The organism is Aquimarina sp. Aq78, from assembly GCF_900299525.1.
GTDB lineage: Bacteria > Bacteroidota > Bacteroidia > Flavobacteriales > Flavobacteriaceae > Aquimarina.
The window spans coordinates 57,672-115,342 of sequence record NZ_OMKA01000029.1 but is presented as its reverse complement, the minus strand read 5'-3'; the positions used below and the strand labels follow the sequence as shown (position 1 = coordinate 115,342).

The 57,671-nt window shown below is 33.2% G+C and carries 48 protein-coding genes and 5 tRNA genes (2 of these 53 cut by a window edge); 38 read left to right on the top strand and 15 right to left on the bottom strand.

The genetic code is table 11. From position 1 onward, the window contains the following. The 11 genes from DG435_RS20010 to DG435_RS19960 all read right to left on the bottom strand — a co-directional run. Positions 1 to 2,281, bottom strand: partial view of a hypothetical protein gene (locus tag DG435_RS20010; RefSeq protein WP_106793657.1) — the 5' portion only. Its footprint begins 2,543 nt before the window's first position; 2,281 of the gene's 4,824 nt are visible here — the first part of the coding sequence; its start codon is at positions 2,279 to 2,281; its stop codon lies beyond the left edge, outside the window. A gap of 216 nt (positions 2,282 to 2,497) precedes the next feature. Then, positions 2,498 to 2,935, bottom strand: a complete 438-nt coding sequence (locus DG435_RS20005) for a hypothetical protein (protein ID WP_106793667.1) — start codon at positions 2,933 to 2,935, stop codon at positions 2,498 to 2,500. A gap of 136 nt (positions 2,936 to 3,071) precedes the next feature. Further along, positions 3,072 to 3,800: a hypothetical protein gene (locus tag DG435_RS20000; RefSeq protein ID WP_106793658.1), complete on the bottom strand. Its 729-nt coding sequence runs from the start codon at positions 3,798 to 3,800 to the stop codon at positions 3,072 to 3,074. A gap of 111 nt (positions 3,801 to 3,911) precedes the next feature. Beyond that, positions 3,912 to 4,982, bottom strand: coding sequence for a DUF6620 family protein (locus DG435_RS19995; protein ID WP_106793659.1), 1,071 nt, complete (start codon positions 4,980 to 4,982; stop codon positions 3,912 to 3,914). A 32-nt stretch (positions 4,983 to 5,014) separates the two neighbouring features. Beyond that, the gene (locus DG435_RS19990; RefSeq protein WP_106793660.1) at positions 5,015 to 6,055 is read right to left on the bottom strand and encodes an SPFH domain-containing protein; all 1,041 of its coding nucleotides are present in this window, start codon (positions 6,053 to 6,055) and stop codon (positions 5,015 to 5,017) included. Between the two features lie 20 nt (positions 6,056 to 6,075). Further along, entirely contained in the window at positions 6,076 to 6,840 is a 765-nt protein-coding gene (locus DG435_RS19985; RefSeq protein WP_106793661.1) for a hypothetical protein, read from the bottom strand. Between the two features lie 22 nt (positions 6,841 to 6,862). Beyond that, positions 6,863 to 7,069 (bottom strand): hypothetical protein, encoded by a 207-nt coding sequence (locus DG435_RS19980; RefSeq protein WP_074408254.1) that lies wholly within the window; start codon positions 7,067 to 7,069, stop codon positions 6,863 to 6,865. 109 nt (positions 7,070 to 7,178) lie between these two features. Continuing rightward, entirely contained in the window at positions 7,179 to 7,862 is a 684-nt protein-coding gene (locus tag DG435_RS19975; RefSeq protein ID WP_106793662.1) for a Lipl32 family lipoprotein, read from the bottom strand. Between the two features lie 45 nt (positions 7,863 to 7,907). Further along, on the bottom strand, positions 7,908 to 8,519 hold the full coding sequence (locus DG435_RS19970; protein ID WP_106793663.1) for an SIMPL domain-containing protein: 612 nt from the start codon (positions 8,517 to 8,519) through the stop codon (positions 7,908 to 7,910). A gap of 30 nt (positions 8,520 to 8,549) precedes the next feature. Next, positions 8,550 to 8,894, bottom strand: a complete 345-nt coding sequence (locus DG435_RS19965; RefSeq protein ID WP_106793664.1) for a zinc-ribbon domain-containing protein — start codon at positions 8,892 to 8,894, stop codon at positions 8,550 to 8,552. An 81-nt stretch (positions 8,895 to 8,975) separates the two neighbouring features. After that, entirely contained in the window at positions 8,976 to 9,395 is a 420-nt protein-coding gene (locus tag DG435_RS19960) for a hypothetical protein (protein WP_024768909.1), read from the bottom strand. A 265-nt stretch (positions 9,396 to 9,660) separates the two neighbouring features. On the opposite strand from DG435_RS19960, the gene DG435_RS19955 reads away from it, so the two are divergent. Both DG435_RS19955 and DG435_RS19950 read left to right on the top strand, forming a co-directional pair. After that, positions 9,661 to 15,123: a gliding motility-associated C-terminal domain-containing protein gene (locus DG435_RS19955; protein WP_108840659.1), complete on the top strand. Its 5,463-nt coding sequence runs from the start codon at positions 9,661 to 9,663 to the stop codon at positions 15,121 to 15,123. Positions 15,124 to 15,126: 3 nt separating this feature from the next. Next, positions 15,127 to 16,053, top strand: coding sequence for a type IX secretion system membrane protein PorP/SprF (locus tag DG435_RS19950; RefSeq protein ID WP_106795168.1), 927 nt, complete (start codon positions 15,127 to 15,129; stop codon positions 16,051 to 16,053). Positions 16,054 to 16,105: 52 nt separating this feature from the next. On the opposite strand, the gene DG435_RS19945 is transcribed toward DG435_RS19950, so the two are convergent. From DG435_RS19945 to DG435_RS19935, 3 genes are all read right to left on the bottom strand, one after another. Then, positions 16,106 to 16,750, bottom strand: coding sequence for a response regulator transcription factor (locus DG435_RS19945; protein WP_106795169.1), 645 nt, complete (start codon positions 16,748 to 16,750; stop codon positions 16,106 to 16,108). Between the two features lie 87 nt (positions 16,751 to 16,837). Further along, complete coding sequence (locus DG435_RS19940; protein WP_108840658.1) at positions 16,838 to 18,988, bottom strand: tetratricopeptide repeat-containing sensor histidine kinase; 2,151 nt, start codon at positions 18,986 to 18,988, stop codon at positions 16,838 to 16,840. A 69-nt stretch (positions 18,989 to 19,057) separates the two neighbouring features. Further along, the gene (locus tag DG435_RS19935) at positions 19,058 to 20,338 is read right to left on the bottom strand and encodes an exo-beta-N-acetylmuramidase NamZ domain-containing protein (RefSeq protein WP_106792236.1); all 1,281 of its coding nucleotides are present in this window, start codon (positions 20,336 to 20,338) and stop codon (positions 19,058 to 19,060) included. Between the two features lie 8 nt (positions 20,339 to 20,346). Here DG435_RS19935 and DG435_RS19930 point away from each other — a divergent pair, with 8 nt between their 5' ends. From DG435_RS19930 to DG435_RS19920, 3 genes are all read left to right on the top strand, one after another. Next, positions 20,347 to 21,588 (top strand): ABC transporter permease, encoded by a 1,242-nt coding sequence (locus DG435_RS19930; RefSeq protein WP_106792237.1) that lies wholly within the window; start codon positions 20,347 to 20,349, stop codon positions 21,586 to 21,588. A 91-nt stretch (positions 21,589 to 21,679) separates the two neighbouring features. Next, positions 21,680 to 23,041: a pyridoxal-phosphate dependent enzyme gene (locus DG435_RS19925; protein WP_106792238.1), complete on the top strand. Its 1,362-nt coding sequence runs from the start codon at positions 21,680 to 21,682 to the stop codon at positions 23,039 to 23,041. Between the two features lie 146 nt (positions 23,042 to 23,187). Further along, the gene (locus tag DG435_RS19920; protein ID WP_106792239.1) at positions 23,188 to 24,168 is read left to right on the top strand and encodes an AraC family transcriptional regulator; all 981 of its coding nucleotides are present in this window, start codon (positions 23,188 to 23,190) and stop codon (positions 24,166 to 24,168) included. Positions 24,169 to 24,541: 373 nt separating this feature from the next. On the opposite strand, the gene DG435_RS19915 is transcribed toward DG435_RS19920, so the two are convergent. Then, the gene (locus tag DG435_RS19915; protein ID WP_106792240.1) at positions 24,542 to 25,396 is read right to left on the bottom strand and encodes a peroxiredoxin family protein; all 855 of its coding nucleotides are present in this window, start codon (positions 25,394 to 25,396) and stop codon (positions 24,542 to 24,544) included. Positions 25,397 to 25,591: 195 nt separating this feature from the next. Between DG435_RS19915 and DG435_RS19910 the strand changes: the two genes are divergently transcribed. From DG435_RS19910 to DG435_RS19750, 33 genes are all read left to right on the top strand, one after another. Further along, entirely contained in the window at positions 25,592 to 26,872 is a 1,281-nt protein-coding gene (locus DG435_RS19910) for a DUF2851 family protein (RefSeq protein WP_106792241.1), read from the top strand. Positions 26,873 to 26,901: 29 nt separating this feature from the next. Then, complete coding sequence (locus DG435_RS19905) at positions 26,902 to 27,123, top strand: PspC family transcriptional regulator (RefSeq protein WP_024768898.1); 222 nt, start codon at positions 26,902 to 26,904, stop codon at positions 27,121 to 27,123. Further along, on the top strand, positions 27,120 to 28,136 hold the full coding sequence (locus DG435_RS19900; RefSeq protein WP_106792242.1) for a TrkA family potassium uptake protein: 1,017 nt from the start codon (positions 27,120 to 27,122) through the stop codon (positions 28,134 to 28,136). The genes DG435_RS19905 and DG435_RS19900 overlap by 4 nt, the downstream gene beginning before the upstream one ends. Positions 28,137 to 28,235: 99 nt before the next feature. Then, positions 28,236 to 29,837 (top strand): sodium:alanine symporter family protein, encoded by a 1,602-nt coding sequence (locus DG435_RS19895; protein ID WP_106792243.1) that lies wholly within the window; start codon positions 28,236 to 28,238, stop codon positions 29,835 to 29,837. Positions 29,838 to 29,851: 14 nt separating this feature from the next. Next, positions 29,852 to 30,730 carry a helix-hairpin-helix domain-containing protein gene (locus DG435_RS19890; RefSeq protein ID WP_108840657.1) on the top strand — a complete coding sequence of 293 codons (879 nt, stop codon included), beginning with the start codon at positions 29,852 to 29,854 and terminating at the stop codon, positions 30,728 to 30,730. A gap of 148 nt (positions 30,731 to 30,878) precedes the next feature. Continuing rightward, positions 30,879 to 32,045 (top strand): acyl-CoA dehydrogenase family protein, encoded by a 1,167-nt coding sequence (locus tag DG435_RS19885; protein WP_106792245.1) that lies wholly within the window; start codon positions 30,879 to 30,881, stop codon positions 32,043 to 32,045. 229 nt (positions 32,046 to 32,274) lie between these two features. Beyond that, a complete protein-coding gene (locus DG435_RS19880; protein ID WP_106792246.1) occupies positions 32,275 to 33,666 on the top strand; it encodes an alpha-amylase in 1,392 nt (463 codons plus the stop codon). An 88-nt stretch (positions 33,667 to 33,754) separates the two neighbouring features. Next, positions 33,755 to 33,949, top strand: coding sequence for a 30S ribosomal protein S21 (gene rpsU / locus DG435_RS19875; RefSeq protein WP_024768892.1), 195 nt, complete (start codon positions 33,755 to 33,757; stop codon positions 33,947 to 33,949). A 123-nt stretch (positions 33,950 to 34,072) separates the two neighbouring features. After that, entirely contained in the window at positions 34,073 to 34,963 is an 891-nt protein-coding gene (locus tag DG435_RS19870) for a tyrosine-type recombinase/integrase (protein ID WP_106792247.1), read from the top strand. Positions 34,964 to 35,034: 71 nt separating this feature from the next. Further along, positions 35,035 to 35,337, top strand: a complete 303-nt coding sequence (hpf, locus tag DG435_RS19865) for a ribosome hibernation-promoting factor, HPF/YfiA family (RefSeq protein WP_024768890.1) — start codon at positions 35,035 to 35,037, stop codon at positions 35,335 to 35,337. 101 nt (positions 35,338 to 35,438) lie between these two features. Then, positions 35,439 to 35,512: transfer RNA gene (locus DG435_RS19860), tRNA-Thr, on the top strand. Between the two features lie 129 nt (positions 35,513 to 35,641). Continuing rightward, positions 35,642 to 35,723: transfer RNA gene (locus DG435_RS19855), tRNA-Tyr, on the top strand. A 93-nt stretch (positions 35,724 to 35,816) separates the two neighbouring features. Continuing rightward, a tRNA-Gly gene (locus tag DG435_RS19850) sits at positions 35,817 to 35,889 on the top strand. Between the two features lie 244 nt (positions 35,890 to 36,133). Next, a tRNA-Thr gene (locus tag DG435_RS19845) sits at positions 36,134 to 36,205 on the top strand. Positions 36,206 to 36,263: 58 nt separating this feature from the next. Continuing rightward, positions 36,264 to 37,451 carry an elongation factor Tu gene (gene tuf / locus DG435_RS19840; protein WP_024768889.1) on the top strand — a complete coding sequence of 396 codons (1,188 nt, stop codon included), beginning with the start codon at positions 36,264 to 36,266 and terminating at the stop codon, positions 37,449 to 37,451. Between the two features lie 58 nt (positions 37,452 to 37,509). After that, positions 37,510 to 37,582, top strand: a tRNA-Trp gene (locus tag DG435_RS19835). A gap of 102 nt (positions 37,583 to 37,684) precedes the next feature. After that, on the top strand, positions 37,685 to 37,882 hold the full coding sequence (gene secE / locus DG435_RS19830) for a preprotein translocase subunit SecE (RefSeq protein ID WP_101447739.1): 198 nt from the start codon (positions 37,685 to 37,687) through the stop codon (positions 37,880 to 37,882). Positions 37,883 to 37,891: 9 nt separating this feature from the next. After that, the gene (nusG, locus tag DG435_RS19825) at positions 37,892 to 38,446 is read left to right on the top strand and encodes a transcription termination/antitermination protein NusG (protein ID WP_024768887.1); all 555 of its coding nucleotides are present in this window, start codon (positions 37,892 to 37,894) and stop codon (positions 38,444 to 38,446) included. 75 nt (positions 38,447 to 38,521) lie between these two features. Next, entirely contained in the window at positions 38,522 to 38,959 is a 438-nt protein-coding gene (gene rplK, locus DG435_RS19820) for a 50S ribosomal protein L11 (RefSeq protein ID WP_106792248.1), read from the top strand. An 18-nt stretch (positions 38,960 to 38,977) separates the two neighbouring features. Then, a complete protein-coding gene (gene rplA / locus DG435_RS19815; protein ID WP_106792249.1) occupies positions 38,978 to 39,673 on the top strand; it encodes a 50S ribosomal protein L1 in 696 nt (231 codons plus the stop codon). Between the two features lie 2 nt (positions 39,674 to 39,675). Next, positions 39,676 to 40,197: a 50S ribosomal protein L10 gene (gene rplJ / locus DG435_RS19810; protein WP_024768884.1), complete on the top strand. Its 522-nt coding sequence runs from the start codon at positions 39,676 to 39,678 to the stop codon at positions 40,195 to 40,197. 69 nt (positions 40,198 to 40,266) lie between these two features. Next, positions 40,267 to 40,644, top strand: a complete 378-nt coding sequence (gene rplL / locus DG435_RS19805) for a 50S ribosomal protein L7/L12 (protein ID WP_106792250.1) — start codon at positions 40,267 to 40,269, stop codon at positions 40,642 to 40,644. 137 nt (positions 40,645 to 40,781) lie between these two features. Continuing rightward, positions 40,782 to 44,591, top strand: a complete 3,810-nt coding sequence (gene rpoB, locus DG435_RS19800; RefSeq protein ID WP_106792251.1) for a DNA-directed RNA polymerase subunit beta — start codon at positions 40,782 to 40,784, stop codon at positions 44,589 to 44,591. A gap of 98 nt (positions 44,592 to 44,689) precedes the next feature. After that, positions 44,690 to 48,988 carry a DNA-directed RNA polymerase subunit beta' gene (rpoC, locus tag DG435_RS19795; protein ID WP_106792252.1) on the top strand — a complete coding sequence of 1,433 codons (4,299 nt, stop codon included), beginning with the start codon at positions 44,690 to 44,692 and terminating at the stop codon, positions 48,986 to 48,988. 65 nt (positions 48,989 to 49,053) lie between these two features. Beyond that, positions 49,054 to 49,368, top strand: a complete 315-nt coding sequence (locus DG435_RS19790; RefSeq protein WP_106792253.1) for a DUF3467 domain-containing protein — start codon at positions 49,054 to 49,056, stop codon at positions 49,366 to 49,368. A gap of 129 nt (positions 49,369 to 49,497) precedes the next feature. Next, entirely contained in the window at positions 49,498 to 50,601 is a 1,104-nt protein-coding gene (locus DG435_RS19785) for a serine hydrolase (protein ID WP_106792254.1), read from the top strand. 552 nt (positions 50,602 to 51,153) lie between these two features. Next, positions 51,154 to 51,726 (top strand): hypothetical protein, encoded by a 573-nt coding sequence (locus DG435_RS19780; RefSeq protein WP_159025538.1) that lies wholly within the window; start codon positions 51,154 to 51,156, stop codon positions 51,724 to 51,726. Between the two features lie 28 nt (positions 51,727 to 51,754). Beyond that, positions 51,755 to 52,351 (top strand): acyltransferase, encoded by a 597-nt coding sequence (locus DG435_RS19775; protein WP_106792256.1) that lies wholly within the window; start codon positions 51,755 to 51,757, stop codon positions 52,349 to 52,351. A gap of 75 nt (positions 52,352 to 52,426) precedes the next feature. Next, positions 52,427 to 53,392, top strand: a complete 966-nt coding sequence (locus DG435_RS19770; protein WP_369872285.1) for a Gfo/Idh/MocA family oxidoreductase — start codon at positions 52,427 to 52,429, stop codon at positions 53,390 to 53,392. 58 nt (positions 53,393 to 53,450) lie between these two features. Next, the gene (locus tag DG435_RS19765) at positions 53,451 to 54,893 is read left to right on the top strand and encodes a lipopolysaccharide biosynthesis protein (protein ID WP_106792258.1); all 1,443 of its coding nucleotides are present in this window, start codon (positions 53,451 to 53,453) and stop codon (positions 54,891 to 54,893) included. Positions 54,894 to 54,911: 18 nt separating this feature from the next. Further along, positions 54,912 to 55,742 carry an FkbM family methyltransferase gene (locus DG435_RS19760; RefSeq protein WP_106792259.1) on the top strand — a complete coding sequence of 277 codons (831 nt, stop codon included), beginning with the start codon at positions 54,912 to 54,914 and terminating at the stop codon, positions 55,740 to 55,742. Beyond that, positions 55,743 to 56,834 (top strand): glycosyltransferase family 4 protein, encoded by a 1,092-nt coding sequence (locus DG435_RS19755; RefSeq protein WP_106792260.1) that lies wholly within the window; start codon positions 55,743 to 55,745, stop codon positions 56,832 to 56,834. After that, positions 56,834 to 57,671, top strand: partial view of a glycosyltransferase family 39 protein gene (locus DG435_RS19750; protein ID WP_106792261.1) — the 5' portion only. It continues 572 nt past the right edge of the window; the window shows 838 of its 1,410 coding nt (coding positions 1-838); the start codon lies at positions 56,834 to 56,836; the stop codon falls past the right edge of the window. The genes DG435_RS19755 and DG435_RS19750 overlap by 1 nt, the downstream gene beginning before the upstream one ends.

Below are 57,671 nucleotides of genomic sequence, written 5' to 3'. Positions count from 1 at the left end.
GATCAGCAGGATTACTTATATCTATTACAGATCGAGTAACCATATAGTGCTCAAAAAACTCTATATGCATATCTCCGGGTGTCTTATCTTCTATAATACTAGATAAATAAGTTGGATTGCTTTTATCCTGAATATCCAGTAAAAGAACCAAGCCAGCACCGGCACCAACAACCAGAAGATCATCGTTAATATGAAGGCTATATCCGCTTTCTATAAATACATCTGAAGAAATCGGATTGGCATCCGGATTAGAAAGATCAAAGATTTCAAGGTATTCATTATTACAAACATACAAGTGGCCATGAGAAATATTGAGATTACCATATTTCGGCATTTTTTCAATATTTCTAATACTATCCTCTATAGGGGTAATAGAATTTCCCTGGATTTGGTATCTTACTATTCCCTCATTATAGACTGAGACATATACTACTTCGTTATGATAAGAATAGTGATAGCTTTTTTCCTTGTCTAACTGAATGATAGTATGTTTTACGATCTCATAAGAATCTGTAATTTCACCTATAAAAAGTTCTTTATCATCATTTACAGCGATGAATTGTTTCTTGCTAATAGGCACAGCCCAACTTAAATCAACATCTTCGATTTTATGAGATAGATAATAACAATCTTCATAAGGTACTTTTTCTATTTCTTGTTTATCGGTTTCGGGAATAATAAGCGAAGATACTTTTACTTTGGATTTAAAATCTTCTTTCTCTTTTTCTTTTGCTAAATAATCATCATATACTTGAAACATATAAGGAGAATCGGCAAACTCTTTTTTAAATAATGTGTGAGTATTACCAGAGAAGGAAATTCTCTGAAAGCAATATAAAGCATTATCTTTTTCTCCAAGAATTGTATATAATTTGGTTAATGCTATTGCTGCTCTAGCTGCTGAGGTATATCCTTTGTTTTCTGACATAAAAGAAATGAGTTCATCTTTTAGTCTATTAAGTTCACCTTTCTGATCTTGATATAGTCTGATATCAAATAACCACTTTGGCAATAATGCATCTTTTTTGGCGCTTTTGCTTTCAATTGAAACATAACACTCATCAAATTCTTCTTTGCGATTCAAGAAATATAAGTTTTCTAGCAGATGTACTTTATAATGATCTGATAATTGCTTTATAGATTTAAGAATTGCTGTTGATTCTTCATATCGTCCTTCAGAAAATAACCTGGCGGTTAAGAATTTTTGAAGATCCGAATAGTTTTTATTGGTATCAGGTAAGAGTTTTAGTGTTTTTCTGAAAGCTTCTTCACCATAATTATAAAGCTTTTCTTCTGCTTTATATGAGATATCCAGATTATGTTCCTGTATAGTGTTTAGCCATTTTGTGAAATCAGCTTCGTTATTGATAGGATCTGGAACCTTCAAAGGGTCTATTATTTTATTTGGAAACTGTGCCATGAATTTATTAAAAGCACTAAAAAAAGCTTCTTCTGGTAAATCACCTTCTTCTTCTTCGATATGGCCTCCATCTAGTTTCCAATCTTCGAATTCATCGGTTAATCTAAAAATAGCTTTTTCCCTATGTTTGGATTGTATAAAGCCATACTCGATATTTTTGATGTCATAGGTGTATATATTGCTTTCTTCTTGAGAGCCTTCGTATATATTGCTTTTGGGATAAAATAAATAAAAACCAGTGTCATAAAACTTTAGATATGGATAGGTTAATTTTGACTGAGGCAACGCAAGCATCACATTATAAAACGGACCAGAACCATTAAGTTGATTAAAAGCCAGTATTCTTACATTATCGTCCTGTTTAAAAGTTAGTTTATGTGTGACAAAACCAACAACATGTTTGAAATCTTTTTGAGTATAAGAAGTAGCTACTTTTTTTATCGCATTTTCAATTTGTAAAATCAATTCTTCACGCAAGCATATTAAATAACTTTTATATAATTGGTCGGATATATGGTCAAAAGTAAGCGCAGGCTTTATCTTTGTATATTTTTTTTTCTGCTCAGTTGCCTGATCAATAAAAGAAGTATCTAATTCTTTTCTTTTCTCAAAAGCCGTATCTGCAATATCTAACCATTCGGATATTGAAATTGTACCAATATCCGATGCATCATCGTATTCAGATCCATAATAATACTCGTCCCAGGCATTGTTATAGGTTACTTTAAGTACATCAAAAGTCTTATTGGGCGAAATGATAATCATTCGTAGCTCTTCTGGATTAATTTTTCCTGAAGCAACAGCTTGATCTATAATTTCTTTAAGTTGTTTTTGGATGAATGTAGTGATGTTTAATTGCATAACGTTTTTTTTCTATAGATTAGTGCTGTGATAATTTATAATCTAGTTGCAAAATATGAGCGTTTATTATTAGAACTAAATGTCTTATTTATATGTGATTATGTTGCTGTTGATACGTATTGAATTGATTATAAAATTGTTCTCAATTTTAACAAAATAGTTTGATTTTGTTGGTTGTAAAACAGGATTTACTTGTTCTTTATTTCTATGTTCTTACTACATATAGAATAAGAAAGAGGCTACAATCTGCAAGCAGCCAATAATGATTCCTAAAACTCCTAACTTACGTTGTTTTGATGCTGACTTTTCTCTTAATTGATTTGCTTTTTCTTTTGTAGCTCCATTTTTAAATACGAAAAACTTGTTAATTGAACGGAAAACTAACATGAAACCTAATACAGCTTCCATAATATTCCCAACTAATAAGGTGATCCACCGGATAGGAAATGTTGTTATCCATTCTATATTTAAAATTGCCGAAATGACTCCCCATACACCCCAGAAACAGAATATAAGTCCGATCATAAATCTGATCAAGCTTGGCAACGGTTCGATTTTTTCTAAAAATTCTTTTACCTCTGGTTTTTTTGATAGTAATAATGATGGTGCTGCTACTATAATACTTAATAAAATTAATGTGATTCCAAAAATCATGGTTTTTAGTTTTAAAGTGTTAGTACTTATTTTTTGATCCCTGTTTTGAAGTCTAAAACTCACAGTACAAAGATGAGAGGTATAGGTTTTGAGGGTATACTTTTAAAAAAACTATCTTTTATAAATTATTTTGGTATTATATCATTTTTTCCAATTCAGGAAGCTTGGTGTCAATTTCGATTTGTCTTTCTCTGCATTCTTCAGATTTATTACTTTGGGGATGATTAACAAGGAAACCATTAAGTGCCATTTGCATATCTTTAAGGTACCGTATTTTTAGTGAAATTTTTTCGGTTTCCTGATATTTTTGCCATGCTTCTTCAACATATTTATATTCTAATTCTTGCCGTTCTAATTGTTTAATTTCTTTCCATCCTGGTAATAAGTCTATTAATTTCTGAGAATTTGGAAAAGCTTTAATAGTTTCTTCAAGATCAGGAACAGCAGCATATGCTGGCCTTAAATTAGTATCAGAAAAGAAAGCGATGGCTTCTTGTTCACTATCTCCAAGAAAAACAGTTAAGATTTCATTCCACCCTGTAGAAATAAATAAAAAACTACCATCGGGTATTGTCTTATCGGTAGTAAGCTTATACATGTTTTCTTTTTCTAAAGGCTCTATATTGAAATTTATATCTTCATTAAACCCTCCCAAAGCTAGTTTTCTCGCTTGAGCTACCAGATATCCACTTTCAAAATTTTGAAGATATACAATAATCTCTATTTGATCATTTTCTCTTAGTACAGATGGAACCTTGTTAAGATGTCTAAACTCTGGAAAGCTGGTATTGTTAATCGTTACAAATGCCAGATAACTATCTTTACTCTTAATATGTATTCCGAATTGTTTGATATTATTTTCCATGATTATTTTTTGTTTTTAAAAACAAGATGACCTGATTTCATCAGATTTGCAATGTAGTGTAATTGGGTTGCAGATGAATCTCAGGCCATCTTACATAAAACTCTATTTCTTTTAAAAATCGATATCGTCTCCTGCTTTTTCCGAAGCAAATTCTGCATTGTATTTTTCCATTAATTCTCCCATTTTTAATGCCATACGAGTATCTGTAGCCATTTTTGGAGTCCAATGCATACCTACAGAACTCCAATCGGTAACTGTAAGTCCGTATTCTTGCAAGATTGAAGCTGCATCTTTTCCTTGCGCCGCTCCCATATTTTGATGACACATAACTTTAATATAAAGTTCGAAATCTTCATAAATATCACTATTTCCGGCAGGAGAACCAGTTTCAGATTCTTGATCGGTTCCTGCATCTGCAAATTTGCCAATGTTCGAATTCATAAAAGCATCACCATATACCTTAGAAATCGCAAAAGTTGTATCCTGAGACATTCTTGCGGTCCATTCTGCAGATACTTCATCCCAGATTGGTTTTTCTGTTCCTACAATTTTAAGTACTTCTTCTAAGCCCATACCTCCAGCTATTTTTGCATTAGCAGCGGCCCAGGTTTCCATATCAATGCCATTAATAGGATCTAATAATCCACCAGCTTCTGCTGCTTCTACATGAGCATCCATCTGGGCATCCAGTTTAGCTTTTTGTTCTTTTAAAAAGTTGTCAGCATCGTCGTATGCTTTTTCTTCAGCAGAATCTAGTAATGCTATTCCCCATAAAAAGTGGTCTTCATCAGAGAATCCATATTCATGAATCTGATCATTAAATTCTGAAAGGTCACTATCTTTAAGGTTTTTGATATCATTAAGGATATTGGTAGCATCATCATGAGAAAGCTCACGAACTTGCTCTGGCATTTCGAGTTTATTTACATATCCATATCTTCTGATACCCGACTTAAATTGGTTATTAAGATCCACCCAATGTGGTTCATTTAAGTTTGGTTTAAATGGCCAAACATCATAATCTTCATCATCTTCAAGATCCTGAAAAGAAAGATCTGCACATGGCCATGTTGTGTAATCATAACTATGCCAATCCATACGATCTAGGGTCATTAGATATTGTCTATATTCGTCTTTTTGCTTTCCTGAAACGTCTTGATATAATTCATTAACTGTACTCATAATGTATAATTTTTAAAGATTGATTTTTGTTTTTAGAATTGAGATAATATTTCCTGTTTCTTCAGTTTGTATTCCTGTTCGTCGATTAGGCCAGCATCAAATATTTTCTTAAGTTTTTCTAATTTTTGTACTGGGTCATCGTTTTGGGGTTGAGATTCAGGTTGAGGAGGAGGAGTATTTTGTTGAGGTGTGGATTGCTGCCCTTGATTATTCATCATATTTCCGAGCATTTGACCCATTCCTAATCCAGCCCCCATTTGCATACCGATATTACCACCACCTTCATTTTTTGCCATATTTTTTAATGCCTCAAGTTGCTGGTAATCCTGGTAACTTACACCAAGTTCTTTCATTGCCTGGGCTTCGGCACTCATATCTGCAATTCGACCAATTCTTGTTTTGGTTTCTTCATCAAAACTGGTTCCTTCTATCCTGAAATCAAGTAGTTCAAAACCTAATTCATCGAAGATTTGTGCACTCGAATTCTGAGAGAATGATGCGATTTCATTACGATGTTTATCAATTTCTACATAACTAAATGAAGCGTTGGCAAGGAAATCACTGATAGGTTGAGTAATTCTGGATAAAATAACTTTTTGTATCGCTTTTACAGGATAGTAGTCGTCACCTGCAATAACATTGGTGAAAAAATCGACTGGTTTCGTTATTTTGAAAGAAAAATTACCAAAAGCACCTAATCCTACAGGAAAATTATAAACAGGATCTTTATAGGTGATAGGAGAAGGGGTTCCCCAGCGTATATTTTGCATTTCTGCTTTTCTGTAGAAGAAGATTCCCACTTTATGAGCAGACTCAAAGGTATACATGATATTTTTGATGGTCGTCCAAAAAGGAATATTGCCTGTTTTAAGATCGTAAAGCCCTTCTTCTTCAAAAACGCCTTCTACTTTGCCCTCGTATACAAAAAGACATCCTTGTCCAGGCCCTACGATTAATTTTGAAGCATTTTTAATTTCGTCCCCGTTTTCTGTCCATTTTTCAAAAAGAGTTTCGGGTTTCGGGTTTTGCCATTCGATTACCGAACGTAGTTGACTTCTAAATGAATTTGACATATTTTTTTTTTTTAGGATTACTAATAGTTAGTTAAGAATGCAGTTTTAGCTTTGAGATCTTTTTCGTACCTATCTTTATAATCTGGTATGATTTCGATTCTTTTCTTTAAGTAGGTTTCTACATATTTTTGATATAGAGTTGCTAATTCCTCGGTACCATACGTTTCTGAATCTTGTACATAATTTTGAAACTTAAGTTCTTCATAATGCAGATAGTGTTCTAAAGCAGCCTCTTCTCCAAGAGCATGAATAGCAAAATGTTCGATGTTTCTGGCTTTAGTTCCTGGCTCGAATGTGTTTACAGTCTGACAATATTCACAAGTACTGTAATAGGATCTGAAAAAATTATCTTTTACCGGGAGTTTAGCTTGACATTGGGTACAACAAAAATCTTTGGATAAAGTGTCTTTTACTTCTTTTAGTAATTTTTTTGCAGCATCTGCAAAAATTTTCACTTCGTATGATTTTAGTTTTTGTTCAAGTTCAAATTTTGTTAGATACCCTTTATCTCTTTCTTGTATAAATTTTTTAGAACCAAATTCTGCTCCTGCATCTTCAAAAGCTTCTTCGACTTTATCTTCCCATGTACTATCTATTTTCCAGATAAGTTCATTGGCTTGAGAATAAATTCCTTGCCAGGCATTGTGAAATGTAGTGGTTTCAAAATCAGTCGCTTCAAATAATAAGGGCAATACAGCTTCTGTTTTTTCTAATATCTCCTCGAATCGATCTTTGATTTTTTTAAGGAAGCCATCCCATCTATTTTGTGTTTCATTAATTGACATATTTCTAAAAGATTATTATTTTTTAGTAAAATTGGTCTCCACAGAAATCACAGTATTTAAGATCTGTGTCTTCGGGTCTTGCTGCTCCGCAGCTTTTACATCGTTTGGTTTCGAGACCTGCATTTGTTTCTTCATATTTTTTTGTAGAAGAGAGTGCATTGGCCAGGATATCATCGAGAAGATTTTTTTTTTCTTCTTTAGAATTTTGTTTATCGTCGTTTTCTTGCATCTTAAAATTGGTGGTTTAGAGAAAAGACATTCGAAAAGAGGTTATTCCTATGTTTTTTGAACCAAAAAGCATAGGAATAACCGTAGGTGCTACTATTCCAATTTACGTTTTATAGTCCCTTTTTCAAGTCTTCGATAGTTTTTGCCATTACTACTCCAGGTAATTTGATAGGAGCTGCAACTTCTGCTAGGAAAGTACCTTTTACCTCACCAGTTTTGTATGTTGTAAAACCGATACGATATAGTCCAACAGTTAGTGCTTTAAGAGGATCACTTGCTTCGCTTTTATATCTTAATAGAGAGTTATAGCTGCTTCCGCTTGGTTGCTTTGGCATTTCGCTGCTATCATCGTTACGTTCTAGAGTAACCCAATTAGCGCTTTTTACCGCACCTTCATTAATATTATCCTTACTAACAATATCTGAACGCTCTAAAGTAATATAGGTGTCAAAATAATCAGTTGATTTTGCATTTTCTGTATATGCTGCTGATTGTGTTGCTTTTTTGATTTTGGTTTTCCCCACAGGAGACATCATTCTTACACCAATTTCTGGAGCAACAGCAGGAATCCATACATAAATGTAATAGAATTTCTTACCGTCTTTTACTTCATCTTCATTACCAGATGCAGCATATCCCATATAAGATACAACATCTGTATAAGGTACTTTTATGGTTTTTGGACCTATCTTTTTTTCGATAGAACTACCAAACTTTTTTAATTTTTGAGCTTGGACATTTAGATTGCTTCCAAAAGCGAGGATAACTGCTAAGATTAAAATTTTTGTTTTCATTTTTTTGATTTTATGTGTTAATTTATTTATTGATATACACCGTTATTATTCTAGTGTAAAAGTTACTTTTACAAGATGTTTTTGAATTTCTTCTGGTTTATGCATATTTATGTATTGCGTTCTGGAATCAGAATTTTCGATCTTTATGATATCCCCCAATTTTTTATTGAGATGATCAGCAGTTTTTTTGGCTTTCACTTTTGCATCTTCAATTGCAGTGAGTGTTAAAGCAGCCCATTCTGTATTGTTTTTTTCTTTGGCTACTGCTTCGACTTGCATAATTGTCAAACCATTCATCCTCTGTTTGGTGATTTTGATCACTTCTTCTTCAGAAGTTGTTGCATAATTGTAATATGAAATATCATTTACTTCTGAGTAAGATGCATACAATTGATAGAGAACATTCTTTTGAAACTTGCTAAAATCAACTCCTATAGTCTTTAACTTATCACTGTATAATTGTTTAACCTGTGATAAACTTTTGGGTTCGAGTTGCTGATATCCATTTGCAACGAGTTGTTTTAGCGAGATTGTAAGATAATAGTTGTTAACTTCTATCTTCTTATTCGCTTCTCCTACAATAGTTAGAGTCTCACTATTTTCTTGCGAAATAGATGATGCAAACGTTAGGAGCATTATAAAAACGAGTTTTTTCATTTTAAAAAGTTATATGATTTTACGTTGTTTCTATTTTACCAAATAAGGCAGTACAGTAAGTAATGCGATGAACACAACCAGAATCGTAAGTCCTGTATAGTGATACCATGGAGTTTTTATTTGATTGTTTTTAAAATCTTTAAAACTCTGTATCAATTGCTGACTCTGAAGTTCTTTTTCTTCAAAAGCTCCCTTACAATGACCGCAAACCGTGTATACTTTTTTCCCGATAGGAAAGAACGGTATCCAAAACACATGAATATATTTTCCATATCCTTGTATCCACATATTGTTTTCTGTATTACAATATGGGCAATTTCCTCCTTCTAATTTTGTGGGATGAATAGTTGAAGAACCTGTTCCAAATATGATCATGATGTTTTGGATTTTTTCTGCTAAATGGCAGTTGTTACTGTTGTAAGTACTATAAAAACAAGTTTTATAGAGGTGTTAATGTTAGTAAGGCAAAAATGATAATACGATCATTGCAGCACCTACAATTAAACCAAGGATTCCTAGTTTACCTTGTTTTGGAGCTAATTTTGCTCTTAGTTGGTTGGCTTTCTCTTTGGCCGCTTCATTTTTAGATAGTACAAGTTTATTAATCATACCAAAACCTAACATGAATCCTAGTACTGCCGAAACAATATTTCCTGCCAAAAAGGTTACCCATCGAATAGGGAATGTTGCAAGCCAGCCTATACCAAGGATTGAAGAAATGATTCCCCATATTCCCCAGAAACAAAATACAAGTCCGATCCAACCTTGATACGGTTCGATTTTTTCTAAAAGTTCTTTCGCGTTTGGTTTTTTAGATAGCAATAATGATGGTACTGCTATAATACTTAATAGAATTAATGTGATTCCCCAAATCATAATTTTTAGTTTTAAAGGGTTAGTATTTATTTTTCTTTTTGTGATTTTATAAATGACTTCTTATATCTATTTTTTTGATACATGTTTTGAAGACCAAAAAGCACAGTACAAAGATGAGAGATACAATTGCTGAGAAATACACCTTTTCTGGTGAAAATATGCACCCTGAAAACAGGGGGGTATTTGCATATGGTAAAACCCTACTTATAGTGAGTATTAATCCTAATGGAAAATATAGTTTTGTCATAAACATTTTTTTTTAAGGATGAGAAATAGTATGATTCAGTTTACAGGAAAATTAGAGTTTAGTGTAAAGATGTTTACCTTATATTTAATGGTATTGGGGAGTGTTTTTATGTCCTATGGACAGGGATGTCCAGACGTACCAATATCTATTTTAGATGGTGCTAATGGTTTGGTAATTGAAGGCTTAAATTCACAAGATGATTTAGGTTATTCAGTAAAAGATGCAGGGGATTTAAATAGGGATGGTATTGCTGATATTATTATAGGAGCCCCATTTGTTGATGGTGTTGTAGAAGATGTAGGTGAAGCTTATGTCATATTTGGAGAATCAGGTATATCTCTTACTTCTTTTGATTTAACAACTCTGGACGGCACTAATGGTTTTGTAATAAGAGGAACAAATCAGAACGATCGATTGGGTAGATCAGTAAGTAGAGCTGGAGATTTTAACGATGACGGATTTGATGATATCATAATAGGAGTCATTTCTTCTACAGGTTTAGGAAAGGCTATCATTATTTATGGAACTAACTCTGGGTTTTTACCATTATATCTCGAATCTAATATTAATGGAACTAATGGAATTATTATAGAATCTGATGTGACTGCAACTCAATTTGGTAATTCTGTTAGTTACGCTGGAGATATTAATGATGATGGAAAGGATGATGTAGTAATTAACGCACCTTTGTATGATGGTGGATTTAGAAATTCTGGACGTTCCTACGTAATTTTTGGAAATTCATCTATTAATAATATGAGTGTTTCGGTATTAAATGGAATGAATGGCTTTGTATTAGAAGGTTTAACACAAAATGATTCGGGTTATGAAACTAAAGTAAGTGATGCTGGAGATATCAATGGTGATGGATTTGATGATATTATCTTAGGTTTCCCAAGATATGATGAGGGAGGAACTCGAGATGCGGGTAGAATATGTGTTATTTATGGAAATAATATTGGTTTCTCTGCTTCGATTGACTTGTCTTCACTAAATGGAAGTAATGGATTTTCTATTCTGGGAGAAGAAGAAGGTGCAGCTTTAGGTTTTTCAGTGAGTACAGCAGAGGACTTCAATAATGATGGAGTTAAAGATTTTATAGCAGGTGCTCCTAGAAAAGATGTTAATACTCTTAGAGATATTGGAGAAGCCTATGTTGTGTATGGAAAAAATGTATTTCCATCTTCGTTTAGAATTTCAGATTTAAATAACACAAACAGTGTAACTATTAGAGGTGATGAAGGATATGAACCCTTTATTGGTTCTGGTTATAACAATTTAGGTTATGCTGTAGATGGATTGAATGATGTAAATAATGATGGAATTACCGATATTATAGTTTCTGCAACAGGTGGAGGAGCCGGTCATCAAGGAGGAGCATACATTCTTTTTGGTTCAAACTCTCATTCAGGGGTAATAGAGGCAGATGATATAGATGGAGTCATTGGTTATCAGGTTTTTGAAGATACTCGGTTTAGTAGACAGCGTTTTGGTTATTCAGTAAGTACTTTAGGAGATTTTAATGATGATGGCGCCTCAGATTTTGTTGTTGGAGCAATTCGGAGGTATACTAGTGCAACTACTAACGGAAGAGCCTATGTTTTTTATGGAGAAACTTTTGATCTTATAGATACCGAACTTCCAACAATAAGTTGTCCTTCAAATCAAGAATTATATTCTAATTCGGTATTACCAAATTATGTTTCGTTTCTGATTGACACCAACGATAATTGTACTTACCAAGGAGAACTTACCTTTACTCAAAACCCACCTCAGGGAACCATAATAACCAGTGATACCAATGTTACTGTCTTTGTGACTGATAAATCAGGAAATACAAATTCCTGTAATTTTTTGGTAACTATTAAAACAACAACATCTACTATAGAGTGTAATACAGCTTCTTTTCCAGTTAGTGATCTTAATGGGAATAATGGTATTGTAGTATATGGGGAAATGGCAATGGGACGAGCTGGTGGTGGAGAAAACCTAGATGTAGATACTGCAGGAGATGTAAATGGTGATGGAATACAAGATTTTATTATTGGAGCGACGGGTACAGATACAGCTTTTGATGGTCCCTATAATAATGAGAGAATGACAATGGATGGTTCTGCATATGTAGTATTTGGAACAAGTTCTGGTTTTCCTCCAAATATTGATTTAGCTCTTTTAGATGGTACTAATGGTTTTATAATTAGGAATGACACACCATTTACAAGCCAACCTGCTACGGGTGCTTCGGTGAGTAGTGCGGGAGATGTAAATGGAGATGGTGTCGATGATATTATGGTGAGTGATCCATTTAGAAAAACGGCTTTGGGATCAGAGTTAGGGTATACATACATCATTTTTGGTAGAAGATCAGGTTTTTTAAGAGAGTTTTTAATTTCTACTTTAGATGGAAATAACGGTTTTACCATTATTGGAGTTGACCCTTTTGAAAGACCTGGTTATGCCCTGGACAATATAGGAGATTTTAATGGGGATAACATCGATGACATAGCTTTGCTAGAAGGTTCAGGAAGTGGTAGTGCCTTAACAGGGAAGTGTCATATTCTTTATGGTACCAGATCTGCATTTCCTCCAGTCATTCGAGTAAATGAGATAAATGGACTTAATGGCTTTACTATTGTAGGAGATAACGTAACAGCAGGTAAAATAGGTTATCATGTTTCTGGCTTGGGAGATGTAAATGGCGATAATATAAATGATGTTATTATTGGAGGGAGAAAGGATAGAAAATTTGTTGTATTTGGAAGTGATAGCCCTTTCCCAGTAACACTAAATGTTTCGAGTTTAGATGGAACTAACGGTTTTGCTGTTGAACACAGTTCTGAAAGATTGTCAGGATTAGTAGGAAGCATAGGAGATATAAATGGAGACAGCTTCAATGATATGACTTTTAGTGGTCAATACGTGCTATTTGGAAGTGTTGGATTCCCTGCTGTTGTAGATCTCGCACTTTTAGATGGGACTAATGGGTTTTCTTTTGATGGAAGTTCAATAACAAATTGTGAATATGCCGGAGATTTTAATAATGATGGCATAGATGATGCTATCTTAAGCCAAAGAAATTCAGTTTCTTTGCTTTATGGAAAAAACAATTGGGAATCTACAATAACATTAACTTCTCCTTCGGTTTCAGTATTGCCTATTAGATTAGATTTAGGAAGCAGAAGAAATATTTCGGTAAGCCATGCTGGTGATGTGAATAACGACGACATAGATGATATTATAATAGGAACAAATGATGTAACATTTCGTTTTGATATAGATGCTCCTGCTCCAACCATATTTGTTATTTTTGGTCAAGACATTCCCGACATTGATCCACCAAATATTACTATTTGTCCTGGTAATCAAACACTAAGTTCAGGATCTCCGTTACCTGATTATACGGGTGATGTTGATGCTACCGATGATTGTGATACCAATCTAGAGATTACTCAAGACCCTGTTGCGGGAACCCCATTTACTGCAGATACAACAGTTACCATGACGGTAACCGATAATAGTGGGAAAGAAACTCAGTGTAGTTTTGAAGTAAGAACTCCTACTCTTACTCCTATAGTAAATCTTTCTGTTTCAACAAATACAGGTACGGAAACTGCAGGGACAGTAGTAACAGTTACAGCTACTTCTTCGATAGCTGTTGTAGGAGCTCAAACTATTGATATTGCTGCCGCAGGAGCAGGAATTACACCCTCAGATTTTGCCTTAAGTAATAGTACGATTACTATTCCTGATGGGATGACTACAGCTACAGTAACTTTTACTATTGTTGATGATACTGTTGTAGAAGGTACAGAAACGGCAACATTAACGATTAGCAATCCATCCACAGGTATTACCTTAGGAACAACTACAACGCAAGATGTTGTTATTACGGATAATGATTCAGCACCTATCCCTACAGTGAATCTTTCAGTTTCAGCAAATACAGGTACAGAAGCTGCAGGGACAGTAATAACAGTTACAGCTACTTCTTCGGGAGCTGTAGTAGGTGCTCAAACTATTGATATTGCTGCCGCAGGAGCAGGAATTACTGCTTCAGATTTTGCCTTAAGTAATAGTACGATTACTATTCCTGATGGGATGACTACAGCTACAGTAACTTTTACTATTGTTGATGATACTGTTGTAGAAGGTACAGAAACGGCAACATTAACGATTAGCAATCCATCCACAGGTATTACCTTAGGAACAACTACAACGCAAGATGTTGTTATTACGGATAATGATTCAGCACCTATCCCTACAGTAAATCTTTCAGTTTCAGCAAATACAGGTACAGAAGCTGCAGGGACAGTAATAACAGTTACAGCTACTTCTTCGGGAGCTGTAGTAGGTGCTCAAACTATTGATCTTGCTACCACAGGAGTAGGAATTACTGCTTCAGATTTTACCTTAAGTAATACGACTATTACTATTCCTGATGGGATGACCATAGCTACAGTAACTTTTACAATTGTCGATGATGCTCTTGTAGAAGGTACAGAGACGGCTACACTAACGATTAGCAATCCATCCACAGGTATTACCTTAGGAACAACTACAACGCAAGATGTTGTTATTACGGATAATGATTCAGCACCTATCCCTACAGTGAACCTTTCAGTTTCAGCAAATACAGGTACAGAAGCTGTAGGTACAGTAATAACGGTCACCGCCACTTCTTCGATAGCTGTTGTAGGCGCTCAAACTATTGATCTTGTTACCACAGGAGCAGGAATTACACCTTCAGATTTTATCTTAAGTAATAGTACGATTACAATTCCTGATGGTATGACTACAGGTGCAGTAACTTTTATGGTTCTAGATGATGCTCTTGTAGAAGGTACAGAGACAGCTACACTAACGATTAGTAATCCATCTACGGGTATTATCCTAGGAACGACTACAATGCAAGATGTTGTTATTACGGATAATGACAACCTTGTAATATGTACTATAGAAGCAGGAGAAGATGAAGAAATTATACAAGGACAGGAAGTACAGTTAAATGCTACCGCTTCGGATAATGGAACATTTGTTTGGACACCTTCAACAGGTCTTACTAATACTAATATTGCTAATCCTGTAGCAAACCCAAATCAGACGACAACCTATACTGTTCTTTTTACAAGTGATCTAGGATGTATTGAAGAAGATACAGTCACAGTTTATGTAGAAGCACAAGAAGAAGATCAAACACGATATGGTTTTTCACCAGATGGTGATGGAATCAATGAATATTGGGAGATTTATAACATTGAAAATTATCCTGACAATAAAGTATCGATATATAATCGATGGGGAGATATAGTTTTTGAAGTTGAAGGATATAATAATACATCAAGAGTTTTTAGAGGAATTGCTAATCGAAAGAGAAGTTTGGGAGGAGATAAATTACCCGAGGGGACATATTTCTTTAATATCAAAATAGAAGGTTCACATAACTTAAAAAAGCAAACCGGTTTCCTTGTATTAAAGCGTTAATTTATGAAAAAAGTATATATATTATTGATAGTTGCAATACTATCTAAAGGATTTTTATGCCCAATATTTGGGCAACAAACTCCGGTCTTTGCAAATTATAATTACAATACAGTAGTTATTAATCCAGCACATGCCGGTTTCTACCCCGATTCTGATATTACCCTCACAAATAGAGGATATTTAAATCAATTGGATGGTAGTCCCAGAAATATTGGGTTAACAGTGAATTCGCCATTACGCTCTAAAAATATGGGATTAGGAGCAGGAGTGTATAGTGATCAGGTAGGAGTAACTACAACTACAAGCTTGTTTGGGGCATATGCCTATAAAATAGTTTTTGACCACAATTATAACCAGGCACGATGGTGGTCTTATAACCCTAACGTATTATCTTTTGGAATTACCGGAGGCGCAATGATTTATAATGAAAATCTATTAGAATTAGGCATTCAGAATGATCCTAATTTTGCAAATAATATCAATACTGTTATCCCTACTTTGGGGGTAGGTGTTTTGTATAATAGAGAGCATATTTATATTGGTGTTTCTGCACCTAATTTATTAGGAGATTCTTTGTCTTCTGAAGACAATATTAATTTAGAGAATCCATATTATGCGTATACAGGATATCGTTTTTTTGCGACACGCTTTGAAGAAGTATTAATAACGCCCAGCGTTTTGGCTAAATATGTTTCTGGAGCACCAATTCAGGTAGATATTAATACGACAGTGAACTACAAAAATAAAATTGAAATTGGTGCTGGATACAGAACGAGTTCCTCGATAAATTTTCTTGCAGGGTTTTATATTTCTAATCACTTACGATTATTATATAATTACAATCAAACACTAAGAGATACTCCTATTAATAATACACATGGTATTATACTAAGCTACCGCTTAGGTGATGGGTTTAGTAATAAACGATAATAATCAGACTAAGATTCAATAGCGAATTGATTAGTCTATCAATATGTTTTTATCAAGATTTTATATACTTCATTTTTAAAGCATACTTAGTCAATCCAGCCAGATTTCTAACATTAAGTTTAGCAATTAGATTTTTTCTATAACTTTCGATGGTATGTTTACTCAAAAACAATTGATCGGCGATCTCTTGTGTGGTGTACTCTTGCGCAATAAGTGTAATAACATCAATCTCTCTTTGTGTAAGTTTAATATCTTCCTTCTTCTTTTTGGCAAATTTATTTTCTAAATAAATGTCTTTTATTTCTTTTGAAAAGTACTTCTCTCCCTTAAGTATAGTCTTTATAGCTTTTAAAAGTTCTTCTTTTTCAGCATTTTTAGGCACATACCCATCTACATCATGTTCAATAAGATTATCAATCATGTCAGCATCATTATGCATACTAACTACCAAGGTTCGTATGCTTTTCTTTCTTTCTTTTATAATCTTATTTAGAGAAATACCATCTAACTCAGGCATAGAAATATCTGTAATAATAAGATCTATTTTTTCATCGGGATTAATTTCCAGGTATTTTGCAATATGTTTACCGTCTTTGGCAGTTAATAAAATATTATATTCTTTTTCTGAGTTAAGAATGCTTAGTAAACCATCCAAAAACATTTTATGGTCATCTGCTATGATTAAATTATATTTCATTGGTTTATTATTTTTATAATTAGGTTTAGATAAAATTTACTATGCACAATTCTAATCCTGTTTATCATTAGATAGACTAGGATTGATTTAGTGATTGTAGCTCACTTTATCTTTAATTGATGTTAATGCCAGGACTTCTATATCTATAATGGTACCACGATTAATTCTGGAATCGATATGAAAAGTACCAGATACTTTTTTTAATCGATTTTTTATATTCTCAAACCCAAGTCCTGTAGCCTTGTTTTTTGCGTTAAAACCAATACCATTATCTTCGAATAGTACATTTATTATATTTTCTACCAGATTTAATTGAAGTTCTATAGAAGTAGCTTTAGCGTGTTTAATAGTGTTGGTAATAAGTTCCTGAATAATTTTAAAAATTTCGATCTGTAAAGTTTCGTCTAGAACATCAATTTCTGTTCTTGGGTATGCTACAAAAGAAGTGTTTAGACTAGTCGTACCGCCAATATTATTAAAATACTCTTCAAGTACATCACAAAAGTTATTTTCACTAAATTTTTTAGGGATTAAGTTATGCGATAAATTACGTACCTGCTCATAAGTGTCATCTAATTGATTGTTAATAGTTATTATTGTTTTCTTATTTCCATTAAGCACAGTGTTATTTAGTTGTAATTTTATAGCAGCAAGATTACCACCAATGCTATCGTGTAGCTCTAGCGCAATACGTTTTCTTTCTTTATCCTGACCTTTAATAGATGCTTTAATTAGTTTTAACTCTTGATCTTTAATTAAAGAAGAAATTTTTTGCTCACTTATTTCTTCCTGTTTTTTATTTAATTCACTCTGAGTCTGAAGTTTTTGATAGTATGTAAATAATAAACCAATAACTGGGATAAGAAGAATCAAAAAAGAGTACAAGATACTATTTTTAATACTTTTTTGTCTGGCTAATTTAGATTCTTGAATCTCTTGATCTTTTTTTAGTAATGTAATCTCATTAAGTTTTTTTTCTGAAGCATTCTGAAATGATAAAATCTTGTTCTGAGTTTCTCTTTTTTCAATCTCTTGTTGTAATCTAAGATTTTTGAGAGCTTCTTCTTGATTCCTTAAATCTAATTCTCGATTTGCATTTTCGACCTGTAGGACTTTTATTTCTTTTTCTTTTTGAAGGGTTTGATACCTTACTTCTAATTCATTAATTTCTTTATCATTCTCTAAAAAATGAATAGAATCTGTAAGCTCATAGAATTTTTCGGCATAAGAAAGTGCTTTCTTATAATTATTTTGAGAAATTGATATCTCTTTTAGTCTATAATAGATGTTTTTTTGATTATTTAAAAATCCAAGTTTTTTTGACTTGTTTAAAGCTAAAAGAATAATCTTCTCAGCTTCTTCATGTTTTTTTAGATGGTTTAGTACAAGACCTTTTTCTAGATATCCAGTGATTTCTATTTCAGGATATTGATGGGTGACTGCAATTTCTAATGCCTCATCAAACATTATCAAGGCCTGATCCATGTTACCCTGTTTTCGATAGGTAATTCCTATATTGTTTGAAATAATACTAATACAACGATTACTTTGGGATTTTTCACAGATTTCACGTGCCTTTGTTAGATATTGAATAGTTGCTTCATAGTTCTCCAAATAACCATATATATTAGCCATATTGACATAGCTTCCATAGACCATTTCTGGAACTTCTGTATATTCTAGACATTGTTTATAAAGATTTAATGAGTTATCATACTCTTTTGCTGATAGATAAGCATTTGCCAGACCAAAAGAATTAATATAATAGATACGTCTGTCATTGTATTTTTGCGAAATGTTAATTCCTTTTAAATGCCATTTTTTGGATTTTTCTTCAAGGCCTATTTTAGAATTTAGTATTCCTAACATGTTATAGGTTAAGCCATAAATCTCCTTTTTTATGGTGTCATTTTTGAAATGTTTAATTGTCAATACCCTTTTTGCATAATAGAAAGATGAATCAATTAAAGCTTTCTTTTTAAAATAAGAGGTTAGAATCAAGTTTAAATCAGCCTTAAATTGTCCGCTTTTTAATGCTTTTGTCTTGAATTGATGGTGAACTTTTTTATAAGCCTCTTCTTCTTTGCCATGAGTATTGACCAAAAGCTGAATTTCTTTAATTATCCTTCTTTCTTTTTCAGGAATAAATGGAGTACTACTCTTATCTACCTGTGCTCCCAGGATAAAAGGTAGGATGAATATACCATACACAATTGATAGATGTAATAATTTTAACATATACAAATGTATCAATTCTTCTGTATACTGACATCCCTGAAAATAGGGGTTTTTTAGAGTTAATTAATGCTATTGATAGATGAGATACTGCGCTCTTTTAACCTTAAATTTTTCAAGATCTTCTGTCCATGTATTTTTAATTTCTCGAAAAGAAAGACCTTGTTCAATTTGTTGTTGTAATTTTTTTGTTCCCGCGTGAATAGTGAATGATTTGGTGTTAAAAAACTTTTCTTTGATTTTGGTATGCTTATAAGCATTAATTAACCATTCTAGATTTATAGAATCTAATGCCTCATTTTTTCTTAAATCTTTTCCATAACATACTTCTCCTCTATGTTTAGGGTATTTAGAACCAAAATTTGGCCTGGGAATATATGCATAATCATATTTTTCTATAACCAGGTCGGGAGAACCATAAATTTGAAACTGTGTTTCGGTACCACGACCTGCATTTATGGTTGTGCCTTCAAAAAAACCAAGGCTAGGATATAAATTGATAGCTTTATCATTAGGTAAATTGGGTGAAGGTCGTATTGGTAAACTATATGAAGCAGTATGAGTGTAGTTTTTAACAGGAATAATATTGATCTCACAGGTTAAATCTTTTCCCAGCCAACCTTCGCCATTTACCATTTTTGCATATTCACCAATAGTCATACCATGAACTAATGGTATTGGATGTACCCCTAAAAAACTTGAATGCTCAGATTCTAAGGTAGGCCCATCAATGTAATGTGCATTTGGGTTAGGGCGATCTAGTATCAAAATTGGAATGTTATTTTCTGCACATGCCTGCATTACATAATGTAATGTCGAAATATAGGTGTAAAAGCGAACTCCTACATCCTGAATGTCAAAAACAACGATATCGATATTAGATAAAGCTTCTTTAGATGGTTTTTTGTTTTTTCCGTGTAGAGAAAAAATAGGAAGCCCAGTTTTAATATCCTTACTATCAGCTACTAATTCTCCAGCATCTGCCTTACCTCTAAAACCATGCTCTGGGGCAAAAACTTTCTGAATTTTAATATTTCTAGACAATAAAGAATCAACAAGATGTACATAGTTTTGACTAGTAGTGCTATCTTTAAAAATAACAGAAGTTTGATTTCCTACGATAGCTACTTTTTTATTTTCTAAAATCGGAATATAATCATCCGTAAGATTGGCCCCAACTACTATAGATTCTTGAATTTTTGTAGTATCTTGAGCAATATATGCCGCAGATATCGAGTTTTCAATTTTTAGAGAAGAAGGGGGTAAAGTTGTTTTTATTCCACTTACACAAGAAATAAAAATTATGAAAAGGAATAAAAATGTATTTTTGAATGCATTTCTAACAAAAACCATAGTTAAGCTTGAATTTCGAGTATTTTATTGCCAAACGCCTCATCAAAGGTAAGGAACATAAAAGTAGCATTTCGACTCCAATTATAAAAATTGCAATTTTTGCTATTGCTATTGGTATGGTCATGATGCTAATTACGGTTGCTACTGGTGTAGGACTACAACGCAAAATAAGAGAAAAAGTTGCTGCATTTAATGGACATGTATTAATTTCTAGCTTTGATAATAACAGTAGTGTAGAATCTCTTATACCTATATCCTCTGATCAAAACTTCTATCCAGAGTTTTCTGAAGTTGAAGGAATTGTTCATATGCAAGGTGTAGCAACCAAAATGGGACTTATACGCACAGCATCTGATTTTGATGGTGTGGTGGTTAAAGGAGTAGGTAAAGATTACAATTGGGATTCTTTTAAAGAATATCTTGTAGAAGGAAAAATACCCGATTTTACAGGGGAGCTTAATGAAGAAATTCTGTTGTCTTCACATATTGCAAATCGTTTAGGGTTTAGTATTGGAGATAAAGTAATCACATATTTTTTGAAAAAGAACACAGCTTCAAACTCAAAAACTTTTATTAGAGCTTTTGAGATTGTGGGGATTTATAATTCAGGGTTTTTAGAGTTTGATGAAACTTTTCTTTTTGCAGACATCAGACATGTGATAAAAATGAATAAATGGAAACCAGATGAGGTTGGTAATTTTGAAGTTTTTATAGATGATTTTGATCAAATTGATAAAAAAGGGCAGGAAATTTATGAAAATATTCCTTCTACCTTGGATAGCCAGACAATTTCATTAAAATATGCCACAATCTTCGAATGGTTAAAACTATTCGATCTCAATATTATTGGGATTATTGGGATTATTATTTTGGTTGCCGGTATCAATATGATTACTGCCTTGTTGGTTTTAATCCTTGAGAGAACTCCTATGATTGGGATCTTAAAAGCTTTAGGAACTAGTGATTGGAGTATAAGAAAAGTATTTCTTTATAATGCTGCATATTTGATTTTGATAGGACTGTTTTGGGGTAACCTTATCGGTATAGGCTTACTCCTCATACAAGAGCAATATGGGGTTGTAGGGCTTAATCCAGAGACGTATTATGTAAGTACGGCACCAGTTTATATTGATATAGGATATATTGTGTTACTTAATATAGGAACAATGTTATTGTGTTTGTTAATGCTACTTATCCCTTCATATATTATTGCAAAGATATCACCGACAAAGTCAATCCGTTTTCAATGATTTGTTATTCTTTCTTAAAAATTGCCAATCGATAATCTAGGTCGTATCTTTGCCATGTTAAAATACCCAATGGGGTTGTAAATTATATCGAGTGGAATACGCAAAAAACATACTAGAGACTATTGGTAATACACCATTAGTCCAATTGAATACACTGGTGAAAGATGTAGATGCTTTAGTGTTGGCTAAATATGAAACTTTTAACCCTGGGAATTCTGTAAAGGATCGAATGGCTTTAAAAATGATAGAAGATGCAGAAGCAGATGGTCGATTACAGCCAGGAGGAACTATTATAGAAGGGACATCAGGAAACACTGGAATGGGGCTAGCATTAGTAGCTATCATAAAGGGGTATAAACTGATTTGTGTAATGGCAGATAAGCAATCTAAGGAAAAAATGGATATCCTTAGAGCAGTAGGAGCAAAGGTAATGGTTTGTCCAACTAATGTAGAACCAGATGACCCAAGATCATATTATTCGGTTTCTAAGAGATTGGCAGAAGAAACTCCAAATTCATGGTATGTTAACCAGTATGATAACCCTTCGAATGCACAAGCACACTATGAAAGTACAGGTCCTGAAATTTGGAAACAAACTGATGGTAAAATAACACATTTTATTGTTGGAGTAGGTACCGGAGGTACTATATCTGGTGTAGGGAAATATCTAAAAGAAAAAAATCCAAATATTAAAATCTGGGGAATAGATACCTATGGTTCTGTTTTTAAAAAATACCATGAAACTGGGATTTTTGATGAAAACGAAATTTATTCTTATATCACAGAAGGTATTGGAGAAGATATTTTACCAAAAAATGTAGATTTTTCAGTTATCGATGGATTTACCAAAGTAACAGATAAAGATGCTGCGGTATATACTCAAAGACTAGCAAAAGAAGAAGGAATGTTTTTGGGTAATAGTGCAGGAGCAGCTATAAAAGGATTACTTCAATTAAAAAAACATTTTACCAAAGATGATGTTGCTGTTGTCTTATTTCACGATCATGGTAGCAGATATGTAGGGAAAATGTTTAATGATGATTGGATGCGAGAAAGAGGTTTTCTGGATGAAGAAGTATATACAGCCGATGATTTAGTAAAAAATCATATAGAAAAACCTTTGGTTACTGTTAAAACAGAAGAACTGGTATCACATGCTATCGAGCGTATGCGTAAATTTAAAATTTCCCAAATACCAGTAGTTGATAGTGACGGATTTGTTGGTTCTGTAGACGAAAGTGCTCTTTTTACTGCTTTTTTGGATGATAAAAATACGGGTAGTACACCAATCAAAGATGTTATGAAAGATTCTTTTCCAATTGTAAATGCTAAAACTTCACTTGATGAGATATCCAAGCTTATTAAAAATGGAAGTTCTGCTGTTTTGGTTGAGTTAGAAAACGGAAAACACCATATCATAACAAAGTATGATGTTATTAGTCATATAAAATAAATTCTTATATTTAAATAATAATTCTCCCCTCTATTAGCTTTTTTTGTAAGCTAATATAGGGGTTGTTTTTATGTCTGTTTATTTTTTGTAGTTGCCAGGAATACATCTACATAGACTAAAAAAGATAAGTGTAAAATGATGGTAGTATGTGTAAATATTTGTTTGATTTTTCTGATATTGACAAACTAAGTGACTATTTTAGATCTCAATTAAGCCCAGGTAGTTCTACTGATCAAATTTATTTTCCTCCTGAAATTGGAGAAGGGTATTTATTGTATTATAAAATATCTCCAGAGGTCTTTCTTATCATAAACAATTATAAAGCTAATACAGATATTGAATATGTTAGACGGCCAATCGATGAAAAAGATATTATACTTCACTTTAGGAAATATGCTTTAGATCATCAGTTAGAAGAAGATCAAATTATAAGTCGATATTCTGATAGCTATACTCCAGGTAATATGAGATGTATGGATGCTCGACAAGGAGAACAAGTCTTTATTCCAAAAGGAGCAGAAGTTAAATCTACCATGATTATATTAAAAAGCTCATATACCAAGCCTTTTTTTATAAAGAATAACGATATGGCAGAAAAGCTTGATAATTATATTCGTTATTCTCACCAACATATTAATAAGTTTTATCTTTCTTATAAGCAATCAAGTCTTTTTGATCAGATTGTACAACCGGATGTTGACAAGATAGAGAACTATCTTTATTTTCTTTCTCGAGGTGTGCGGTTATTAGAAACTTTTTGGAAAGATGTATTAAGATGGGAGACAGAAAGTAATCCTTTTAATATCAATTGTGGGCAAGTTGGTAGTATTTATAAAGTGAGTGATTATCTCAAAAATAATCTTAAAGAACCTTTTGTGGGAGTTGATCAATTGGCAGCTATGGCACATATGAGTCGCACGAATTTTTTTAATATGTTTAAAGAAATTCATAATCAGACTCCATTAGAATTTTTTAATAATAAACGACTAGAGATTTCTTATAATATGATTATCGGAGAAGGATTATCAATACGTGAAGTAATGGATACGCTTAATTATTCTAATTCTTCTAAATTTAAAAAAGCATTTTTTAATAAGTTTGATATTTACCCTGATATGAATTCGTAATACGTAAAGCTTGGATTCTGATTTCCTTATTTTTTTGAATACGTATAAAAATAAAGATGGTCGCCAAAAATGGCAACCATCAATAACCTAACACAAACTCAACTTAGCTTAGGGTTTTGTAATCTTAATATTTTTAGAATGAATTAATTTTCCCTTTAATTCATAGCAAAGTAAAGAAATGAATTTGTGGTTAAGTTTTCCATTAATACATAAAATCTTACCAATAGTACATTTTTGTAAGGAATTAACTTGATTTTAAGAATATTAAGTAGTAATCGTACTATTTAAAAGGAGTTAGTTCTGTGTTTTTTGTCTTTATTGCAACTTCAACCTTCTTTTTTTAGGGGGTACTAACTAATGTTAGTATTTTAAATTAAAAATTTTGTTGGTCGAGAATTTTTAAAAATATTTCTGGTTCTGGTCGTACTCTATAATTATTAGTGAGATCAGCAAAGATTATTTTTCCTTCTTTATCCGTTATGATTACCGTTGGCATTACAGTATCACTATTATATCCTAATGTCTGGAAACCCATAGGAAGACCATTTTTTGAAAAAATTTGTAGTTGTTTAGCAACTTTATTTCCTTGATCAACCAAATAATTAAAATCTAATCCGAATTTTTTTGCCAGAGACTTAGTGTGCTTATGAGGCTGGGGGCTAATAAGAACTATGTTTACATTTCTTTTTTCAAGCTCTTTATATTGTAAAGCAATTTCTTTGATTTGTGCCATACATAATGGACACCAATTTCCGCGATAGAATAGAAAAATTGATGGGCTACCTATAAACTTAGAAGTGTTTACACTATTTTTTTCTGGATCCTGTAATTCGAGTTCTGGTAACCGGTTACCTACTTTAATAACCGTATTTTGTTCTCTATTATTAAAAGTAGAATACCACCTTATATATAATATCCATCCTAAAAACAAACCGATTCCTGGCAGAGATCCATTTAAATCTTGTTCGATAACACCCCCAAATAGTAGGCTAATTAAAAAACCAACAGCTATAAGAAGCGTGTATTTTTTTAGATTGGCATCTGTTCGCGCAACAGGTTTTATAAAAAACAAAATGAAAAGTGTTGCGATAGAAAACGAAATTAGTAATCGTCCTATATATCTATAAGATACTCCATGATTAATAAGATGTATAACACTGTCAATAGCAAAGTAAAGAGCAATTACAGGGAAAACAGATATGAAAATAGACTTTAGAACATTGGTCATTTATATGCTGATTTGAGAATTAGTCAATGTTATTCGATAGAGCTTACAAGATTCTAATAAATTTTAGTATTTTCATAATCTAAATTTTAGAAAAGCTATTCTCCTTATTTTCTATCCTACCCGAAATATATAATAGCTAATACCACCTGTTGGTTTACAGGTAGGTCTGATAATTATAAATAATATATAGAATATATGACTGAGGATTTCTTACAATACCTTTGGAAATATAAAAAATTTGAGTTTGTAGACCTTAAAACAACAAGGCATGAGGAGCTTGTACTTCAGCAAGTAGGGACTCATAATATAGAAAACTCTGGACCTGACTTTTTTAATGCAAGACTCATTATCCAAGGTCAGAAATGGGCAGGAAATGTAGAGGTGCATATCAGATCAAGTGATTGGTATGTTCATAACCACGAGAATGATCCTGCATATGATAATGTAATTCTTCATGTGGTTTGGGAAGATGATATAGAAGTTTATAGAAAAAACAACTCGATTATACCCACATTACAACTTAAGGAGTATGTAAGAGAAGAGTTAATGATTGGCTATAAAAAACTCTTTAATAAAAGTGCTCAACAATGGATTGGTTGTGACAAGCAACTTCCAGAAGTTTCTGGTTTTATGCTGTCGAATTGGCAAGAAAGGTTGTACTTAGAGCGACTAGAAAAGAAATCGACTTTAATTTTGAAACTTCTAAAGGACTCTGCAAACAATTGGGAAGCTGTGTTGTTTAGACTACTGGCCAAAAATTTTGGCCTGAAAACAAATGGAGTTGCTTTTTTGAGTTTGGCGAATTCAATTGATTTTACCGTACTTAGAAAATGTACAGATCACCCGGAAGAATTGGAAGCCTTGTTTTTTGGCCAGGCAGGTCTCTTAGAGAATGATATAAAAGTACCGTATTTCAATACCCTGAAGAATGAGTATCAATTTTTGAAAAATAAATTTAAATTGAATACCAATGGAGTAGAACCATTACATTTTTTTAGGTTGAGACCACCTAATTTTCCAACCATACGATTGGCGCAGTTGGCAATGTTATATTTTAAAAACCATCAACTTTTTAGTAAAGTGATCAATGGTAATACTATAGATGATTTTTATACTCTTTTTAATGTAGAAACAAGCGAATTTTGGCAAAACCATTATACTTTTGAAAAAGAATCAAAGACAAGTAAGAAGAAACTAACAAAATCATTTATTGACTTGTTGTTGATCAATACGATTATACCTATAAAATTTGTTTATGCCAGAAGTATGGGGCAAAACTCCGAAGAAGATATTTTTGAATTAATTTCTCAATTACCTTTTGAAAAAAACAGCATTATTAGCAATTTTATGGACTTAAAAGTACCAATTGAAAATGCAATGCATTCTCAAGCTATGATCCAACTCAAAAATACATACTGTGACCAAAAAGCATGTTTAAAATGTGCAATCGGGAATTATTTATTAAATGGTGAATAGAATTTAGGATAATATAATTATTTTGCGACATGCTTTATAATCTAAGACAATTTTTAGAACGTAACGGGTTTTATGTTTCTTCCAGGTTAGCCGATAGGTTAGGGATGCGTGCTAAAAATGTACGTTTGTTCTTCATTTATTTAACCTTTGCTACTGTAGGCTTAGGTTTTGTAATATACCTTAACCTGGCATTTTGGTTAAAATTAAAAGATTTGGTTTACACTAAACGAACTTCAGTATTTGATCTATGAGAAAGATGTATAGATGGGGAGTGCCAAAAATATATATTGCATTAATTTTATTAATTATAGTAGTTGCTATCGGAGTACTGGGGTTTCGATTTTTTTCTAACTATTCCTGGGTAGATGCTTTATACATGACAGTTATTACTTTGTCTACTGTAGGCTTTGGAGAGGTTGCACCGTTGGATGATAGTGCAAAGCTATTTACTGTATTTCTTATTTCTACTAGTGTAGCCATATTTGCATATTCTGTATCCGTAATAACAGAGTATATTATAAGTAAAAATGACCCTAGAAGAGTTCAATACCGAAAAACACAAAAAATGATACATCATATTGAGAATCATATTATTATAATTGGTTATGGCCGTAATGGTAAACAAGCTGCTGCCAAATTGTTAGCATACAATAAGCCATTTGTTATTATCGAAAAAGACGAAGCAGTAATAGAAAGGTATCAAAATGAAAATCTGTTTTTTCTAAAAGGTAATGCTACAGAAGATGAAGTGTTAACAGAAGCGGGTATTAGGAGAGCTGCTTGTTTAATATGTACATTACCAGAAGATGCAGATAACCTGTTTATTGTACTTTCTGCAAGACAAATTAATAATGAACTTAAAATAATTAGTAGAGCCTCTCAAGATGCTTCTTATAAGAAAATTCGATTAGCAGGAGCAGATAATGTTATTATGCCAGATCGTATAGGAGGAGATCATATGGCATCATTAGTAGTGGTTCCCGATTTAATAGAATTTTTGGATAACCTTTCTATTGTAGGTAAAAAATCTATAAACATTGAAGAAATTTCTTTTGAAGATATGTTTGATGATAAAATAGAAAGAACCATCCTGGATATTGATATGAGATCAAGAACAGGATGCACTATTATAGGTTACAAATCACCAGAAGGAGAATATATTGTAAACCCAGAAGCTAATACACTATTAAAACCAAGTTCTAGGATTGTAGTTTTAGGTCGCCCAGAACAAATTAATCTTTTAAATAAGGAGTTCGATATTTGAGAGTTAGAAATATTTAACATCTAAAAAAATTGTAAACAAATGTTTTTTTTACCATCTTGCTCACTTCTTAACAATTAAATTCAATTAATTCACAATATCATGAAGAGAATTCTTCTTTCACTTTTAGCACTTACCATTCCATTTTTAACATTCGCACAAGAGGTCACAGAAAAAGGTCTTGATCAGAAAATAGATGAAGGTTTTAAACCTGTATCCGATTTTTTCTCTGCGGTAATTTTCTTTGAGGTTTTTGAAGGTGCTCCATTCGTTATTATATTATTAGTATTAAGTGCCTTGTTTTTTACTTTGTATTTTGGTTTTCCTAATTTCAGGTATTTTGGAAAAGCCATTAATGTGGTGCGAGGTAAATATGATGATGTTGAAGGACATAGCTTAGGAGATCCATCAGCTGCGGTAGATGGTGATATAAAAGATACAATACGTGATGAGTCTAAGGAAGGAGAAGTTAGTCATTTTCAAGCACTGGCAACAGCAGTTTCTGGTACTGTGGGTAACGGTAATATTGCTGGGGTAGCTTTGGCAATTGCACTTGGAGGACCAGGAGCAACATTTTGGATGATTATCTGTGGATTATTAGGAATGTCTACTAAGTTTGTAGAATGTACTCTTGGAGTTCAATATAGAGATGTAGGAGAAGATGGTACTATATATGGAGGTCCTATGTATTATTTAAGTAAAGGATTAAAAGAAAGAGGATTTAAAGTTCTAGGGAAAATTGCAGCAATTGTATTTGCTATATTTTGTATAGGAGGATCTTTTGGTGGTGGTAATGCGGCACAATCTAATCAGGCTACCGTTGTTTTGAAGGAGCTTTTAGATCTTCAAAGTACAGGAGCAGGGTTTTGGATTGGAATAGTCCTGGCAATTCTTGTTGGAATTATTATTATTGGAGGAATTAAGCGTATCGCTTCGGTAACAGAAAAGGTAGTTCCTTTTATGGCTATCTTATATTTGTTAGCTTGTTTATATATAATTTTTGGTAATTTTTCTTTAGTAGATGATGCTATTGGTTTGATTATTAGCGAAGCTTTTAATCCAACAGCTATTGGAGTAGGAAGTATTATTGGAGTTTTATTAGTTGGTTTTAAAAGAGCTGCATTTTCTAATGAAGCAGGAGCAGGTTCGGCATCTATTGCGCATTCTGCAGTAAAAACTAAATACTCTGCCAGTGAAGGGCTTGTTGCTTTGCTAGAACCTTTTATTGATACAGTAGTGATATGTACAATGACTGCATTAGTAATTATTATTTTCAATTTTGGAGGAGCATTTGAGTATGGAGGTGATGGTTCTGGAGCAGTTTTTATTGATGGAGTATCCTATGAAGGTGCAGGAATAACTTCTATGGCCTTTGCAAAATATATACCTTATTCTAATGTGTTTTTAACTATTGCGGTAGTATTGTTTGCGGTGTCGACTATGATTTCGTGGTCGTACTATGGTTTACAATCTTGGAAATTCTTATTTGGTAGAGGTAGAGCTGCTGATTTAACTTATAAATTATTGTTTTTAACTTTTGTGATAATTGGAGCAGCAGCTAGTATGAGTTCTATTTGGGCATTCTCTGATGCAATGATTTTTGCAATGGTGTTTCCGAATATGATTGGATTATTCTTCTTATTTCCTGTAGTTAAAAAACAACTTGCAAGATATTTTGAAGCTATAAAAGCATCTAAAAGCTAAGAAAGCTATTCTTTATGAATTATAAAAAATCCCATTTCGAAATACATTCACGTTTTCGAAATGGGATTTTTCTTTTATCAATTATTTTATTTGTTGTACTTATAGGATATTATTTTTATCCAAAATCTCCTTCGCCAAAGCATAATTTTGCTGAGTTGACCTCTTTTCAGCAACAGATAGACTCCCTTAAGAGTATTGCCGAACAACAAAAAAAAGAGTATCGTCTACAATCTTTTAATCCAAATTTCATTTCCGACCACAAAGGATATGTACTAGGACTTTCTACAAGAGAGCTAGATAGGCTTCATGCATACAGAAAAGATGATAAATGGATCAATTCTATTGCTGATTTTAAAAAAGTAACCCAAGTTTCAGATTCAGTTCTTGCAGTTATCTCTCCTTTGTTTAAATTCCCAGAATGGACAAAAAAGAGTAATGCTACAGTACATAGAAAATACCCTAAAAAGAAATTTCCTGCTAAATCATATGATCAGAAAAAAGATTTAAACACGGTTTCTGGTGAAGAACTTGAACAAAGTGTTGGTTTGCCTGATTTTGTAGCAGACAGAATAATTAGATATAGAAATAGTGTGGGAGGTTTTACTCTTGATATTCAACTTGAAGATGTTCACGGTCTATATGATTATCAGAAAGATAAAATTTTATCCATGTTTACTGTTAAAACTCCTAAAAAGATAAAAAAAATAAATATCAATACTGCATCAGTCAATGAATTAGTAGAAATACCTTATTTCGATTTTGAAATGGCGTTGGATATTAAAGAATTTATTGAAGACAATGGGAATATTTCAAACTTTAATGAATTAGGAAAGATTGAGGGTTTTTCTCTCAAAAAAATAGATAGAATAAAGTTATATTTGACATTGAATTAAGAATCATTAAAAAATTGCTGCGAATTTTGATAAATCATTAAAATAATAATTGATTCATAAGCCCATTTTATGGATTTAGGTTTTATTGTATTGAGGAAGCAGTCATTATGAGTAGTAATATGTTAACTAAAAAAACGAAGGTTGTCATATGAATAGTATGTATTTTACAGAAGAACACGAATTATTTAGGCAAAGTCTCAGGGAATTTCTGAAAAAAGAAGTAACACCACATATAGACAAATGGGAAAAAACTGGAGATATTGACCGGTTTATCTGGGAGAAATTTGGTGAAATGGGGTACTTTGGAATTGCGTATCCAGAAGAATACGGTGGACTAGATCTCGATCTGTTTTATACTGTGATACTTTTAGAAGAGCTTCAAAAGATTAATTCTGGTGGTTTTGCTGCTGCTATATGGGCACATGCATATTTAGCGATGACTCATATAAACAAAGAAGGTGATCATAGAATTAAGGAAATGTACTTAAAACCCAGTATATCTGGTGAGAAAATAGGATGTTTAGGTATTACAGAGCCTTTTGGAGGTTCTGATGTTGCAGGAATGAGAACTACGGCAGTAAAAGAAGGAGATCATTATGTAATTAATGGATCTAAAACTTTTATTACTAATGGAGTTTATAGTGATTATATGGTTATTGCTGCAAAAACAAATCCCGAATTAGGAAATAAAGGAATAAGCATCTTTGTTATTGATAGAGATACTCCAGGAATTTCTGCTACCAAATTAGAAAAGTTAGGATGGAAAGCTTCTGACACAGGAGAAATTGCTTTTGATAATGTGAAAATTCCTGCACACAACCTAATGGGAGAAGAAAACAAAGGGTTTTCATATATTATGCAGCATTTTGCTTTAGAAAGGTTGATAATGGGAGTTAATGCACATGCACGAACAGAGTATGCATTAGAATATGTTATAAAATATATGTCTGAGCGAGAAGCTTTTGGGAAGACAATTGATAAATTTCAAGCATTAAGGCACACTGTTGCAGATATTGCAAGTGAGGTAGAAATGTGTAAAGAATTTAACTATTCTGTAGCTAAGCGACTTAATGATGGAAAATATGTGGTAAAAGAAGCTAGTATGTCTAAGTTAATTTCTACCAAAATTGCTGATGAAGCAATATACAAATGTCTGCAACTATTGGGGGGCTATGGATATATGGAAGAGTACCCAATGGCAAGGCTATTTAGAGATAGTCGATTAGGCCCAATAGGAGGTGGGACTTCTGAGATATTAAGAGAAGTAATTGCTAAGATTATAATTGATAAAAAAGAATATAAAGCTGCAACGTAGATAATATAGATTCTTTAGATAAAATTTTATATACCAAAACCTCGGGGGAAACCTCGGGGTTTTTTTATTGTTTTAGGAATATATAATGTAGATTGATGTTTTTTACTTGTAAAAAATAATGAAGTTTAAAGTTTTATCAACACGCAAACGTTTGCGTGAAATTTCAATCGTTTTCGGCTTTTATAAAATACTTAATTTGATAAAAATTTAACACAAATATTAGCTAATTATGAAAATCAAAACATTTTTTTATGGACTTCTCACTATAACGTTTTTGTTTATAAGTTGTAGTAAAGACGAAGTTTTAGACGTAGCAGAGCCAGAGGCTGTAGATCTGCAAGAAGAAGCCTCTTCAAAAGCACTAAAACAAATTGGTTCGGGAGTAATGATGCAAGCCTTCTATTGGGATGTGCCTGCAGGAGGTACCTGGTGGAATGTTGTAAAAGGAAAAGTAGGAAGTTGGAGCAATGCAGGTATTGATGCAATCTGGTTACCGCCAGTAAGTAAAGGTCATGGAGGAGCAACCACAATGGGGTACGATCCTTTTGACTTTTATGATTTTGGTGAGTATAATCAAATGGGGACTACCGAAACCAGATTTGGTTCGCGCTCAGAATTAACCAGTTTAATTACTGCTGCACATAATAATAGCCTAAGTGTAATTGCTGATATAGTAATCAATCATAATAGCGGAGGAGATTCTGAAGCTAATATTTTTACTAACTCTAATACATATACAGACTATAACCCCCAATCTGGATTATTTGAAAGAACCCAGTATGATTTTCACCCAAATGATTACCATAATAATGATTCTGGGGTTTTTGGAGGTTTTGCCGATATTTGTCATCACAAAAGTTATGTGCAAGATTGGTTGTGGAAACGATCAAATTCTGTAGCCAAATACTATAAAAATACAATGAAGTTTGATGGTTGGAGGTTTGATTATGTAAAAGGATTCGAACCTTGGGTAGTAAAAGACTGGAAAAATGCAGTAGGTGGATTTACTGTAGGAGAATATTGGGATGGGAATGCAGGAACGTTGGATTCGTGGTCTCAGCAAGCTGAAGCAAATGTTTTCGATTTTGCTTGTTTTTATAGAATGGTTGATGCTTTCGAAGGAAATGATTTAAATAAATTAAGTGGAGATATGATGTGGAAGAGAAATGGTATGAGAGCAGTAACTTTTGTGTCAAATCATGATACTGAAAGGGAAAACACGAAAATTTTAAACGGAAAAATGCTAGCCTATGCATACATTTTAACTCATGAAGGATATCCCACGATTTTTTATAGAGATTATGAGGATTGGTTGGATAAAAATAAAATGAATAATCTAATTTGGATTCATAACAATCTTGCAGGTGGAAACACAACAAATCTTTGGACAGATAATGACGAGTATATCGCTAGAAGAAATGGAGGAGGTGGTAAAAATGGTTTAGTGGTTTATATTAATAATTCAAATTCATGGCAAGAAAGATGGATCCAGACAAATTGGTCAAATAATAAAATTAAAGACTATACGGGCCATTCGGGATGGGAGCCAACTACTCAGGGAGATAAATGGGTTAAGATTCAGGCACCACCAAAAGGCTATTCTGTTTGGTCTTTGAAATAATATTAAATATTATTGAAGAAAACTTTGTGGATAATAGTTTTGTATTATCTTTGCACACTAATTATTTCTAAAGAAAGGAGGTGCCACTATGTTAATTATACCAGTTAAAGACGGAGAAAATATAGATAGAGCGTTAAAACGTTTTAAGCGAAAATTTGATCGAACAGGAACGATGCGTCAGCTTCGTAAACGCCAAGCGTTTTCAAAACCTTCTGTTGAAAGAAGAGCGCAGATTCAAAAAGCGCAATATATTCAACACTTAAGAGATCAAGAAGAAATTTAAAAGTAAATAACGTTGTCTTTATAATGTTTCTTTATTGTAAGAAGCTAGATGCCGTTTTTCAGTATAAATTTTAACCGTTAGGATGCCAAAAGTTTTATACTTTTGTTTTCTAACGGTTTTTTTATGTTTATTTCTGAATTTATAGAATATTTACTTCACGAAAAAAATTATTCTAAGCATACAGTAACGGCTTATAAAGCAGATTTACTATCTTTTTTAGAGTTCTATCAGATAGAATATAATACTTCTGAGATAGCCGAAGCAAACTATGCTCAGATTCGTTCCTGGATTGTTAGTCTTGTTAATGATAATATTTCTAATCGAACGATAAATAGAAAAGTATCCTCTCTAAAAACGTATTATAAGTTTTTGCTTAAGTCAGAACAAATAGATAAGAACCCTCTGGCAAAACATCAAGCTTTAAAAGCGCCTAAAAAGCTCCAAATACCATTTTCTGCACAAGAAGTAGAAGATGTTTTGAGAGGTTTGACAGATGATCGGGATTTTGAGAGTGTTAGGGATAGGTTGATTGTAGAGCTTTTTTATGCTACAGGGATAAGAAGAATTGAATTAGTGGATCTTAAGCTGTCTGATATAGATATAAATAGGAAGCAAATAAAAGTTTTAGGGAAACGTAATAAAGAAAGATATTTGCCGCTTCTTTCGTCGGTTTGTGATACGTTAAGGTTGTATTTGACCGTAAGATCTGATTTGATTACAAGTCAGGAACCTTCCTTTTTGCTTTTGACAAAAAAAGGAGTTAAAATCTACGAAACACTTGTATATCGCATTATAAATAGTTATTTTAGTAAGGCATCTTCTAAAGTAAAAAAGAGTCCGCATATTTTAAGACATTCTTTTGCGACACATTTGCTAAATGAAGGGGCAAACCTAAATGCTGTAAAAGAATTGCTTGGACATTCCAGTTTAGCTGCTACTCAGATATATACTCATCATAGTGTAGCTCAGTTAACAAAAGTATATAAGCAATCTCATCCAAGAAATAAAAAATAAAAGATGAGTTGTTAGCTTTATCAATCTTTTTTGGCTTAAAATTTTGTTCAACCTAATAAAACTAACAACCTATGAAAGTGAACTTGCAGTCCGTAAATTTTAATGCAGATCAAAAGTTAGTGGATTTTACTCAAACTAAATTAGATAAGTTAGAGACTCATTTTAATCGAATAATTCACGCAGATGTATTTTTGAAAGTTATGAATACAAGTGGTAAAGAAAATAAAATTACAGAGATTTTGTTAAGTGTGCCAGGAGATGAATTTATAATCAAGAAAGTTAATAAATCTTTCGAAGAAGGTGTGGATGAGTGTGTTAGTTCATTAGAAAGACAGCTTAGAAAACGTAAAGAAAAATTAAATACACATGTTTGATTATTTTTTTTGAAAAATAGTTTTGTGAAAGAAATAAATTCTATACATTTGCAGTCCGTTAGAAATAGCGGACTTTTTTATGTTCTAAAACATAGTGAAAAGCCGATGTAGCTCAGCTGGCTAGAGCAGCTGATTTGTAATCAGCAGGTCGTGGGTTCGAGTCCCTCCATCGGCTCTAAAAAAGCTAATTTTTTTAATAAAAAGGAAAGCTTTTTGAATAGAATTTTGAATTGTAAAATAAATGACTATTTTTGCGCACTCAAAATTCAATAAGTTCATTTTAAAATATTGAATTTTTTTAATTGGGGAGATACTCAAGCGGCCAACGAGGGCAGACTGTAAATCTGCTGACTACGTCTTCGCAGGTTCGAATCCTGCTCTCCCCACATAATTTAAAAATTAGCATTGATTAAAGATGCTTTTTTTTTAAGAAGTTAAAAATAAAATTCTGTTCTGATCCTTTATGTTCAGGACTAAAAGCGGGAGTAGCTCAGTTGGTAGAGCGTCAGCCTTCCAAGCTGAATGTCGCCAGTTCGAACCTGGTCTCCCGCTCTAAGAATTTTCTTTAACCGATAAATGATTTTCTTTGAATTTTATATGTTCGGTAAAAGAAAGCAGGATGAAAAACTTGCATAGAGAGTGAAGCCTTATTTTTGGGGTTTTTAGCTTTAAAATAGAGCAAATCTTAATTATGAACTAATTAAGGTTGGATTTTTAACATAAATGTAATGATTGATCGGATTCCTTTCTTATGCTAATGAAAGTGCTCTGATTTGTCATTATACTCGTGTAAAAAGCCGGTGTAGCTCAGGGGTAGAGCGTTTCCTTGGTAAGGAAGAGGTCACGAGTTCAAATCTCGTCATTGGCTCTAGGTTCAGAATTTTAAATTGAACACTAATATATAACTTAGATTAAATAAATTAATTATGGCAAAGGAAACTTTTGATCGTTCCAAACCGCACTTAAATATTGGTACTATTGGACACGTTGATCACGGTAAAACGACTTTAACTGCTGCGATTACTAAAGTATTAGCAGATGCAGGTCTTTCTGAAGCAAGAGATTTCGATCAAATCGATAACGCTCCTGAAGAAAAAGAAAGAGGTATTACTATTAATACATCTCATGTTGAGTATCAAACGGAGAATCGTCATTATGCACACGTTGATTGTCCAGGTCACGCCGATTATGTAAAGAACATGGTTACTGGTGCTGCTCAAATGGACGGAGCGATCTTAGTAGTTGCTGCTACAGATGGTCCTATGCCACAAACACGTGAACATATACTTTTAGGTCGCCAGGTAGGTATTCCTAGAATCGTTGTATTCCTTAATAAAGTGGATATGGTTGATGATGAGGAATTATTAGAGCTTGTTGAAATGGAAGTAAGAGATCTTCTTTCTTTCTATGAGTATGACGGTGATAATGGTCCTGTAATTTCTGGATCTGCACTTGGAGCTCTTAATGGAGAACAAAAATGGGTTGATACTGTGATGGAGCTTATGGCTGCTGTAGATGATTGGATCGAGTTACCAAAGCGTGATGTTGAGAAAGATTTCTTAATGCCGATTGAAGATGTATTTTCTATTACTGGTCGTGGTACTGTTGCTACAGGTCGTATAGAAACAGGAATCGCTAATACAGGAGATCCAGTAGAGATTATTGGTATGGGAGCTGAAAAGCTTACTTCTACTATAACTGGTATCGAAATGTTCCGTCAGATCCTTGATAGAGGTGAGGCTGGAGATAATGCTGGTATCTTATTAAGAGGAATTGAGAAAACTCAAATTTCTCGTGGTATGGTAATCACTAAGCCTGGTTCTGTAACTCCACATAAAAAATTCAAAGCTGAGGTGTATATCCTTAAGAAAGAAGAAGGTGGACGTCACACTCCATTCCATAATAACTACCGTCCTCAGTTTTATGTACGTACAACTGATGTAACAGGAAATATTGCTCTTCCTGATGGAGTTGAAATGGTAATGCCTGGAGATAACTTAACAATTACTGTTGAGCTAATTCAGACTATTGCAATGAATGTAGGTCTTCGTTTTGCAATCCGTGAGGGTGGTAGAACAGTAGGTGCCGGTCAGGTAACTGAAATTTTAGACTAATACAATATAGTATATAAAAGTTAAGGTATTCGTTGATACGAATACCTTGACTTATGTTACGGGTTTAGCTCAGTTGGTAGAGCACTGGTCTCCAAAACCAGGTGTCGGGAGTTCGAGTCTCTCAACCCGTGCAAAGTCAATCAATATTGTTTATAGTACGATATCGATTGTTGTAATAATGAGTTTTATAACGAAATTAAAATTTGTTTTAATTCGTTTAAAAAATAAATAAGATGGCTGGACTAGTAAATTACATTGCAGAATCATATAACGAGTTAAAGAATCATGTGACTTGGACCCCTTGGGCAGAAGCACAAAGACTTACTTTGATTGTAATCGTTTTTTCGGTTATTTTTTCCCTAGTTATATGGGGTATAGATACTGCATTTAGTAATGTGATAGAATATTATTTTTCTTTAGTTAAATCTTAAATTGTTAAAATGGCTGAAGTAGATAATACGAAGAAATGGTACGTGGTAAGAGCGGTAAGCGGTCAGGAAAATAAAGTTAAAGACTATATTGAGCGTGAGATTGCTCATATGGGACTTGAAGATTATGTTTCGCAGATTCTTGTTCCTACAGAAAAAGTAGTGCAAATCCGTAATGGAAAAAAAATAAATAAAGAAAGAGTGTATTTTCCTGGTTATGTTATGATAGAAGCTAACCTTTCTGGAGAAATACCACATATAATTAAATCTATTAATGGTGTAATAGGTTTTCTTGGTGAAGTAAAAGGAGGAGATCCTGTGCCGCTAAGAAAGGCAGAAATTAATAGAATGTTAGGTAAGGTCGATGAACTTGCAGTTAAAACTGATAATGTTGCGATTCCTTATACAGTAGGAGAAACAGTAAAAGTTATCGATGGACCATTTAATGGATTTAATGGTACTGTTGAAAAAGTAAATGAAGAGAAGCGTAAACTTGAAGTAATGGTTAAAATTTTCGGAAGAAAAACACCATTAGAATTAAGTTATATGCAAGTAGAAAAAATATAATAATTGTTACATTATAGATCCAGAGTTGTTCTTTTGCTTCCACTTATAGAACAATTCTAATTTAAAATTAGAAAAATGGCAAAAGAGATAGGTAAAGTAGTAAAATTACAAGTGCGTGGAGGAGCGGCAAACCCATCCCCACCAGTTGGACCTGCTTTAGGTGCTGCCGGAGTAAATATCATGGAATTCTGTAAGCAATTCAATGGTAGAACACAAGATAAAGCGGGTAAAGTATTACCAGTTGTAATTAATGTGTACACAGACAAGTCTTTTGACTTTGTTATTAAAACTCCACCAGCAGCTGTTCAGATACTGGAAGCAGCAAAACAGAAAAAAGGTTCTGGAGAGCCTAATCGTAAAAAAGTAGCTAGTGTTACTTGGGATCAAGTTCGTGCAATCGCAGAAGATAAAATGCAGGATTTAAATGCATTTACTGTAGAGTCTGCTATGAAAATGATTGCTGGTACCGCTCGTTCAATGGGTGTAACTGTAAAAGGACAAGCTCCTTTTTAATCCAAAAACGTTTACAAAATGGCAAAAGTAACTAAAAAGCAAAAAGAAGCGAAAGCTAAGGTTGATAGCAACAAAGCATATTCGGTAGAAGAAGCTTCTTCTTTAATAAAAGAAATAACAAGCGTAAATTTTGATGCTTCTGTAGATCTTGCTGTTCGTTTGAACGTAGATCCACGTAAAGCGAATCAAATGGTACGTGGTGTGGTAACATTACCTCACGGAACAGGAAAAGATGTTAAAGTATTAGCATTAGTAACACCAGATAAAGAAGCTGAAGCAAAAGAAGCTGGCGCTGATTTCGTTGGTCTTGATGAATATCTTGATAAAATCAAAGGCGGATGGACAGATGTTGATGTAATCATCACTATGCCTAGTGTTATGGGTAAATTAGGACCATTGGGTAGAGTATTAGGACCTCGTGGATTAATGCCTAACCCAAAAACAGGAACAGTAACTATGGATGTTGCAAAAGCAGTTTCTGATGTAAAGGCTGGTAAAATTGATTTTAAAGTAGATAAAACTGGTATTGTTCACGCAGCAATAGGTAAATCTTCTTTCGACGCCGATAAAATAGCTGGAAATGCTAAAGAATTATTAACAACATTAGTAAAGTTGAAACCACAGACTGCAAAAGGAATATATATTAAGTCAATATATATATCTTCTACAATGAGTCCTGGTGTAGAGATTGATACTAAAAACTATGCTGGGTAATTATGACAAGAGAAGAAAAATCACTAGTAATTGATGACTTAACTGCTCAGTTAGCTGATAACACTAATATCTATTTAGCTGATATTTCAGGTTTAGATGCAGGAACAACTTCAAATTTACGTAGAGCTTGTTTTAAAGCTAATGTATCATTAAAAGTAGTTAAGAACACACTCCTTGCAAAAGCAATGGAGAATTCAGATAAAGATTTTGGAGAATTACCAACAACATTAAAAGGTAATACATCCATTATGTTTGCTGAAACCGGTAATGCACCAGCAAAGGTTATTAAGGAGTTTCGTAAGAAATCCGAAAAACCTGTATTAAAAGGAGCATTTATAGAAGAGGCAGTATATGTTGGTGATGAAAACTTAGACGCTTTAGTTAATATTAAATCTAAAGAAGAAGTTATCGGAGACATTATTGGTCTATTACAGTCACCTGCTAAGAATGTTATTTCAGCATTAAAGTCAAGTGGTGGTACTATAGCCGGTATCCTTAAAACATTATCCGAAAAAGAAGGATAATTAATAGTAGTGTACGCACTTTTTAACAATTATATTTCAATTAAAAAAAATTATTTAAAACGATAGAAAATGGCAGATTTAAAAGATTTCGCAGAACAATTAGTTAACTTAACAGTAAAAGAAGTTAATGAATTAGCTGATATATTAAAAGAAGAATACGGTATCGAACCTGCTGCTGCTGCAGTAGCTGTAGCTGCTGGCGGTGGTGCTGCTGGTGGAGATGCTGCTGAAGAAAAAACAGAATTTGATGTAATCCTTAAGGCTGCAGGTGGTGCTAAACTAGCTGTTGTGAAACTTGTAAAAGAACTTACTGGTCTTGGTCTTAAAGATGCTAAAGGATTAGTTGATGAAGCTCCTAAAGCAATCAAAGAAGGAATATCTAAAGATGAAGCAGAAGCTCTTAAAGCACAATTAGAAGAGGCTGGAGCTGAGGTTGAGCTTAAGTAAGCTTACCATATATTGACATATAGGTTTAGACCCATCATGCAATGATGCCTGATGAGGTCTAAACCATTTTGCGTATATAAACATTAAGTTGTAAAATACGCACCCTTTTTTAAATTTTAATTTAATTCCGTCCATTGATGTTAGCAACGCAAACTGAAAGATTGAATTTCTCTTCTGTAAAGAATAGACCTGATTATCCTGACTTCCTAGATATTCAGATCAAATCCTTCCAGGATTTCTTTCAACTAGAAACAAAATCTGAAGAAAGAGGAAACGAAGGTTTATATAATACCTTCATGGAAAACTTCCCGATTACGGATACTCGTAATCAATTTGTACTAGAGTTTTTAGATTACTTTGTAGACCCTCCAAGATATGATCTGCAGGAGTGTATAGAAAGAGGTCTTACCTATAGTGTACCTTTAAAAGCCCGTCTAAAATTATTCTGTACAGATCCAGAACACGAAGATTTTGAGACTATTGTTCAGGATGTGTACCTAGGTACAATTCCTTATATGACACCCAGCGGTACTTTTTGTATTAATGGGGCAGAGCGAGTAGTCGTATCTCAATTACACCGTTCGCCAGGAGTATTCTTTGGACAATCATTCCATGCCAATGGAACTAAATTATATTCTGCAAGAGTAATTCCTTTTAAAGGTTCTTGGATAGAATTTGCTACCGATATCAATAGTGTAATGTACGCTTATATCGATAGAAAGAAAAAATTACCGGTAACTACGCTTTTCCGTGCAATTGGTTTTGAACGTGATAAAGATATTTTAGAAATATTTGACCTTGCAGAAGAGGTAAAAGTTTCTAAATCCGGATTGAAAAAAGTTTTAGGACGTAAGTTAGCAGCTCGTGTATTGAATACATGGCATGAAGATTTTGTGGATGAAGATACAGGAGAAGTTGTATCTATTGAGCGTAATGAGATCGTTTTAGACCGTGATACTATTTTGGATAAAGATCACCTTGACGAGATTATAGATTCTGGAGCAAAAACTATTTTGCTTCATAAAGAAGATAATCAAAAAGGAGATTATGCAATTATCCATAATACTTTACAAAAAGATCCTACCAACTCTGAAAAAGAAGCGGTAGAACATATATACCGTCAATTACGTAATGCAGAACCGCCTGATGAAGAAACTGCAAGAGGTATTATTGACAAGTTATTCTTCTCTGATCAACGTTACAACCTTGGTGAAGTAGGTCGTTATAGAATGAATAAGAAATTGGGACTTGATATCGCAATGGATAAGCAAGTGCTTACCAAAGAAGATATTATTACCATCATAAAATACTTAATAGAGTTAATTAATTCTAAAGCTGAAATTGATGATATCGATCACCTTTCTAACCGTCGTGTTAGAACAGTGGGAGAACAATTATCACAACAGTTTGGTGTTGGTTTGGCACGTATGGCTCGTACCATCCGTGAGCGTATGAATGTTAGAGATAACGAGGTATTTACACCAATTGATTTGATCAATGCTAAAACCTTATCATCTGTAATTAATTCGTTCTTTGGTACAAATCAGCTATCTCAATTTATGGATCAAACAAATCCATTAGCAGAGATTACACATAAGCGTAGACTTTCTGCTCTTGGGCCTGGAGGTTTATCAAGAGAACGTGCTGGATTTGAGGTTCGAGATGTACATTATACGCATTATGGTCGTTTGTGTCCAATTGAAACTCCTGAAGGACCAAATATTGGTTTAATATCATCATTAGCCGTTTTTGCTAAAGTAAACTCTATGGGATTCTTAGAAACTCCATATCGTAAAGTTACTGATGGTAAGGTTGATGTAGCAGAATATAGATATTTAAGTGCAGAAGAGGAAGAGGAGAAATTGATAGCGCAAGCTAACATTCCTATGACCGATGAAGGAAATATTACTACAGATAAGGTAATTGCTCGTATGGAAGGTGATTTCCCGGTAATTGATCCAACTAATGTAAATTATGCCGATGTTGCTCCTAATCAAATAGCATCTATTTCTGCATCTTTAATTCCGTTCTTAGAACATGATGATGCAAACCGTGCATTGATGGGATCAAACATGATGCGCCAGGCAGTGCCATTATTAAGAGTTGATGCTCCTATTGTAGGTACAGGATTAGAACGTCAGGTAGCTTCGGATTCTAGAGTATTGATTAATGCTGAAGGAGAAGGAGTAGTTGAATATGTAGATGCACAAAAGATTACCATTAAGTACGATAGAACAGAGGAGCAGAGAATGGTAAGCTTTGATAGTGATTCTAAAACATATGAATTAATAAAATTCCGTAAAACGAATCAAGGTACTAATATAAACCTTAAACCAATCGTTAATGTTGGCGATCGTGTTAAAAAAGGTCAAGTATTATGTCAAGGATACGCTACAGAAAAAGGAGAACTTGCACTTGGTAGAAATATGAAAGTAGCCTTTATGCCTTGGAAAGGGTATAACTTTGAGGATGCGATTGTGATTTCTGAAAAAGTAGTACGAGAAGATATCTTTACTTCGATTCATATTGATGAATATTCTCTTGAGGTTAGAGATACTAAATTAGGTAATGAAGAATTAACTAATGATATTCCTAACGTTTCAGAAGAAGCTACTAAAGATCTTGATGAAAACGGAATGATCCGTGTTGGTGCAGAAATCAAACCAGGGGATATTCTTATTGGGAAAATTACTCCGAAAGGAGAAAGTGATCCTACTCCAGAAGAGAAACTGTTAAGAGCAATCTTTGGAGATAAAGCAGGAGATGTTAAAGATGCTTCTTTAAAAGCTTCTCCTTCTTTACATGGTGTGGTAATTGATAAAAAATTATTTGCCCGTGCTATAAAAGATAAGAGAAAACGTTCTCAGGATAAAGAAGATATTGAGACTTTAGAAAGATCATACGATACAAAATTCGAATTACTAAAATCTGAATTGGTAGACAAATTATTTGCTATCGTTGGTGGTAAAACTTCTCAGGGAGTTATGAACGACCTAGGAGAAGAAGTGCTTCCTAAAGGTAAAAAGTATACTCAGAAAATGCTTAATAGTGTTGATGATTATGCTCACCTTACTAAAGGAACATGGACTACCGATGATGCTTTAAATAGTATGGTTGCGGATCTTATCCATAACTACAAGATTAAAGAAAATGATTTACAAGGTAATCTTCGAAGAGAGAAATTTACAATCTCTGTAGGAGATGAATTACCTTCTGGAATTATAAAACTTGCTAAAGTTTATATCGCTAAGAAACGTAAGCTAAAAGTAGGTGATAAGATGGCAGGTCGTCACGGTAACAAAGGTATTGTTGCTCGTATTGTAAGAGAAGAAGATATGCCATTCTTAGAAGATGGAACACCAGTAGATATCGTATTAAATCCACTTGGGGTACCATCTCGTATGAACATTGGTCAGATTTATGAAACAGTATTAGGATGGGCCGGACAAAAATTAGGTAGAAAATATGCTACCCCGATTTTTGATGGAGCATCTTTAGATCAGATTAATGAATTTACAGATGAAGCGGGAATTCCAAGATTTGGACATACCTATCTTTATGATGGAGGAACGGGAGATCGTTTCCACCAGCCAGCTACTGTAGGTGTGATTTACATGCTTAAGCTTGGTCACATGGTAGATGATAAGATGCATGCACGTTCTATAGGTCCTTACTCGTTGATTACTCAACAACCACTTGGTGGTAAGGCTCAATTTGGAGGTCAGCGTTTTGGAGAGATGGAAGTTTGGGCGCTAGAAGCTTATGGTGCTTCTGCAACCTTACGTGAGATATTGACGGTAAAATCTGATGATGTTATAGGAAGAGCTAAGACATACGAAAGTATTGTTAAAGGTGAACCTATGCCAGAACCAGGATTACCAGAATCTTTTAATGTATTAATGCACGAATTAAAAGGTCTGGGTCTGGATATCAGATTAGAAGAATAGTAAATGCTAATTCGTACCCTGAGAGAAGTCGAAGGGTACGAATGAAACATAAAACTATTCAATTTTAAATTACAATAATTCTTTAGCAACCATATATTATGGCAAGAAATAATGATAAGAATACAGTAAAGAGATTTAACAAAATCTCTATAGGTTTAGCATCTCCTGAGTCAATTTTAGCGGCATCTCAGGGAGAAGTGCTAAAACCCGAAACTATCAATTATCGTACTCACAAACCCGAGCGTGATGGTTTGTTCTGTGAGCGTATTTTTGGACCTGTAAAGGACTTTGAATGTGCTTGTGGTAAATATAAAAGAATTCGTTACAAAGGTATTGTTTGTGATCGATGTGGAGTAGAAGTTACCGAAAAGAAAGTTCGTAGAGACCGAGTAGGGCACATTAACTTAGTTGTTCCTGTGGCACACATCTGGTATTTCCGTTCTTTACCAAATAAAATAGGATATTTATTAGGACTTCCATCTAAGAAATTAGATATGATTATTTACTACGAACGTTACGTAGTAATTCAACCTGGTATTGCCAAAAACGAAGAAGGTGAAGCTGTTCAGAAAATGGACTTCCTTACAGAAGAAGAATATTTAAATATTTTAGATAGCCTTCCTCAAGAAAATCTATATCTTGATGATACAGACCCTAATAAGTTTATCGCAAAGATGGGAGCAGAGTGTCTTATCGAGATCTTAAGAAGAATTGATCTTGATGCACTATCTTATGAACTAAGACATAAAGCAAATAACGAAACGTCTAAACAACGTAAAACAGAAGCATTAAAACGTCTTCAGGTTGTTGAGTCTTTCCGTGATGCAAATAAAAATAGAGAAAACAATCCAGAATGGATGGTTCTAAAAGTTGTACCGGTAATTCCACCAGAATTACGTCCTTTGGTGCCACTTGATGGAGGTCGTTTTGCAACTTCAGATTTAAATGATTTGTATCGTCGTGTGATTATACGTAATAATCGTTTGAAGCGTTTGATGGAAATTAAAGCTCCAGAAGTTATTTTACGTAACGAAAAGCGTATGCTTCAGGAGTCTGTAGATTCATTATTTGATAATACACGTAAGGCTTCTGCTGTTAAAACAGATTCTAACAGACCGTTAAAATCATTATCTGATTCTTTAAAAGGTAAGCAAGGACGTTTCCGTCAGAACTTACTTGGTAAACGTGTGGATTATTCAGCACGTTCTGTGATTGTTGTTGGACCAGAATTGAAATTATTCGAATGTGGTCTTCCAAAGAATATGGCTGCAGAACTTTATAAACCATTTGTAATCAGAAAACTGATCGAACGTGGTATTGTAAAGACAGTAAAATCTGCAAAGAAAATTATAGATAGAAAAGAGCCTGTAGTTTGGGATATCTTAGAGAATGTCTTAAAAGGACATCCGGTATTACTAAACCGTGCTCCTACGCTTCACCGTCTGGGTATACAGGCATTTCAGCCTAAACTTATTGAAGGTAAAGCAATACAGTTACACCCATTGGTTTGTACTGCATTTAATGCCGATTTTGATGGAGATCAAATGGCAGTGCACTTACCATTAGGACCAGAAGCAATTTTAGAATCTCAGTTGTTGATGTTAGCATCACACAACATTCTTAACCCTGCTAATGGATCACCAGTAACAGTTCCTTCTCAGGATATGGTCTTGGGTCTTTATTATATGACTAAGTCTCGTAGATCTACTCCAGAATTAGAAATAAAAGGAGAAGACTTAACGTTCTACTCTCCAGAAGAAGTAGTTATAGCTTATAATGAAAAGAGATTAGATATTAATGCTAATATCAAAGTTAGAACTCAAGATATTGAAGAAGGAGAACTAGTAACTAAAATAATAGAAACTACTACAGGTAGAGTTTTATTTAATGAGAAAGTTCCTGAAAAAGCAGGATATATTAACGAAGTATTGACGAAAAAATCACTTAGGGATATTATCGGAGGTATTTTGAAAGTAACAAGTGTTCCTGAAACAGCAGAATTCTTAGATGAAATCAAAACATTAGGATATAATTTTGCATTCCAGGGAGGATTATCATTCAGTTTAGGAGATATTATTATTCCTAAAGAGAAACATACCATGATTGCTGATGCAAATTCACAGGTAGACAATATTGTAGCAAACTATAATATGGGTCTTATTACCAATAATGAGCGTTATAATCAGGTAATTGATATCTGGACATCTACAAATGCTGAGTTGACAGAATTGTCTATGAAGCGTATTCGTGAAGATCAACAAGGATTCAATTCGGTGTATATGATGCTTGACTCTGGTGCAAGGGGATCTAAAGAACAGATTCGTCAGTTAACCGGAATGCGTGGATTGATGGCGAAACCGAAGAAAGCAAGTTCTGCTGGTGGAGAAATTATTGAAAACCCAATTCTTTCTAACTTTAAAGAAGGACTTTCTATCCTTGAGTACTTTATTTCTACTCACGGTGCTCGTAAAGGTCTTGCAGATACCGCTCTTAAAACTGCGGATGCAGGATATCTTACACGTCGTTTGGTTGATGTTGCTCAGGATGTTATTGTTAATATAGAGGATTGTGGTACGCTTAGAGGTGTAGAAGTAACCCCGTTAAAGAAAAATGAGGAAATCATAGAAGGACTTGCTGCTAGAATAGTAGGAAGAACTTCGTTGCAGGATGTTATTAATCCATTAACTCAAGAAGTATTAGCAGAAGCTGGTGTAGAAATTAATGATGAAGTTGCTAAGATTATTGAGAATTCTCCTGTAGAATCTGTAGAAGTTCGTTCTGCACTTACATGTGAAGCAAAGAAAGGAATTTGTGTAAAATGTTATGGTCGTAACCTTGCCACTGGAAAAACAGTACAGCGTGGTGAAGCCGTTGGTGTTGTAGCTGCTCAATCTATTGGAGAGCCTGGTACACAGCTTACATTACGTACATTCCACGTGGGAGGTATTGCAGGTAACATTTCTGAAGAAAATCAATTAAAATCTAAATTTGCCGGTAAAGCTGAAATTGAAGAGCTTAAAACTGTTAAAGGAGAAGATGGTGAGGGTAATGAGATCGATGTAGTAATTTCTCGTACATCAGAAGTTAAAATCATTGATCCAAAAACTAAGATTGTCTTAAGTACAAACTTAATTCCTTACGGTTCTCAATTATTTATTCAGGACGGAGATAAAATAGGTGAAGAACATGTAATCTGTCAGTGGGATCCATATAATGGAGTGATTATCTCTGAGTTTGCTGGTAAAGTACGATATGAAAATATTGAACAAGGTATTACTTATCAAGTAGAGATTGATGAACAAACTGGTTTCCAGGAAAAAGTAATTTCTGAATCTCGTGATAAGAAAAAGATACCAACATTACATGTATTAGGAAAAGGAGATGAAGTGCTACGTTCTTATAACTTACCAGTTGGAGCTCACCTTATGGTGGATGATAATGATAAGATTAAGGTAGGTAAAATCTTGGTTAAGATTCCTCGTAAGTCTGCCAAAGCAGGTGATATTACAGGAGGTCTTCCAAGAGTAACAGAATTATTCGAAGCACGTAACCCTTCTAACCCAGCTGTGGTTAGTGAAATTGATGGTGTAGTATCATTTGGAAAAATCAAACGTGGTAATCGTGAGATTATCGTAGAATCCAGAATAGGAGAAATTAAAAAGTATCTTGTAAAACTTTCTAATCAAATTCTTGTTCAGGAAAATGATTATGTTCGTGCAGGAATGCCATTATCAGATGGATCTACTACGCCAGAAGATATACTTAAAATCAAAGGCCCTTCTGCAGTACAGCAGTATTTGGTTAATGAAGTACAAGAAGTATATCGATTACAGGGTGTGAAAATTAATGATAAGCATTTTGAAGTAGTAGTACGTCAAATGATGCGTAAAGTAAGAATTCAGGATCCGGGAGATACTATTTTCCTTGAGAATCAATTAGTACATAAAGCTGATTTTATCGAAGAAAATGATGAGATCTTCGGAATGAAGGTTGTTGAAGATTCGGGAGATAGTGAAAACCTTAAAGAAGGACAGATAATTTCTCCACGTGATTTAAGAGATGAAAATTCTGCTTTACGTAGAGATGATAAAAACCTAGTTACTGCAAGAGATGTTTCTCCTGCTACAGCGACTCCAATACTGCAAGGTATTACAAGAGCTTCGCTACAAACTAAGTCCTTTATCTCTGCAGCGTCATTCCAGGAAACAACAAAAGTGTTAAATGAAGCTGCTGTAAGCGGTAAAATTGATGACCTTGAAGGTCTTAAAGAGAACGTGATTGTTGGACATAGAATACCAGCAGGAACAGGAATGAGAGACTATGAAAGTATCATTGTTGGTTCAAACGAAGAGTTTGAAGAACGAATGGAACAGCGACAAGAAGTTAATTATAACTAATATAAATAGCCTGCCTTTTTAGGCAGGCTTTTTTTTGATCAAACGATTCTAAAATAAAATTAGATATGGCAGATAATAAAAATCAGAAACAAAATCAATTGAATATAGAGCTAGATGAAGATGTTGCAGACGGGACCTATAGTAATCTTGCAATTATTAACCATTCAGTTTCAGAATTTGTAGTTGATTTCGTGAACATTATGCCGGGTAGACCAAAAAGTAAGGTGAAAAGCAGAATTATTTTAACTCCGCAGCATGCCAAAAGATTATTAAAAGCGCTTAGTGATAATGTAAATCGATTTGAAGCTGCTCATGGAGAAATTAAAGATTATGAACAAGCACCTATTCCGATGAATTTTGGCCCTACAGGAGAAGCTTAGACGGTAATTGAATTCTAGGATGCTTCATTAGAATATAATTCGTTGATTGTACAGCTTCTTTTTTACTGAAAAACACTTAAGAAATAAATGATTAGATTTATAGAAGTCATAGCATAAAAAAACACTTCTATGAATGTCAAACTATTATCAATTCGATTGATTGTAGGATTAATTAGTCTTATATTATTTGTTAACTGCCAAAAAGATGATGATTTACCTGTCAATTCAAATCCAATTTTTGAAGGATTAGATAGCGTTGTGAAAAATCAAATGGTTACATATAATATTCCTGGTGCCAGTATCGCAGTTATTAGAAATGAAAAGCTTGTGTATGCCAATTCTTTTGGCTATTCTAATAAAATAATTAATAAAAAAGCAGCTAACCATGACCTGTATAGAATAGCAAGTATATCAAAACCTATTACTGCAATTGCTATTCTAAAATTAGTTGAAGATGGTTTGTTATCTCTTGATCAGAAAGTTTTTGGACCAGATGGGGTTTTAGGAAACGATTATGGAGCCCCACCTGCTAATTCTAATAAAGAATTAATTACTGTTAGACAGCTTTTAAACCATGAATCTGGTTGGGAGAACTCTCCAAATGATCCCATGTTTTCGGATTTTAATAAACCTTTGGATGAGTTGATAACTGATATGGTATTACGTAGAAAGTTAGCCAATCCTCCGGGTTCAGTATATTATTACCTTAATTTTGGATATAGTATACTAGGAAGAATCATAGAAAAGATTACAAAAGTTTCTTATGAAGCATACGTTAAATCAAATATTCTAGAACCATGCGGAATTTCTAAAATGAAAATTGGGAAGAATACTTTAAATGATAGATTTCCAAATGAAGTGACATACTATCAGGGTAATTTTAATCCTTATGACTTAAACATTACACGAATGGATTCTCCCGCTGGATGGATTGCTTCTGCAACAGATCTGGCCCGCTTTATAGTCAAAATTGATAGAAACCCCTCTAAACCAGATATTATCTCAAATTCATTACTTAATAATTTATATCTTGGTTCTTCTAGTTGGTACCATACTGGTTCTATGGCAGGCACATCTGGAATTATTAGTAGACATAACGATACATTAAGTTTTGTTGTATTATTTAATAAAAGAGCAGATCATCATCCGGATATAGTCGAGGATAAATTTAGGAATGCTTTTTATAAAGAGGTTATAACGATATCTAAATGGCCAGAACATGATTTGTTTTAAAAACTGTAAAGGTCAATTTTGAAAATTAAACAAATAATGATAATAAGCATTATCCTAATATAGATGCAAATCTTCCTCTTAACTTTTCTCAGTTAAAGAAAATAAATTCAATAAATATAATAAGGTGTTGAATACTAATGAATTTCTGATCATATTCTTGCTATTATTGTAAAACAAAGGCCGTCGTCATATATTAGATGATAGATTTTTAAAGAGTTGATACATAAACTTATATGAGTCTAAAATATATGAAATAGCTATAGGCAGTTGTATTTTTGCGGTAAAACAGTAATTGACTTAAAAAAAAATCTGCTAAATTTACATAGAAGATATCTAAATAAATCTTAAAAAAAGAAGCTACAAGGTTTATGATATATCTCATTAGTCACATTTGTCAAATAAATTTATATAGTTCACGAGTAATTAAAAGTGTTTTAGAAGAATTATTAAAAATTCTTTATTGATCTACCCCGATCAAATGTATTAGTCAATTTGTAACCCCTGTAATTGATTAATATAACGAAAGAAACACATATATGGTGATCATAAAATATGATTTTGACACGACTTCTGTTGCTGGTCTTATTTGTTATAAATTTTTCTTTTGCTTATGCACAAGAAGAGGATCCTTGGGTTGTAGGTTTGGGGCTAAATGTTGTAGATAATTCTGGAAGTCGTTTTGATGAATTACTCAATATTGAAGATAATTGGAATTTGTCACGCTTATTAAAAATTACAGTAGAAAAAAGGTTTGATTATGATTATGGAATTGAGCTATCAACATCAATCAATAAATTTCAGAGTGGCAAAAAAATAAATAGCGTTTTTAGTGTAGAAACTATCAATTATTTTGCCGTTGACTTGATGGTTAAAAACTATACATCTAACTATTGGAACGATCCAAGACATGCAGAATACACTGGTTATTTGATAGGTGGATGGGGAGGAAATTTTTTTAACGAAGTTATTAATAATACATTAAATATTGGGCTAGGTTTAAACATTAGACTTGGGGTGTATATGTGGCTTAATTTTCAAACATTAGGAAAATTTTCTATGGATAACAATACTCCAGGAAACGCAAATCATTTACAACATTCTATTTCGGTTGTAATGTGGTTATAAATAAGTGAGATATAATTAAATATAATATATGAAACTAAACTATTATGTACATGAAACTGCAATAATAGATCATGGATGCAACATTGGTAGCGATACCAAAATATGGCATTTCTCTCATATTATGATTGACTGTAGTATAGGTAAACATTGCAATATCGGCCAGAATGTAGTGATCTCTCCACAGGTTATTATAGGTGATAATGTAAAAATACAAAATAACGTATCGGTATATACCGGTGTTGTTTGTGAAGATGATGTATTTCTGGGTCCATCGTGTGTATTTACTAATGTTGTAAACCCTAGGAGTGGAGTGAATAGAAGAGGACTATATAGTAAAACAAACGTAGGTGAAGGAGCAACGATTGGAGCAAACGCAACCATAGTTTGTGGTCATGATATTGGCACATATGCTTTTATCGGAGCCGGAGCCGTTGTAACCAAAAATATAAAACCATATGCACTGGTTGTAGGAAATCCAGCCAGGCAAATTGGATGGATGAGTGAGTATGGTCATCGTTTAGAGTTTGATAAAGACGGCATTGCAGTCTGCCCCGAAAGCAATGAGATATATGAATTAAAGAATCAACAAGTTTTTAAAACACAACCTGTCAAAAAGGAATTTTAATTCCTACTATACCCCATTCTGTAATATCAGATACGTGATTGAATCTCTTAAAGTGTAACTAAAAAAGACATGATGATGAAAAAAAACTTTGCATTGATTGGCGCAGCAGGTTATGTGGCTCCAAAGCACCTTAAAGCTATTAAAGAAACAAATAATAACCTTCTTGCTGCATTAGATAAATTTGATAGTGTAGGAGTATTGGATAGTTATTTCCCAGATGCCGATTTTTTTGTAGAATTTGAACGTTTCGACAGACATCTCGAAAAACTTAAAAGAAGAAAAGGAATTATATTAGATTATGTAAGTATTTGTACTCCAAATTATTTACATGATGCGCATATAAGAATGGCACTTCGCAGAGGAGCCAATGCGATCTGCGAAAAACCCCTTGTTTTGAATCCCTGGAATATAGAACCTCTAATTGAAATTGAAAAAGAATGTGAGAGGAAAGTAAATACAATTTTACAACTGCGATTACACCATAGTATAGTAGCTCTAAAAAAAATGATTGATGAAGGGCCCAAGGATAAAATATATGACATAGACCTTACCTATCTTACCTCAAGAGGTAGTTGGTATAATAGCTCCTGGAAAGGAGAAATTGGCAAGTCAGGAGGAATGGCAACCAATATCGGAGTTCACTTTTTTGATATGCTACTTTGGATATTTGGAGGAGCAACAGAGAATATTGTGCACAAACATGATCTTTATAGTGCCTCTGGATATTTAGAACTAGAAAAAGCACGTGTAAGATGGTTTCTATCCATAGATTATGAAAATATACCTGAGTCTGTTAAAATGAAAAATCAAAGAACATATCGTTCTATCCAGGTTGATGGAAAAGAAATTGAATTTAGCTCTGGTTTTACAGAATTACACACCAAAAGTTATATAGAAATTCTAAATAATAATGGTTTTGGGTTGATTGATGCAAAACCGTCCATACAATTAGTACATGATATTAGAAATGCAGAATTAAGCCCGTTAAGAGGAGAGTATCACCCTTTTTTAAACAGATCAAAAAAAGTACAGTATACCTAATTTTTTAGCATAAGATTTGATTTTAGAATTCGGTTATTTTATATAAAAACAACTACTCGTGAGTATTTTGAAAAGAAAAACAACTATTGGATTAGTGTGGAGTAGTATTGATAAGTTTTCGACGCTAATGATACAATTCATTTTAGGTATTGTATTAGCAAGAATACTTATGCCAGAAGATTATGGCCTCATCGGAATGATAGCTATTTTTCTTGCAATATCTCAGTCCTTAGTAGATAGTGGGTTTTTTACTGCATTGGTACAGAAAAAAAATGTAAATAATAATGACTATTCTACAATATTTTTCTTTAATATCATTGTAGGTTTTATTCTATATGGCATTTTATTTATTGGATCTGGTTTTATAGGAGATTTCTATGAAACACCAATACTAGTAGATATTATAAAAGTTATTGGGATCAATATTATAATTGTATCCACAACCATTGTTCATAGAGCGTTTCTTACCACCAAAATTGATTTTAAAACACTGGCTATAATCAATATTGTTTCTGCACTACTTGGAGGAATTGTTGGTATTTATCTGGCAGTTAATGGATATGGCGTTTGGACTTTAGTGTATCAAACTATTGTGAGAAGTCTATCAATTGCAATTTTATTCTGGGTCTTAAATCAATGGAAACCTAGTTTGATTTTTGATAAACAATCTTTTAAGACCCTTTTTGGATTTGGCTCTAAACTAATGATTTCTGGATTACTTAAAATATTTTTTAAGAACATTTACCTTATTATAATTGGTAAAATCTATAAAGCAGAAGAATTGGGATATTTTACCAGAGCTACTTTATTTAAACAAATTCCAGAAACTTTGGTAACCACGATTCTTCAAAGTGTTACTTTTCCTGTTTTAGTAAAAGTTATTGATGAGGACTCAAAGGTTAAGAACCTTTTAGAGCGAAGTGTTAAACTTACTGGTTTCCTGTTATTTCCTATTATTACAGTACTTATATTTTATGCCAAACCTATTATTTTGGTTTTAATTACTAGTAAATGGCTGCCCACAGTTATTCTACTTCAGATATTATCGTTAGAAATTATTTTTCATCCACTACAATATATCAATCTTAATTTTTTGAATGCTAAAGGAAGATCTGATTTATTCTTGAAATTAGAACTCATAAAAAATGTACTCACTGTTGTTGCAATTCTGGTGACCTATAGATTTGGATTGATCCCCTTAAGTATAGGTTACGTTTTGGTTTCTTTTTTCGGGTTTTTTATTAACTCACACTATACCAAGAAGTATGTCGATTATTCAGGTTTCGATCAATTAATAGATCTTCTTCCATATCTGTTAGTTAGTATAGTAGCTACAGGAATAGGATTTTTTATTAGTGAAATGTTTAGTAGCTATTTAATCCAACTGATCTTAGGAACAGGAATAAGTTTAGGGATATACTATGTACTATCCTATATGCTAAAATTTAGAGAATTAATTGAAATTAAAAACCTTATTACGAGTAAGATAATGACAAGGTAATATTAAAAATCTAAAGAGATGAAACAGATCTTAAAAAAAATAATATCGGGAATACTTAATGGTATTATGACTTTGATTCCGGGGAAAACCCGGAAAGCATCTTTTTTAGGATGGATTAGCAGAGTGTTAGAAGACTCTAATAACCGGGTAGAATATGATGTAGATTATGATATGTATTGGTTAAAAAATGGAGAGCAATATCTTTATCTGGTACAGCAACCATATTTCAATTTTAGTAAAAAGAAACTTTATCAAAGTATCGAAAGGATAGCATGTCAATATTATATACCTAAAAAAGGTGACGTAATTGTAGATATTGGTGCAGGTATAGGAACAGAAACGTTGTTTTTTGATGAAAAAACAGAAAATGAAGGTAAAATATATTCTATAGAAGCTAGTAGAGCAAGTCATCAAAAACTTGTAGAATTATGTGCCAAAAACCAAATTAAGACTTCCGAAAATTTAAATCTGGCCATTACTAATAGCAATCAAAAGTTGTGGATTGAAGAAACGAATAATTATCAAGTTGATTATATAAATAAAAAATCTAAGGGAATCGAAGTAGACGGGGTCACTTTAGATCATTTTGTAGAAGAAAATAATATAACAAACATTGATTTTCTTAAGGTTAATATTGAAGGGTCCGAACTACATATGATAGAAGGTATGGAAAATGCAATTAAGATTACTAAGAATATTGCTATCTCCTGCCATGATTTTCTTTTTGAGGATGATCGAGAGATTAAAGTTACAATGTCAAAATTCCTAGAAGCTAATAACTTTCAGGTTTCCTATAATCAAACAGGACATCGGGTAATAGATAGCTGGATATATGGAAAACAACTATAAATGAAAATTGTACATGTCATATCATCTCTGGATATTGGAGGAGCAGAAAATTTTGTTGTTCAACTTGCTAATGAACAATCAAAATCAAATGATGTATGTATTGTTACTTTAAAAAAAACAGATCCGGATAAAAATTATATTGATAAAATAAAAAAAGGCATTGACCTATATCAATTAGGTTGGACCAAAAAGTATAGTATAAAACAATTTATTGGCCTTTATATTCTCCTTGGTAAATTGGCTCCAAAAACTGTTTTTGTACACTTGCATAATCCGTTATACTATATCTACGGAATCTCAATAGTAAAACCCAAAATGTCTTACATACATACTATTCACAGTAGTTTCGAAAATTGGAAATTAGTACTTGGGTATTTAAATAAACTTCGTTTTTTAAACAATAGAATTTTACACGTATGTGTAGCTCCCACCATTTATAATGATCTTAAGAAAAACTTACCAAAACTAAAATCAACAGTCATACCCAACGGAATAAAAAGTCACTGTCCAGAAAGAGCCGAAAGTGAAATAAGAACATTTTGGAATAGTTTCCCAATTCAACCACAAAAAGGGCAACGTTTTTTGGCGATAGGGAATATAAATCGTCATAAAAACTATAAACTATTATCCTTGAGTTTTAGAGAGGTATATGTTAAGTGCCCTAGTGCTATGTGTATTCAAATAGGGCGTGAAACAGATACGATTCTGGTTAACGAACTTAAGAAAATTAATACTCCTAATGTATTCCTGGCTGGGCCAAAAAAAAATGCTGCAGACTTTTTGCTAGATGCAGATGCCTTGATTGTAAGCTCTGTCCAAGAGGGTATGCCTATTGTAATTCTGGAAGCTTTATCAATGGGAGTGCCAATAATTAGTACCCCAGCAGGAGGAATTAAAGATATTATCATAGACGGTTATAATGGATTTCTTATTGAAGATTTTGAAGTTTCCTCTCTAACATCCGCTGTTCTAAAATTTATTGAATTATCGCAAGAAAATAAAAAATTAATGGCTGCGAATGCCAGATCATGTTTTGAAGACTATTATGAAATACAAAAGGTAAACGAATCCTATCAAAGTAAATCAGCATAATGTACTGGACAAAGAGAAATACTAATGTTATCATGTTTTTTACAGTAGGTATACTGTTACTTCACATAGTGGTATTTCCAGCCTACATTATGCCATTGCCAATTCTATTTGCTGGTTTCGGAACCATTATTCTTTTTGTTACAGGGTTACAATATTATTCTCAATCCTGGGAGAGAAAAGACAATTTTATACAAAGAATCTTCCTTCACAGTCTTATTTATCGTCTAATTTCGATTGGAGTTCTATATGTACTTACAATGCTCTATGATCCAGCAAATTTGCCGATGGAAATAGCAGCATCAGACTCCTGGAACTATCATTATTCTGGATCATTAGTAGCAGATGCGATAGAAGACGGAAGACACATATTTGGCGTTTTATCTGGTTTTTGGAAAAATGAATCTGATTATGGATTTTCTATTATTATTGGTTTTTTCTATTTCATTTTTGGAAAGAATATTTTAATTATTAAAATATTTAATGCGGTATTGGGGAGTATCACAGTGATAAGAATATATCAAATAACCAGGATTTCATATGATGAAAAAAGAGCTCGTCTGGCAGGAATTATTACGATGTTAATGCCTGCATTGTTATGGTTTACAGGTTTTTTGTTAAAAGAAACATTTATGATATTTCTTATTGCAAATATTGCATACCTAACCCAGTTAATCATTATACAGAAGAAGTTTAGAGTTCTATATTCCCTACTTATTCTACTTCAATTCGGAGTAATCTTTTATTTCAGGGTAATCTTAGCTCCCTTACTCATCTTTTGTGTATTAATACAGATCTTATTCTATAAAACTTCTAATAAAAATTATAGAATGTCATCTA

Excerpts from the sequence above, each read along its gene's own strand:
- DG435_RS19995 (WP_106793659.1), bottom strand. The coding sequence starts at position 4,982 with ATGAGTACAGTTAATGAATTATATCAAGACGTTTCAGGAAAGCAAAAA.
- DG435_RS19870 (WP_106792247.1), top strand. The coding sequence starts at position 34,073 with ATGTTTATTTCTGAATTTATAGAATATTTACTTCACGAAAAAAATTAT.
- rplK (WP_106792248.1), top strand. The coding sequence starts at position 38,522 with ATGGCAAAAGAGATAGGTAAAGTAGTAAAATTACAAGTGCGTGGAGGA.
- tuf (WP_024768889.1), top strand. The coding sequence starts at position 36,264 with ATGGCAAAGGAAACTTTTGATCGTTCCAAACCGCACTTAAATATTGGT.
- DG435_RS19915 (WP_106792240.1), bottom strand. The coding sequence starts at position 25,396 with ATGACCAATGTTCTAAAGTCTATTTTCATATCTGTTTTCCCTGTAATT.
- rplA (WP_106792249.1), top strand. The coding sequence starts at position 38,978 with ATGGCAAAAGTAACTAAAAAGCAAAAAGAAGCGAAAGCTAAGGTTGAT.
- rpoC (WP_106792252.1), top strand. The coding sequence starts at position 44,690 with ATGGCAAGAAATAATGATAAGAATACAGTAAAGAGATTTAACAAAATC.
- DG435_RS19790 (WP_106792253.1), top strand. The coding sequence starts at position 49,054 with ATGGCAGATAATAAAAATCAGAAACAAAATCAATTGAATATAGAGCTA.
- DG435_RS19940 (WP_108840658.1), bottom strand. The coding sequence starts at position 18,988 with ATGTTAAAATTATTACATCTATCAATTGTGTATGGTATATTCATCCTA.
- DG435_RS19910 (WP_106792241.1), top strand. The coding sequence starts at position 25,592 with ATGACTGAGGATTTCTTACAATACCTTTGGAAATATAAAAAATTTGAG.
- DG435_RS19905 (WP_024768898.1), top strand. The coding sequence starts at position 26,902 with ATGCTTTATAATCTAAGACAATTTTTAGAACGTAACGGGTTTTATGTT.
- rplL (WP_106792250.1), top strand. The coding sequence starts at position 40,267 with ATGGCAGATTTAAAAGATTTCGCAGAACAATTAGTTAACTTAACAGTA.
- DG435_RS20000 (WP_106793658.1), bottom strand. The coding sequence starts at position 3,800 with ATGGAAAATAATATCAAACAATTCGGAATACATATTAAGAGTAAAGAT.
- DG435_RS19755 (WP_106792260.1), top strand. The coding sequence starts at position 55,743 with ATGAAAATTGTACATGTCATATCATCTCTGGATATTGGAGGAGCAGAA.
- DG435_RS19885 (WP_106792245.1), top strand. The coding sequence starts at position 30,879 with ATGAATAGTATGTATTTTACAGAAGAACACGAATTATTTAGGCAAAGT.
- DG435_RS19900 (WP_106792242.1), top strand. The coding sequence starts at position 27,120 with ATGAGAAAGATGTATAGATGGGGAGTGCCAAAAATATATATTGCATTA.
- DG435_RS19780 (WP_159025538.1), top strand. The coding sequence starts at position 51,154 with ATGATTTTGACACGACTTCTGTTGCTGGTCTTATTTGTTATAAATTTT.
- DG435_RS19895 (WP_106792243.1), top strand. The coding sequence starts at position 28,236 with ATGAAGAGAATTCTTCTTTCACTTTTAGCACTTACCATTCCATTTTTA.
- DG435_RS19955 (WP_108840659.1), top strand. The coding sequence starts at position 9,661 with ATGAGAAATAGTATGATTCAGTTTACAGGAAAATTAGAGTTTAGTGTA.
- DG435_RS19990 (WP_106793660.1), bottom strand. The coding sequence starts at position 6,055 with ATGTCAAATTCATTTAGAAGTCAACTACGTTCGGTAATCGAATGGCAA.
- nusG (WP_024768887.1), top strand. The coding sequence starts at position 37,892 with ATGGCTGAAGTAGATAATACGAAGAAATGGTACGTGGTAAGAGCGGTA.
- rplJ (WP_024768884.1), top strand. The coding sequence starts at position 39,676 with ATGACAAGAGAAGAAAAATCACTAGTAATTGATGACTTAACTGCTCAG.
- DG435_RS19770 (WP_369872285.1), top strand. The coding sequence starts at position 52,427 with ATGAAAAAAAACTTTGCATTGATTGGCGCAGCAGGTTATGTGGCTCCA.
- secE (WP_101447739.1), top strand. The coding sequence starts at position 37,685 with ATGGCTGGACTAGTAAATTACATTGCAGAATCATATAACGAGTTAAAG.
- DG435_RS19775 (WP_106792256.1), top strand. The coding sequence starts at position 51,755 with ATGAAACTAAACTATTATGTACATGAAACTGCAATAATAGATCATGGA.
- DG435_RS19945 (WP_106795169.1), bottom strand. The coding sequence starts at position 16,750 with ATGAAATATAATTTAATCATAGCAGATGACCATAAAATGTTTTTGGAT.
- DG435_RS19890 (WP_108840657.1), top strand. The coding sequence starts at position 29,852 with ATGAATTATAAAAAATCCCATTTCGAAATACATTCACGTTTTCGAAAT.
- DG435_RS20005 (WP_106793667.1), bottom strand. The coding sequence starts at position 2,935 with ATGATTTTTGGAATCACATTAATTTTATTAAGTATTATAGTAGCAGCA.
- hpf (WP_024768890.1), top strand. The coding sequence starts at position 35,035 with ATGAAAGTGAACTTGCAGTCCGTAAATTTTAATGCAGATCAAAAGTTA.
- DG435_RS19980 (WP_074408254.1), bottom strand. The coding sequence starts at position 7,069 with ATGCAAGAAAACGACGATAAACAAAATTCTAAAGAAGAAAAAAAAAAT.
- DG435_RS19950 (WP_106795168.1), top strand. The coding sequence starts at position 15,127 with ATGAAAAAAGTATATATATTATTGATAGTTGCAATACTATCTAAAGGA.
- DG435_RS19970 (WP_106793663.1), bottom strand. The coding sequence starts at position 8,519 with ATGAAAAAACTCGTTTTTATAATGCTCCTAACGTTTGCATCATCTATT.
- DG435_RS19960 (WP_024768909.1), bottom strand. The coding sequence starts at position 9,395 with ATGATTTGGGGAATCACATTAATTCTATTAAGTATTATAGCAGTACCA.
- DG435_RS19965 (WP_106793664.1), bottom strand. The coding sequence starts at position 8,894 with ATGATCATATTTGGAACAGGTTCTTCAACTATTCATCCCACAAAATTA.
- rpoB (WP_106792251.1), top strand. The coding sequence starts at position 40,782 with ATGTTAGCAACGCAAACTGAAAGATTGAATTTCTCTTCTGTAAAGAAT.
- DG435_RS19985 (WP_106793661.1), bottom strand. The coding sequence starts at position 6,840 with ATGTCAATTAATGAAACACAAAATAGATGGGATGGCTTCCTTAAAAAA.
- DG435_RS19935 (WP_106792236.1), bottom strand. The coding sequence starts at position 20,338 with ATGGTTTTTGTTAGAAATGCATTCAAAAATACATTTTTATTCCTTTTC.
- DG435_RS19975 (WP_106793662.1), bottom strand. The coding sequence starts at position 7,862 with ATGAAAACAAAAATTTTAATCTTAGCAGTTATCCTCGCTTTTGGAAGC.
- DG435_RS19785 (WP_106792254.1), top strand. The coding sequence starts at position 49,498 with ATGAATGTCAAACTATTATCAATTCGATTGATTGTAGGATTAATTAGT.
- DG435_RS19920 (WP_106792239.1), top strand. The coding sequence starts at position 23,188 with ATGTGTAAATATTTGTTTGATTTTTCTGATATTGACAAACTAAGTGAC.
- DG435_RS19760 (WP_106792259.1), top strand. The coding sequence starts at position 54,912 with ATGAAACAGATCTTAAAAAAAATAATATCGGGAATACTTAATGGTATT.
- DG435_RS19880 (WP_106792246.1), top strand. The coding sequence starts at position 32,275 with ATGAAAATCAAAACATTTTTTTATGGACTTCTCACTATAACGTTTTTG.
- rpsU (WP_024768892.1), top strand. The coding sequence starts at position 33,755 with ATGTTAATTATACCAGTTAAAGACGGAGAAAATATAGATAGAGCGTTA.